Origin of the sequence: Microcystis sp. M049S2, assembly GCF_020245625.1 — a bacterium.
Lineage (GTDB): Bacteria > Cyanobacteriota > Cyanobacteriia > Cyanobacteriales > Microcystaceae > Microcystis > Microcystis ichthyoblabe_A.
Window position 1 is genome coordinate 1 of the sequence record NZ_JADBUN010000064.1, and the last position, 57,671, is coordinate 57,671.

The following is a 57,671-nucleotide window of genomic DNA, read 5'->3' on the forward strand; positions in this document are numbered from 1 at the left end:
ATAATTAAATTAAAAATGGATTTTAGGTTCGATCCCCCCTGCCCCCCTTGATAAGGGGGGTGCCGATCCCCCCTTAGTCCCCCCTTTAATCCCCCCTTAATAAGGGGGGCATCTGACAACTTTTAACGCCTACCTACTTAAATTGCTTGTTGAGATGAGGCACTCTTGCACTCTGGCAACAGTAAAGGGATTGAGGGAGATTCAGCTAATCTAAGAATAAGCGGTTTAAATACGTCTTAGCTGATTGAATTTTGGCAGCATCAAACAGAGGTAACTTAAATGTCCGAAAAACAAAAACGACAGGTTCAGAAAAACGACGGCTATCAAGCTAAAATTGATAAACCCCCCGGTAAACCGCCCCAGGGTGGTTCTAATGTTAAACCGCCACCAAATCAGGACAAGTAGAAAAAATAAAATCTTGGGTGGCTATTCCCCCTTTTACCTGTTCCCTGTTCTAACTGATAACTGATAACTGATAACTGATAACTGAATATGGCTTATTCTCGCATTAAAAAACTAGCAAATTATCTACGCCCCCATTGGCAAATAGTAACTTGGGGGGTAGTTGCTTTGCTTGTTGTTAATCTTTTGGGTGTTTATATACCGCTTTTAATCCGGGATAGCATCGATGATTTAAGTAAATCCTTTGACTTCCAAAAAATCATTTACTATGTGATCATCATTGTCGCTTTAGCCTCGATTATGTGGTTTATCCGCATGATTTCCAGAGTGCTATTATTCGGTATCGGTCGTCAGGTAGAGTTCGATCTTAAACAAAAAATCTTTCAGCATTTATTAACCCTTGAACCCGCCTATTTTTCTCGACAAACTTCAGGAGATTTAATCAACCGTGCCACTAGCGATGTGGATAATATCCGTCGTCTGGTGGGTTTTGCTTTGCTCAGTTTGGCTAATACTTTTTTTGCCTATGGGTTAACTTTACCCGTGATGTTAGCGATTCATATTCCCCTTTCAGTCGCCGCCATTTCTGTCTATCCTTTGATGTTAATTGCTGTGCAGTTATTTAGTGGTCGTCTCCAGCGGCAACAGCAAAAAGTACAAGAAAAACTCTCGCATCTGAGCGATTTAATTCAAGAGGATATGAGTGGTATAACTCTGATTAAAATTTATGCCCAAGAAGGTAACGAGCGCCTAGCATTTAAGCAAAGAAATCGTGAATTACTACAGGCTAATTTAGATTTAGTCCAGACTCGTAATTTTCTTTTTCCCCTGATTGAAGCTTTAGCCTATGTAAGTTTATTGGCCTTGCTTGCCCTGGGTACTAGACAAATTATAGCGGGTAATATCACCATTGGGGACTTTATTGCTCTGTTAATTTTGGCGGAAAGATTAGTTTTTCCTACTGCTTTATTAGGTTTTACTATTACTGCCTACCAACAGGGAGAAGTGAGTATTGATCGCCTAGAAACTATCCTGTTAGCCGAGGCTAAAATTAAAGACAATGCCGATTGTGTTCACTTAAAAAATATTCAAGGAAAAATCACCGCCAAAGCCTTGACTTTTTTCTATCCTGATGCTAAGGAACCCGCCTTAAAATCTCTTTCTTTTACCATTAATCCGGGGGAAACAGTAGCGGTTGTCGGTGCGATCAGGTCGGGAAAATCTACCCTTGCTAACGCTATTCCCCGTCTATTGAATATTGCCGAGGGACAGTTATTTATTGATAATCAAGATGTGACTCAAATTGCTCTTGAAGATCTGCGAAAAGCGATCGCTTATGTTCCCCAAGAAAGTTTTTTATTTAGTACCACCATTGAAGATAATATCCGTTATGGCGATCCGCTGCTGAATTTTTCGGCAGTGAAATCGGCGGCCAAACAAGCGAGAATTGAGGAAGAAATCGAGAATTTTCCGCAAAAATACGGAACTTTAGTGGGAGAACGTGGGATTACTCTTTCCGGGGGTCAACGTCAACGGGCCTCTTTAGCACGTGCTTTAGCCATCCAAGCACCGATTTTAATCCTTGATGATGCCCTATCTAGCGTCGATAATCAAACGGCCACGGCTATTTTGGAAAATCTCGCCCAAGAAAGCCAAAAAACCGTGATTTTTATCTCCCATCAATTATTGGCCGCTGCCACTGCTGATCGCATTTTTGTCATGGATCGCGGAGAAATTGTCCAGATGGGAACCCACGAGGAGTTAATCGCAATCCCCGGAGTCTATCAAAATCTCTGGCAACAGCAGCAGTTAGAGTCTAAGGTTTTAGATTAACCGATAAAATAGGGAATCTGCTAGTTATTACCGGTGAAGTTGTGGACTATCTCAATTATTCCTTAAGACTGTTTAAATGCAGCACAGCAGTTATCTTTTAGCGACAATGAACAAGGATCAACTTTTAACCGAACCTTTTTTACAATTACCCACCGAAACATCAATACAAGTGATTTGGTTTACGGAATTTTTTGGCACTGGTCATCAGGTGCGCTACGGGGAAAAACTAGAGAAAATGGCCCCCGCTCGCACTAGCAAATTAACTAGAGTTAGAGAAGATGCTCAATCGAGAACCGTTGAAGCTTATCAATCTTTAACCGATCGAGAAATCTGGCGACATCAGGCCGAAATTACTGATTTAAATCCAGGGGAAAGGATTCCCTATCAAGTCACCAGTTTTCAGGAAAATACAGCGATTAGAAGTGATATTTATACCCTTACCCCAAGACCCAAAAAAGGAACTAATCTCAAAATTCTGCTCACTTCCGATCATCAATTAATGCCCATGACTGCCGCTAATTTACAAAAAGTTAGCGAAACTATTGGACAGGTAGATGCAGTTTTTTTAGCGGGAGATTTAGTTAATATACCCGATCGAGCTTCCGAATGGTTTGATGATAGTCGCGGTGGGGCATTTTTTCCCTGTTTACAAGGTCGTGCTAATTATACTCTGACCAAGAATGGTATTCAGACTATTTATAAAGGGGGAGAAATTATTCAAAATGCCCCCTTATTTCCTGCGATTGGTAATCATGAAGTTATGGGCAGATTTTCTAATTCCAGAGGTTTAAATGAACAGTTTGAAGATGCTATTCCTGAATTTATTGCTAAAAACCTAGCGGAGGATACAGCAGCAATTAATAAAAAATGGTTAAAAAATCATGCTTTTAACACAGACACCTACGAAGAAATTTTTTCTTTGCCTCAAAATAAATATTATTCTCTGACCTTTGGCGATATTCGTTTAGTGGTTTTATATGTTACTAATATCTGGAGAAATACCAATTTAGAACCCAATGCAAGGGGAAGATATTACGAAAATCAAAGAGACTTAGATAGACCAGATCGCTGGGGTTATGGTCAGCATATTTTTGAGCCAATTGCCCAGGGTAGTCCTCAATATCAATGGTTAGAAAAAGAGTTAAATAGTCGAGAATTTCAAGAGGCTAAATATAAAGTAGTTATGTTTCATCATCCTCCCCATACCCTAGGGGTCAATATCGTTCCACCCTACACCGATCCCGTGCCGACAATTCAACGGGATACCACGGGAACAGTTACATCGGTACGTTATGATTATCCTCAAGAAAATGATTATATTATTCGTGATCTGATTCCTTTATTAGAATCAGCTAAGGTTAATTTGGTTTTTTATGGTCATTCTCATTTATGGAATCGTTTTCTTAGTCCTAAGGGTATGAATTTTCTTGAATCTTCTAACGTTGGTAATAGTTATGGTGCTTATTTAGGTGATAAAAAACGTCCTGTACCTCTCGATAGAAATTATGCAGCTATCGGTAATCCCAATGGATTACCAGCAATTATCCCGAATATTGCTCCTCTAGTGGATTGGGTTAATCAACCTTTATCCTATATTGCTAGTAATGATCTGACGGTTTTTAGCATTTTAGATACAGAAAAAGGAACCGTGAGCAGTTATCGTTTTGATACTCGTTATCCTGACTCCGAGGTAATTAAATTTGATGAATTTGACCTTTTAAGAGAGAAAAAAACGGAATCAAGAGAACCTCCCTGTGCATAGCTTTCGGACTTTGTTGGAAGACCTGGGGACAATTTGCTTGAATACAGTAGAATGTGCGATTAGAGAGAAAAGTTATCGTTTTTCTAAGATAACTCGACCGACTGAACTGCAACAACAGGCGTTAGATTTATTGGGAGTTTCCCTGATTTGTACCCAGTAACGGGCTGGCGTAAATGCTCTTAATCCCTTCTACAGCACAGGTTATGGCCTTTTGTCAACGGGGAAGTCCAGATATAAGACAGTAATTCCTCGTAAACGTCATCGGGCAGTAGGTAAAGAAACTGGTCAAACTAATCCTATTGAAAGATTAAATAATAGCTTTCGACAAAGGATTTCTCGGCTGGTGAGAGAGAGTCTATCTTTCTCTAAAAAAATGGAGAATCATGTTGGGGAACCCTTTGGTATTTTATCCATGACTACAATGCACAGCAAAGCAAAGGATTAAGCCACCATCACTACTACCGAATCACCACCCCTTCTCCAATATCAGGTCAATCAGAACCTAGCCGACGGGGACGATTTCATTAACTATTGTTGTAGTGGCGATCGCATAGTTGAATTTTGAGTTTCTAAAAGAGCGACTAAAGTTTCTAAGGTTTCATCGGGATTTGTTCCCTTGGATAGAGTAATTAAAATACCGTCTCTTTCAGGAGTTCCTTTGACGCACTCCCCGTTGACTTGATCGGTAAAGCAAATAACGGAATTGCCATCAATTTTCCCCGTAGTTAAATAATTGAATTTACTATATTTGCTGTAGGCCGCTAATCGCTTACTTACCAAGTCACAGCGTTTTTGTGGATCATAACCAATCTCTTTAAATTCTTCAGACTGCCAAAGAATGACAGGAAGTTTCTTCTGTTGGTTGAGTTCAATTACTGTTGTGGGTTGATTGTTTTCTTGAATACAGAGAAAGTTAGCTTTCTGCAAATTTTTGGGAAGTTGTTGAGCGCGCGTTGGTTCGGTTATTGGTGTCTTGATCGGGGTTGGTTCTAGGGTAACTACTGGTTTGGGAGTCGGTTCTACTACCCGGGCAGGTGTGGAAGTTGGCCGTCTGGGAATAGTGCTGGAAGTAACGAGGGTAACAATTGGTTTTGACTGGGGTTTGACAACAGTTTTTTGAACGATAGTTGTCGAAACGACGGGTTTAATTCTAGGTTCTTTCACACTAGACCGACCAGTCTCTCTTGCGATTCGTCTAGGACTAGAAGGAGTACCAGTCGTTGTTGTAGTTTTTCTAGTAATAGTTTGTTGAGCATCAGGAGATTTGACGGGTTTTTGACCGCCACCAGCAGACGTGGTATTTTTGGCGATGACCACTCCAGTAGTATCTTCATTATTTTTAGCGATCACAACTCCAGTATCTTCTGATTTATTGCCCTCGATCACGCTCCCACTAGCCTCTGACCGATTTTTCTCGATCACGATTCCATTAAATTCTGATTTATTTCTCTCGATAACATTTTCTGGTTGAGCAAATCCAGTCTGAAAATAGATTAACTCTTGTAATACGGTAAAACCTGCCGCTAATAAAAAACAAGATTTATTCATGATTACTTATTCCTCACTTCAAGTATTTAATTAACATTCGAAAATTTTTATCACTGAATCCGCTATATTTTTCCTACAAGATACACAAACAGTATCAACCTAAGCAAATAAAAACTAGATTTTTTTTGATTTATTTGCTCAAATGCCAAACTCAGGACAGATAAAAGTGGCTAAAGCAGTTTAGATACTCTTGAACCCTTAAAGTTTAGTAATATAGTCTTTCTCATTTTTTAGGCTACTGACTATTGTACTCAGACCCGTCTAGGGACAATTTTGTGCCTCGTAATCAAGAAAATTGCTATATCAAGGTTCTCATCTAGCCTACTGCCCCCTGGCATTCATTCACAAAGCGATGATGAACGTTGCCTTAACCATGATTATATCGCTTGCAACCAGGGGTTGAACGGTTTTACAGTCCACAGATATAAATCATTTGGAATCGATGCTCCCTACCATCTTCCCACTCTAACATCGCGGGTAAATGTCCTCTGGGTGGAGTTGGCGATTTGGTAAAAATTGGTTCTAAGCCAGCAATATATTTAGTTTTACTTTCCAGTTGTTCGTAACGCCATTCCACTTTTACTATATCTTGTCCAGGCAGTCTCCATTGGATTGTTTCATAAAACTTACTGGCATTTTTTCCCACTTCTTCAAAAATGTCTTTCTGAACTTTGAAACCCAGTTGTCCACCACTTTTGCTACTCCATAGAGTATCGATATCGACAACTTTTTTGCAGAAGACATCTTTATCTGAACTGAGTTTTTGTCGCCACTCTTCTAAAACAAAGCGCCCTTGCTGCTTGGATTGTGGTCCGACTATTGCTAATAATAATTGGAAGGTGGCCGCATCAGCCTTTCTCCAATCTTGACGGATCAGAGCATCTTCTAATTCCTTATAAAGTTTCGTTTCTTCAGATGCTGGGGTTCCCACGGAAGGAGTAACAGTCGGTGTAGTCATCCCTGGGGTTGGAGTAATGGTCGGTGTAGTCATCCCTGGGGTTGGAGTAACGGTGGGTGTGGTTGTCGTTCCCGTTGGAGGCGACTCGGCGGCCAACCTTGCTGGAGGTAGAATAATATCTTGAACGAAAAACCCCAAGTTGCTGACCAGTAACCCCATGAGGACAAATTGATAGTTATGTTTCATTATTATGAACTCCTATTTAATCGGCTATTAAGTTCTCTCAGAGAATAAATATTTATTCTCCAAAATTCAAAAATGTTTAGTTGTCTTAACTAACTTAGTATCCCTGATAAGGATTCTAGAATAAATAAAACAAAACTGTCAAGTATTTATGGTTGTTTTTGTGTAAAAAATTATTAACTGATTAGACTAAATTTACTCAGAATCGCAGTTTAGTAATTATCTCCTATAGCTTTAAGCTGTCGGCCGTCAGCATCCCGCACATCAGCCTGTTATTGCTATTCTCGGCTTGTTGCCATTGGCAATATCCTAACCTGAATTGCTAGGGATACAAACAATAGGAAACACAGCCCATAATTCTACATTCCTAAGCAATAGAAACGTTATTTTCTTAATTTTTCTTTTATAATTGTAATTGGGAAAATACGAGAATTTGCTCAAAGTCTCTAGGCTAATACCAAATTTCTAAATCCATGACAGACATCCACGCTCGAATGCTTGCCAAACCTTCATTCGTTGTGACGCGAATAAAGAAAAATGGTATAACTGACAAACAAAGACTATCAAGATTACTCCGAACAGGTAGAGTCTGTCTTTGTTAAATAAATTCATGAATTAAGCTGTACTGAATTTAAACTGCGTATGGGAAACTTTAGTACAAATGCTCAAGCCCAATCTCCCTGCTCCCTGCTCCCTTCTCACAGACAGTCTTAACGAGTAATTTAGATAGTCAACAGCTTACCTTACAGCCATGGTCTTAAGCATCAGCCAAAAACCAGCGAAAACATGGCTAAAGTTGACATCGAGCGCGTACATCAAATCGATGATCCTTGCCGTCGTTCCATTCTAGAATAGCGGGTAAATGGCCTCGAGGCGGATCGGTAAACAGTGGCTCTTTCCCTCGCAGATATGCAACCCTTTTAGTCTGCGGATCGTATTTCCATTCTACTGTAACCTCCCCCTGTGGGTTTCTCCATCGGATAGTCTTATAGAAGAGGTTCACATCTTTTTTGACCCGAGCGAAAAAAATATTATACTGAACCCTGAAGCCGAGGTTGCCGTCACTGGCTCGATGCCAAAGAGCGTCAATTTTTTTAAAATCATCACAGTCAAATTCTTGCCATTCTTCTAGGTTAAATCGTCCTTGCCGCTCCGATTCTGGTCCGGCGATTCTGAGCATGAGTTTATAGGTTAGTTCGTCAGCTTTTTTCCAATCTTTTTGTTCTAGAGATTTTTCCAGTTGCTGATAATAAAATTCTGGCGATTTTGCATAAAGAAACCAACTTCCAGCCATAGCGATCGCTCCTAGGGTCAAGAGTGCTCCCACTCCGATGGTCAGAAACCGCCGGGGGGGACGCGGTATAGGAACTGGGGGTCTTGCTACCTTGTTAGTAGCTCGCTCGGTCGTGGTAGCTGGAGCAGTGGGGACTAATTCATCGAGAGCCTGCATTGCTTCTGTTGCCGTTTTATAGCGATCTTTAAAGTGGTAACGCACCATCTTGGTGAGAATAGCCTCTAACCCCGCACCGATCCTAACCCTTTGTTGCCAGCTAATTTCCCCCGTTTCGGGATCGTCAGGCAAATTTTTGGGATCGATTCCAGTTAAAGCTTGAATTGCGATCGCACCTAACGCGTAAATATCGCTACTCGGGCGGGGTTTGCCGCGAGCTTGTTCTGTTGACATATATCCCGATGTTCCCGGGGAACCGTTGGAATTGAATGACTCAACATTATCCTCGGCAACCCCTGGAAACTTTTTAACCGCACCAAAATCCACTAAAACTAAATGATTGTCCTGCTGTCGCCGAATGAGGTTATCAGGTTTGATATCGAGGTGAATGACTTCTTGACCGTGGATAAATTGCAGGATCGTCAAAACTTCTCGCAATAGAGCGATTACCTCGGTTTCAGTCCAAAAATGATGGGGCGGAAGTTCCTCGGTCAAAGGATGACCAGTTACATATTCTCGAATTAGATAAAAAGCTCCATCTTCCTCAAAATAATCAATAAGTCCGGGTATTTGGTCATGTTCTCCTATTTTTTTGAGCGCATCTGCTTCTTGAGCGAAAAGACGCTGTGCTGTTGGCCCATCGATTGCGCTGTCTGTCGGTTTGATCAAGCGTTTGATCAAATAACGTCCGCCTTCGGGTCGCTCGATATTTTCGGCGATGTAGGTTTGGCGAAAGGGGCTTTCCTTAAGGGTTGTTATCCGTCGATAGGAGCGGTGTATTAAAGGAATGGATGCCTGAACTTCTAAGTTAACTTTCGTTTCCCTTAAACCAGACTGTTCGCTACTAACTCTCGTTTCCCTTAAACCAGACTGTTCGCTACTAACTCTCGTTTCCCTTAAACCAGACTGTTCACTACTAACTCTCGTTTCCCTTAAACCAGACTGTTCACTACTAACTCTCGTTTCCCTTAAACCAGACTGTTCACTACTAACTCTCGTTTCCCTTAAACCAGACTGTTCACTACTAACTCTCGTTTCTCGAATAATCGGAGTCGAAACTGTTGATGGATTCGTTTCTTCAGAAATAGGTGACTGGGAGGGACTGGTCAGCGCTGCGAGTGCCTGGATGATTTCCGTAGCACTTTGATAACGGTCTTTAAAATGATAACTAACCATTTTGTTGAGAATGGCCGCTAATCCGTCACTAACATTAGCGTAATCACGCCATAGCAGTTCTCCAGTTTTGTCGTCATCGAGTACCTGTAATTTTAACGGATCCATCCCAGTAGCGGCTTGGATAGCGATTATACCCAGAGCGTAGATATCGCTGTTGAAACGGGGTTTGCCTCGCACCTGCTCCGTGGGCATATAGCCTTCTGTTCCAATAGAAATTGTCAGGGGAGAGTGGGAGGTTTGCAAAGATGTACCTGGATTGCGAATTTTCTTAACTGCTCCAAAATCGATCAGTACCAAGCGATCATCTCGATCTCGTCGGATCAGGTTGTTGGGTTTGATATCTCGATGGATGACCTTGTAGCTGTGAACAAACTCTAAAATCGGCAACACATCTTGCAGAAAAGCGATAATTTTGCTTTCCGTCCAACGCACACCGGGAGGTAGTTCTTTATCGAGGGTATGACCTTCGATAAACTCTTGCACCAAGTAAAATTCTTGGTTTTCCTCAAAATAAGCTAATAATCTAGGTATTTGATCGTGTTCTCCTAAGACCTCCAAATTTTCCGCTTCTTCCTTAAACAATCGTCGAGCGGTGGGTAAAAAATCCGGATCGTTGCTGGCTGGTTTTAGGTATTTGACAGCACATTGAGGATGACCGGGACGATGCAGGTCTTCTACAATGTAGGTTTTGGCTAATCCCCCTTCTCCTAAAGCACGGAGAACCTTATAGTGTCCAGCCAGGAGTTGATTTAACTCTAACATCGCTCAATTCGTTTAACCCGTTGCTCTAATGATGGCACAGATTCCGGCTCGTAATGTATTTTTGACAACCAGCCTTCAGATAAGAGATCAAGAGATGATCGTTATTGTCCCATTCTGGTTTCTCTGACCGCCGCCTGACTACCAGACTGGTTGAAATAAGTCAAAATTACCCATTCTTGAGGATTTTTACCGATCTTGATCTGATCGCCATCCTTCAAGGGATAGTCATTAAGGGTGCCGACAGGCTCATCTTCAACCCACAGACCATTGCGACTGGGAACGGTCCCATCACCATCGTGAATCCGATAATCATCCCCTTGTTTGCGCAAGATGGCGTGATGTCGGGATATGACTTCCCAACCAGCAGGGACTTTAAAGTCTGACCAGTCCGGATCTCGTCCCAAGCGATGCTCCTCTTTACTGAGGGGAAAACGACGTAGTTGTCCCTGACATTCTAGTTCTATCCAGATCTGGTTTCCCGCTCCATTATCCATAGCTTGGGCTTGCTGGGAGTTCCCACCCATCTCCGGGATCGCTGGGGAACCACTGGGAGTCTTGCGGACTGGGGCTTTGGGGCGAAGCAAAAAGTAGGCGGCAAGTCCGGCGGCACCGGCAATTAAAGCTAGTAATAACTGATAAAATGGGTCGCTCAAAGGCTTCAAATATCGATCGCCCTCGATCTGGGCTATCTCTTTCAGGAGACGATTAACTTCCGAGTGATCATTATAGATTTCTTGGGCTTTTTTAAATTTTTCTCTTGCCCCCTCGATGTTGCCCTTCCAGTAAAGCTCTAGACCATCTAGATACAGTTGATCCGTCGGTCCGGATTCGTTCGTTGTACCAGCTTGTTTGATAGTTTCCTGAATGAGACTAGCGGGTATGGCGAAAACTATATTATTAGAGTTAGACTCGGGATCTTTGGGGGCTAACATCCCGATCACTTCACCTTTGCTATTAATCACCGGGCTGCCGGCAGTTCCTTCTCCCGCTTCAATACCATCCACTTGAAGGACAGGATTACCCTGTTGGCGGAGTTTATAGGGGTTAGAAATGCTGCCCTCATCGGCGGAGGCTTCGTAGAAGGATTCCTCGGTCAGGGCTTGATCAACCTGGAGCTTGAAATCGGCGTCAGTGGGAAATCCAAGGGTTATGACGGAATCTTGGGTTTGAACTTTCTTGGAATCTCCCAGCCGCAGGGTCGGTACATCATTAGCCGGTATCTTGATGAGAGTAACATCGGAGGATTCACTCGACTTTTTAATCGCGAATAAAGGGGGTTCAACCTTGGCATTTGGTAGAATAACTCTTGCTGGTACGTAGTAAATTCTGTCCTCCCATTCAACATTTTTAAGCTCTCGATCGGGTTTGCGAACACCGTTGTGTTCAAGTTTCTTGAGAATATTCCTTTTAATAGCCTCCTTGCAACTCTCTTCACTGCCTATACTGAGTTGAGGGGATGCACTGGTAACAATATAGCCATTAGAATTGATGAAAAAACCCGTTCCTCTAAAACTACTATCAATGGGGAACTTGATTGGTGGATCGTTTTTATTTCCACGGGGATACCACACCGCATCTGACCCACAAATGCCCAGAATCCGAACGACCGCAGGTTTGGTTTTCCAGACTAACTGTTGTTTTTGGTTGGGAGGAGTGACTTGTTGAACCGACGAGCAGGACTGAAATAGAGCTAAAGCGGGCGCAAGAATTAAGGCAGTTATAGTTAAATTACGTTTCATATCCAATCCCTCTTAATAATTTTTAAAGTCAATTGCATCGAAATGTAAAGATTCGCTCCGGGTGGATAAATTCCTGTGGAATAGATCCCCTACACGATAATTATATCAATGGCATCAAAGACGATTCCTGAAGATTTGCTTAATTATACGGATTGACATTTTTACCATTAACGTCTGGTTCTTCGGTTTGTGTTATGCAATGGACAGGGGTTATAAGGAATGGAACCTTTATTTAGAAAGACATTTGGCGATTTTTGTCAATTGCTTTTGATCTAGAGCGAACTAATCAATTAAGTCTCTTGCCAGATAAAGATTTAGTCAATTTATGTCCCCCTATCGAACCATACCAAGTAACGAAGAACCTAACGTTTTAACATCCAGACAAGCCAGAAGATGACACCGCTCATGCCACCGTAAAAAACCAGCAGCGTCTGAGAAAGGACGCTTCTTAACCAAGAATTGATCTGACTGGCTTCGCTGGATATATTCATAGAAAAATCGACTAATTCTGGGGGGGTTTGGCGAACTTCATCGTATTTTTTCCGAAAAAGTCGCTCTAATCTCAAAAAATAAGCATCAAGAAGCCAAAACATCACGATCGGATAGACCAGAACGATATAATATCCATTGTTGGTGGTAGTTAGAGTCAATAAAGCAGTCACAACAGTAATGCACCACCCCTTGAGGGTACTAGAATTACTGGCCATTCGATCGATAACATTTTGAATAAATTCCAAATGCTTCAGTTTAGCTTCCATTCTCACAACTCCTCAAGATTCTTAATTTTCAAAGATAAACAAAGATAAATTTAGATTAGCGCAATCTAGAGAATTTACCCGATATCTAGTTCTTGGCTATACTGGAGGGCATGACTCCCATCCCTTAATCATCACTCGTCTATGTCTAATGGTGCCGCTCAACCGCCAAAGGTTTTTATTAGTTATAGTTGGGACTCGGAAGCCCATCAAAACCGCGTGCTTGACCTAGCGAATCGTCTTCGCCGCGATGGTATTGACTGCAATATTGACCTATACGAGACATCGCCACAGGTGGGATGGCCTCGCTGGATGTCCCACCAAATTAACAAGGCTCAATTTGTTCTGGTTGTCTGTACCGAAACGTACCAGAAACGCTTTACAGGTCAGGAAGAACTGGGCAAAGGCAAGGGGGTTAATTGGGAAGGAACAATTATTAACCAATATCTCTACGATCAAATCGACAACAATAAATTTATTCCCGTTATATTTGCCCCTCAAGATGCTCCCTATATTCCCGTTGAACTTCGTCGGATAACTTTTCATGTTCTAGATGAGCAAGGATATGAAAGACTCTACCGTCAACTCACCGCTCAACCTCTCAATAAAAAACCTGAAATAGGCAGTATACGCCTGCTGCCTCCCCTTGAGGAAAAGCTGGTTCAGACAATTCCCATCGAAGGTCGACATAGGCAAGAAAATGCTGATTTAGCCTCGGATCGGCAGCGTCGGTTGAACGAGCTTTACAATGATGTACGGCGAAAATATTATAAAAGTAGGGATTGGTCGGCAGTTATTAACATCTTTGGGCAAATGCAGCCCGATTTTTTCGATCCCGATGGGTTGTATCGTCAAGCCAGGGAAGAACTCCGTAAGCAACAAAAAGACAAAGAGCAGCTGAGAAAACAACAAGAACAAAAAATCCAAGAAATTAAAAATCTTTATCAAATAGGCAATGATTATTTCCAAAATAACAAATGGTATGAAGCCCAACAGTGTTTCGGGGAGATTTTACACCGAGAACCAAACGGATATCGAGAGACCGTCAGACGGTTAGAACAAATACAACAAAAACAACAGGAGGCCAGATGGATAGCTTTGGCAGCAATAGTCTTCTGTTGGCTGATAACGATCCCCCTAGACAATCTATCGGGAGGGGGAACTCCTCTGACTGGTGCGATTGGCGGTGGTTCAAGCGGCGTCATAATCTGGTGGCTATCACAGCAGCGACAATCTACTGGGGAAAATCGGAGAGTTCAATTCTTGTTATTCTGTTTCGTCGGTCTGATCTTGGGGGGAATTTTAAAAGCCTTGCTACAAGCACTAACTCAAGATATGTCCCTATTCAACGGACTCGATCCGATCTTAACTGCTTGCGCGGGTGCGATGATCGCTATAGGTTTACTGTTCTGGCAATATCCCGTCCCAAAACAACACCTATAGCTTATCTTTCCTGCTAGAACAGGGTTTTTTCTGTTCTGACGCTATCGCCGCACAGTCTAAGCAATTAAGTGTTTCCGAAGTGCTGGGGGACTATATTTAAACCTTAGAAGAGCCGTCCTAAAAGGACGGGGAACCTTAAACCGAAATTTTCGGCAAATCCGATCGTGGCCGCCGAAGGGAATTTCATTATTCTCTGGCCGACTTTTAGCCATCAATACTGTCCACCACGCTCAGAAAATCGTTGTGGATTAGCTCGGCGATAAAATTCTCCGGGTCGGTGATAGGAACAGTAACGCCTTGGCTGGCTACCATCTGTGCAGCCATCCGAGTCATGAAATCCTGTCTTGTTTCCGTCATTCTACCCTGACATTGTTGTAATTTTTCCACCAATTCCAGTGGGGAATCGGCCACCAGTTTATCTCCCTCGCGGGTGACATAAATTGTCATCTTTCCTACCTCCTAAATGATTGGGAACAAGAATTCGACACTACTAAACCACTTCTTTTCTCGCTATCATTATTGCCAGTTAGTTAGCCCCAGTCTCGTCCGTCTTTCCCTGTTTCCATTATTTTTTCTGGCTTGTCGCCTGGTAATTATTATTATCGCCAAAATAAAAGGATAAATTTGTCAATCTTTGTAACGAAAAATCAAGAAAAACCGTTCTCACCGTATCGCCCTGAACCTTTGCGGAGAAATTTGTTACAATAAATACAAGGGGACTCCCTGCGCTGGCTTCCATCCCTAGTAAAAAATTGGCGGGGTGGGGAGCGGGGGTGAATAGTCACGATAGGGGAGGCATTTGTCAGAGTTTCCCGCTTCCTTTAGTTTTAGGGGGAAAAGCCATGAAATCTGGAATATTATTATCGCCCGATCGACCGCTGCCAGAATTTCTCCGGTCAGCTATCCAAGACCGCTTTCCGGGGAAAGTGATCGACGATCTCAGCATCCGCTACTATGAAAGCGTCGAGGATGTGGGGTGGGAGTATTTTAACGAGAGGGTGTTGCCAGCCTGTAGCGATGAGCCTGTTGTCCGCTATCTCGGCCCATTTATATCCTACGTCCGTCTAGGAGAAGCCTTGGTTTTGGATCGGCAAGATGGTCTTGTGGTTTACGACACCGATCGAGATGTTCCCTGCACGGAAACTGGACCCTTCTGGTTGGTGACTCCTAAATCGCGCTGAAAAACCAAACCCAAGTTAAGCAGCTGAATTGGGAAAACTTAATAGTTAGGGTTGGCTGAATAAATCTAAAAACCTTGTTGGGTAAGACTTTTAGACTTTTGGGAAATCGAAAAGTACCAGATATGGGAGTGATCGGGGGGAGAATTCAGGGACTTTTTCCCTGAAAATTGGGTAATTGACCCCCTCAAAATCGGTAAAACCCTACACCCCACACCCCACACCCCACACCCTGCCCCCACGAAAAACTTTTTGCCGCAAACCCTAGGTAAGACTCAACGGGTGGAGTCGGTAAGCGACAAAACCCGTCGCATTTTTATAAGGCTTGCGATCGCAGCCAAGCCACGGGTAAATAGAGCATTTTCTTGGCTAAAGGCACGAAGGCACGACGGGCGAAGACATCGTAATTATTTGCTTCAATTACGTCTAAAATGCCTTGATAAAGCAGTAAAGCCGCCCAAACCGGCCAACGGGAATCGGGATTAAGGGCGCGAATCCCCCTTTCGGCGGAATCGTAGTAATAACGGGCCCGCTCAATTTGGAAGCGCATTAACCCCTTCCAACGGTCATCATTAACCCCTTTGAGTAAATCATCTTCGCTGTAGTTAAAACGATCTAAATCCTCTAAAGGCAGATAAATCCGCCCACGATGGACATCTTCCCCCACATCCCGCAAAATATTGGTTAATTGATTGGCAATACCGAGATCGATCGCTTCTTCTTGGGGAATATAGACGCTTTGATTGCGTCGCCAAGGAGCCGAGCGATCGCCGTCTTCCAATCCTAACACCGCGCTGGACATTAACCCCACCGTTCCCGCCACCCGATAGCAGTACAGTTTTAGTTCATCAAAGGTTTGATAACGACTGCGATAGAGATCCATCTGTTGCCCGGCGATCATGTCCCGAAAGGGTTGGATATCCATGGGGAACTTTTCTAGAGTATCCACGAGAGCGACATCGGCATCCTCAAGGGCAACCCCAGAAAAGACGGTTTCTAGCTGTTTTTCCCATAAATCGAGGGTTTCAGGGGTAGTTAACCGGGCTTGGGGTCCATCGACCAGTTCATCGGTACGACGACACCAGACATAAATTGCCCAGATCGCTTGACGTTTTGCTTTCGGCATCAGGAGAGTACCGAGATAAAACGTTTTGGAATACTTCTCTGTAATCCGGCGACAGAGTTCGTAGGACTCCGCAAGGGAGACGAGGGGTTTGGTGGGGTGGGTCGGTTTTGGCAATTGGAGCATTCTGCTGGGGCGGAATGATTGACTTAGATTAACGGCGAACTGTGGCTAATGATATAGCATTGTCTCACTCAAGGCCATTTTCGTCATTAGTCCCTAGCCAGAGAATTAACGAGCGCTGGACACTGGTGTGGATTGGGTTTTATTCGGGTTTAGGGGTGCTGCGGGGTGATCTTTGCTGATCACTGCCGCCGCTAATTTCCCCGATAAAACCGCTCCTTCCATGCTTCCTAAATATTTTTGCATGGTATAGTCACCAGCGAGATAAAAATTCTCGATCGGAGTTTTCTGAGAAGGTCGATAACCTTGTCGGCCAGGGGTGGCTTTATAAACCGATCGAGGAGTTTTCACCAGATGGTATTTTAACAATTGACTGGGATTATCGCCAGTAAAATGTTGGGGAAAGAGTTTTTCTAGTTCTTTCATCGTGGCGGCGATAATTTCGTCATCGGATTTGCTAATCCAATCCTGAGCAGGAGCGAGAACTAATTCTAACATCGAGCGATCGGGGTTAGCGTATTCTTTACAGGTGTTGCTCATGTCAGCATAAACACTGAGTAAAGGGGAACGGGAGAATAATAAATGATCGATGTCGGTTAGTTTGCGATCAAACCAAAGGTGTAAATTAATGACGGGAACCCCTTCTAATCCTTCTAATTTTTGAAAGAATTTATCTTCTTGCCAAGGTTTAGGCAGTAAAACTTTTAAAGGATCTACAGGCATCGCAGATACATAAAGATCGGCTTCAAAAAGATAATCTTCCCCACCGTCTAAACCACGCATTAAGAAGGCTTTAACTGTGCCATCTCCATTTAACAGAATCTCTTTTAAGGGGGCGTTTAAGCGCACTTCGCCGCCTCTAGCGGTGATGTAATCGACTAAAGGTTGGCAGAGTCTTTCCGGGGGTGAACCGTCGAGAAAAGCCATTTTTGAGCCGTTTTTCTCCTGTAAAAAGCGGTTGAGGGCTGTTAGTAGAATCGTGGCGGAAATCTCGTTAGGATCGATAAAGTTTAGGGCTTTCGACATAGCGATAAACACTTCTTTTTCTATCCTAGGAGGGATGTTTTGTTTCTCTAGCCATTCTGACCAAGAATATTTATCCATCTCCTCGACGTAACTTTGTCCTTTAACAATGGCAGGGAGTAAACCGAGTCCAAATTTAATTTTTTCCTCCCAAGTTAACATATCATTATTGCGAAGAATGGCAACAATACCGTTAATTGGGGCGGGAATATCAGGGAAGTCAAACCGCGAATAAGTCCCCGGTTTTTCCGGCTGATTGAAGATCATCGAGTGTTCTTTCCACTGTAGGCGATCCTCTATGCCTAATTCCTTGAATAATTGCAGCATATTGGGATAAGCGCCAAAGAAGATATGTAAACCGGTTTCGTACCAGTCCCCATCGGCATCTTTCCAAGCGGCAATTTTTCCCCCTAATACATCGCGACGTTCCAGTACGATGGGCGTATGTCCCGCATCGACAAGGTATTTCGCACAAGATAATCCGGCTAGTCCCGCACCAGCGATCGCAACTCGCATCGTTTCCTATCTACTCTCTAATGTCTTGTCTTTATCACATTCGCTATTATACTTCACATTTCGTTACATTTTTTTTCAGATTGTCGAGAAGTCAGGAGACTCCGAGACAGGAGACAGGTGATAGGGTTATGGGGTTATAGGGTTATAGGGTTTTGGGGTGATAGGGTGATGAGATAGCTTCCCCATCTCCCCACTCCCCCCCCCGCAACGCGCACGAAGTGGTCTCCCCATTTCCCTACACCCCACTACCCCACTACCTCACTTCCCCACTTCCCCACTACCCCACTTCCCTCTCCCCAATGCTCCCTGATAACTGATATTGTGATATGTAATTAGCTTAATTCGCTTACCTTTTTAGTTCACGCGTACACCCTCTTCAATCGATCGCTATGACTTTTCCCACTACGTCACCTCAAGTCTCGGAAATAGAGAATAATCGTGCTTGGCATAATTTAACTGGGGAACAAACCCTCGAAATCCTGAGAACCAATGGGGAAACCGGCTTAATTGAGGACGAAATTGTTAAAAGAAAAGATATTTTCGGTTTAAATGAACTAAAAGAAACGGGGGGACGTAGCCCGTTAATGATTCTCTGGGAACAGTTTACTAACATTATGTTAGTGATGCTGATTGCCGTGGCGGTGGTTTCGGCGGTTTTGGATCTGAAAAAAGGGGAATTTCCCAAAGATGCGATCGCTATTTTTACAATTGTTATTTTAAACGGTATTTTAGGATATTTACAGGAAAGTCGGGCAGAAAAGGCTTTAGCCGCCCTTAAGCAGTTATCCTCGCCGAAAGTCCGGGTTATTCGTAATGGTAGCACCTTTGAAGTGGCGGCCAAGGAACTTGTCCCCGGGGATATCATGTTGCTGGAAGCGGGGGTACAAATTGCCGCCGATGGCAGATTATTAGAGGCACAAAACCTGCAAATCCGGGAAGCTGCCTTAACGGGTGAAGCGGAATCGGTGAATAAACAAGCACAGAAGGTTTTACCGGAGGATGCCTCTTTGGGCGATCGCATTAACCTCGTCTATCAGGGTACAGAAGTAGTACAGGGGCGGGGGAAAGTGGCGATTACCAAGACGGGAATGGATACGGAAATCGGTAAAATTGCCGCCATGTTGCAAGGAGTAGAAAGTGAACCAACTCCCCTACAGCAGCGAATGTCGCAGTTAGGTAACGTTTTAGTGAGTAGTTCCCTAGCTTTAGTGGCTCTAGTCGTGCTTGGGGGCGTAATTCGCTTTGGTTGGCAGTTTTTTGAATCATTCCTCGAAACTTCCCTCAGTATGGCTGTGGCCGTTGTTCCCGAAGGTTTACCGGCAGTGGTAACGGTGACATTGGCAATTGGAACCCAAAGAATGGTGAGAAGACAAGCTTTAATCCGTAAATTGCCGGCAGTGGAAACTTTAGGCTCTGTAACGACGATTTGCTCCGATAAAACCGGAACTTTAACTCAAAATAAAATGGTGGTGCAGAAAGTTAATACTTCCGAGCAGACAATTACTGTCACGGGGGAAGGTTACGCGCCTATCGGTGAGTTTAATGGTGTTAGTGAAAGTGATCCCGAACTACAGGCAATTTTAACGGCTTGTGTGCTGTGTAATGATGCACTTTTGCAAAATAAAGCGCAAGAATGGTTAATTTTAGGCGATCCCACCGAAGGAGCTTTACTGACGTTAGCGGGTAAAGGAGGACTATATCGGGAAGCATTAGCACCCACAAGCCCTCGTTTAGGCGAATTTCCCTTTTCTTCCGAAAGAAAGAGAATGTCAGTAATCTGTGAGAATGCCCAGTTAGGTTTGGGGGATTCTGCCTATTTAATGTTTACCAAAGGCTCACCAGAATTAATTCTCGAACGTTGTTCTCTGATCCAAGTTGGGGCGGAAAGTCAACCCTTAACAGCTGAACAAAGAAGCCGTATTTTGGCACAAAATGACGAAATGGCGGGTAATGGCCTACGAGTCTTAGGTTTTTCCTATAAACCGATGACAGAAGTGCCAGAAGCGGAAAGAGAAGATAGTGAGGAACAATCCTTGGTTTGGTTGGGATTGGTGGGAATGCTCGATGCACCCCGCAAAGAAGTTAAAGAAGCGGTTGCTCTCTGTCGTCAAGCGGGAATTCGTCCGATTATGATTACCGGAGATCACCAATTAACGGCCAAGGCGATCGCCAGTGAATTGGGCATTGCCGCCCCCGGAGAGCGAGTGATCACGGGTAAAGAATTAGAAAAAATGTCTCAGAATGACCTAGAGGGAGAGGTAGATGGTGTTAGCGTCTATGCTCGCGTTTCTCCCGAACATAAGCTGAGAATCGTCCAAGCTTTGCAAAAACGGGGCAAATTTGTCGCCATGACGGGGGACGGGGTGAACGATGCTCCGGCACTAAAACAAGCGGATATCGGCATCGCCATGGGCATTACGGGAACCGATGTCAGCAAAGAAGCCAGTGATATGATTTTGCTGGATGATAATTTTGCCACCATCGTCGCTGCCACCGAAGAGGGGCGCGTGGTTTACAGTAACATTCGGCGCTTTATTAAATACATTCTCGGCAGTAATATTGGCGAGGTTTTAACGATTGCGGCGGCTCCTCTGCTCGGTTTAGGCGGTGTACCCCTTTCTCCCTTGCAAATCCTCTGGATGAACCTTGTCACCGACGGTTTACCGGCTCTGGCTCTGGCAATGGAACCCGCTGAACCTAATGTGATGAAACGTCCACCTTTTAGCCCCCGGGAAAGCATTTTCGCCCGCGGTTTGGGTTGGTATATGATTCGCATCGGTGTGGTGTTTGCGATTCTGACCATTATTATGATGGCTTGGGCTTACCAATATACTCAGGCAACCCCCGAAATCGGAGATCCTGGACGCTGGAAAACCATGGTATTTACTACCCTCTGTTTAGCACAAATGGGTCATGCTTTAGCGGTGCGTTCCCATACCCAGTTAGCTGTGCAAATGAATCCCTTCTCTAATCCTTACATTATTGCTGCCGTGGGCTTGACAACGATCCTACAATTGTTGTTAATTTATGCTCCTCCCCTACAAAGCTTCTTCGGCACTCAATGGATTAGTGGCACGGAATTATTAATCTGTTTTGGATTTAGTGCCTTAATGTTTGTTTGGATCGAGTTGGAGAAGTTATTTATTCGCTGGTTCATGACGAAAAAATAAATCAATGCCAACACCAATTATTCTGACTTTAACGGTTTTAGTCGTTGCTTTAGTCGCTTTCGTGGCGGAATGGCTACCGGTAGATTTAACCGCTTTATGTGTGGCGATTGTCCTGATTCTTTTGGGTTTAGTTACTCCTGAAGAAGGTATCGCCGGATTTAGTAATTCTGCCACGGTGACGGTGATGGCGATGTTTGTACTTAGTGCTGGAATTACCCGCACGGGAGTGATTCAAGTAATTCGCGATCGCTTGTTGGTTTGGGGGGGTAAAAATCCCCACCAACAGGTATTTGTACTAGGGGCATTGGTGGGGCCGATTAGTGCTTTTATTAATAACACGGCAGTGGTGGCGATCTTTTTACCCATCGTTGAAGAGTGGTGTAAAAAACAAAAAATTTCCCCTTCTAAGTTATTAATTCCCCTTTCCTACGCCACAGTTTTAGCGGGGATGATTACCGTGGTGGGAACTTCTACAAACATTCTCGCTAGTGGTATTTCTGCCAAGCTGGGTTATGGGGAATTTAGCTTATTTCAATTCACTGCTTTAGGAGTAGTAACTTTTTTAGCAGGTTTGATTTATTTAACAATTTTTGCCCCAAAATTACTACCCGATCGCAAATCTTCCACGGGGGAATTTTTAGACGATGATTATGGTTCTAAAGTATATCTGAGTGAGGTAATTATTAGCCCTCGTTCTAATCTTATCGGTCAAACTTTATCTCAAAGTGGACTACAAAGAAAGTTCGATTTTGATGTGTTGGAATTAATCAGAAATAAGGTACATTTATCCCAACCTTTAGCCGATAAAGTTCTCAATGCTGGCGATATTTTAATCGTTCACAGTAGTCGGGAAGAATTATTAAAGATTAAAGATGAACGGGGTTTAGAAATCTTTGCCGATGTCAAATTTCACCAAGGAGATATTGAATCGGTAATTACTACAGGTGAGGAAAAATTAGCCGAGGTTTTGATTCTCTCTAATTCCCGTTTAATTGGGACAACTTTAAAAGATTTGAAATTTCGTCAGCGTTATAACGCCACGGTTTTGGCGATTCGGCGTGGTTCGGAATTACTGCAAGGAAGATTAGGAAAAATTCCTTTAAAGTTTGGCGATTTGCTCTTAGTTCAGGGACCAAAACAGAGTTTTATTGGGTTACAAACCACGCGAGAATTATTAGTCTTAGAAGAGAAAGACATCGAATCCCTCCGAAAGGATAAGGGAATTATTGCTTTAATGATTACTTTGTTGGTGATTATTATTGCCGCTTTTGATATTCAACCAATTCTCGTCACCAGTTTAGTTGGGGTGGTTTTAATGGTAATTACTGGCTGTCTAAAACCGGGGGAAGTCTATGGTTCCATTCGTTGGGATATTATCTTTTTATTAGCGGGTTTAATTCCCCTGGGTACTGCCATGGATAACTCAGGAACGACTAAATGGTTAGCAGATAATTTAGTGGCTATCGGCGGACATCTTTCGGGGTTTTGGATCTTAGTTTTCTTCTATCTAATTACCTCATTTTTAACTGAAATCCTCTCCAATAATGCTGCCGTGGTGTTAATGATTCCCGTCGCCGTGGAAGTGGCGAAAACTTTGGGTTTAAATCCTTTGGCTTTTATGTATGCTGTCACCTTTGCTGCTTCTAATAGTTATCTAACACCGATTGGCTATCAAACTAATACTATGGTTTATGCCCCCGGGGGCTATAAATTCCTCGATTTTACCCGTTTGGGTGCGCCCCTAAATTTAATTTTGACGATTTTAACCCCTAGTTTAATTGTCTTGTTTTATGGCTTGAAATAAACAAAGAGATCGAAGATTCTTCGATCTCTAAAAAGAATTTGATCAGTAGTCAAAACTATTTCGATTCAGCGAAGCGTTTACGCAGGGATTCGGTGCGCTTTTTCGCCACGGTATTATTAGGATCAAATTTGAGAGTTTCTTCGTAGGTTTCGAGAGCTTTTTTTGCCATTTGTTTCTTTTCGTAAACATTGCCAAGATTATTAAGAGCGATCGAGTATTGAGGATAAAGTTTAATTGCCTCTTTGTAGTTACGAATCGCTAATTCTAATTGTTCTTGGGCAAAATAGGAAAAACCGATCGCATTATAGATTAGGGCTTGATTTTCTGGTTCGATACTTTCTTCCTCAGAGATTTTTAAAGCCTTTTGTAGTAAACTCAAAGCTTGAACATAGAGTTTTTTATCGAGATACAGACTCCCTAATTCATAGTATTCTTTAGCTGTACCTTTTTCTTTTTGCAATTTCTTTTGTAGCTTGTTAAAGGTTCCTTCTACTCGACGGGTTTTAAAGATTTGCACGATGACAAAAATTCCTAAACCAATCACGAAAATTAGCAATCCAGAAACGTAAATAAGCGGCAGGGTATCTTCCATAATTAGCGATCGAGCAATTAATATTTTTATACTTATTCCCTCAGATTATAGCAGGATTTAGTCAGTTATCAGTTATCAGTTATCAGTTATCAGTTATCAGTGATCAGTTATCAGATGTGAGTTTTCCGTTCACTGTTCACTGTTCACAGCAAAAAACTCCCTTCTCCCCCCTCCCCACTTCCCCCTCCCCACACCCCACACCCCACACCCCACACCCCACACCCGACTTCCCTCTCCCCACACCCCACACCCCATCACCCTATCTTCCCATTTCCCGAATTCTCAGGGGTAAACCCCAATAGTTCACCCGTTCTGCTAACCAGCCGGTAGATTCTAGCCGATCGATCGCTTGGTTGACGCGTTCTCGGAGACTTTGGTACTGTAAACCTTTAGGGAGAACGACTCCCAGAGCGATCGCCCCTAACTCGATCGGTAATTGACGATAATTGGGTAATTGCTGCACCCAACCAGTTAAAAGGCTATTATCAGCCGCAAAAGCGTCTATTTCCCCGGTTTCCAGTAAATTTAAAGCTTCTTGATAGGAAGCAACCCCGCGCAGGATAGCGTTAGGCAAATTGGAACGCACAAGGGCGATTGTCGTCGATCCGTTAAGTACAGCGATTCTAGAGTTAGCTAAGTCTTCTAAACGCTGCAATTGTGGGTTTTTCGTCACAAAACCGCTGCTATCGAGGTAATAAAAGGGGCTAAAATCCACTAAGCGCTGACGTGCAGGAGTAATCGCCACACGAGCGATCGCCAAATCCACCCGATCATCAATAACCACCTGTAAACGTTCTTGATTACTAACGGGTTTGAGAATAATAGCACTGTCAGAACCGAGAATTTCTGCCGCTAGACGTTTAGCGATGTCGATTTCCAATCCTTGCAGATTGCCCTGAGAATCAAGGAAAGCGAGGGGAGGGAGATTATTTTTGACAGCGACAATTAATTTTCCCCGGCGTATAATTGTATCGAGATCGGCACTAAAACTTGGGGCTACACCCAAGAGCAAAAAACCAAGAATCAATAACAAATTTTTCATACTGTTTTACCTAAACTAACTCGATTCCTACCTTGATTTTTAGCGGCAAACATGGCATGATTAGCCCGCTCGATCACCGCTTCTAGATTATTATCTTGAGGGCTAAATGTTGCGAAACCGAGATCAAAGCAAAACTACTGCCAAAAAGAAAATCTAGTCTCAAAAATAAATGCAGGTAAAAATAATTGCCCAAATAGCCTAAAATAATTGATATAACCAACAGGGGCAATGATTTGTTACCCAATCTGGGCAGGTGCTTTAATGCCATGGCGAGCTAGTGGTGATAGAAAAAAAGTCATTCATTATAACCATTGTAAAGGTCAATCCGCCTCTAGTTTCTAGAAGTCTGCTTTTTTCGACTAGAATAAAAAAAGCCAGCCAGAATAGCCGCAATTAAAAAAATTTCTCCTCTTAGACTTGACGTGAAAGAGTCCCTCAACCCTACTTCTTTGGATCTGAAAACCATTTTTCCCTTTAAACTCGACGACTTCCAGCAATCGGCGATCGCTGCCCTCGCTGCCGGTAAATCAGTGGTTGTCTGCGCTCCCACCGGTTCCGGCAAAACCTTAATCGGAGAATACGCCATCTATCGCGCCCTCGAAAGGGGCAAACGGGTTTTCTACACCACTCCCCTGAAAGCTCTTTCTAACCAAAAATTCCGGGATTTTCAAGAAAAATTCGGTCGTACCCCCACCGATGGCGATGAGGATTCCCCGCTGCTCTTTGCGGAAGTGGGATTGATTACCGGCGATGTGGTGATTAATCCCTCCGCGTTAATTGTAGTCATGACTACAGAAATTTTTCGCAATATGCTCTACCAAACCCCCATCGGTGAGGTAGGCACTTCCCTAGAAAACGTGGAAACCCTAGTTCTCGATGAATGTCACTATATCAGCGATCGAGGTCGCGGCACCGTTTGGGAAGAATCAATTATCTACTGTCCCCCTAGTATCCAATTAGTCGCCCTCTCCGCCACCATCGGCAACCCGGGGGAACTCACCGACTGGATTAACTGGGTGCGGCAACTGCGCCAACCCAGCGACAATAAACAGACCTCCAGCTGCGAGCTAATTAACTCCGATTTTCGCCCCGTCCCCCTGCGCTTTTATTTCGCCAATAAAGAGGGATTATTCCCGCTGCTCGACCCAAAACAGAGCAAAGTTAACCCGAAACTACACTCAAAAGTCGGCCACGGCAAACCCCGACGCTTAAAACGAGAAGATTGTCCCACCATCGCCTCGATTGTCACCACGCTGCGGGACAAGGATATGCTCCCAGCCATTTACGTCATTTTCAGCCGTAAAGGTTGCGATCAGGCGATTCGAGAGCTAAAAAACCTCAATCTCGTTAATCCAGAAGAAGCTAGAGCCATTTACTACCGTTTACTCATTTTCTTCCTGGAAGATAATCCCAATCTGCAAGAACTCGCCCTTTCCTTCTTTGCCGTCGAAAATCCGCCTCTACACCAGAAATTACTGGCTTTTTTCGCTAATAACCCCCAGTCTAAAGATCAACTCCTCAGCCTCTTAACCGCCGACCCCGAGACGAAAAACCAACTGTTTGAATTCCTGGCTAGTGCTTCCCAATTGGTGCGCGCTGACCAAGTGGAACCCCTCACCCGGGGCTGTGGTGTTCACCATGCCGGGATTTTACCCCTCTGGAAAGAATTAGTCGAACAACTCTTTGAAGCTGGTTTAATTAAGGTGGTTTTTGCCACCGCTACCCTCTCGGCCGGGATTAATATGCCCGCTCGTACCACCGTTATCTCGGCCCTCTCCAAACGCACCGATGATGGCCACAGTATGCTGACTCCCTCAGAATTTGTCCAGATTGCCGGCCGGGCCGGTCGCCGGGGAATGGACGCGGTGGGCCATGTGGTGACAGTACAAACGCCCTTTGAAGGGGCAAAAGAAGCGGCTTTTCTGGCCACCGCTCAACCGGAACCCCTGCAAAGCTGTTTTGCGCCCAGTTACGGCATGGTCTTAAATCTCCTGCAAAAACACAGTCTAGAGGAGACCAAAGACCTCTTAGAGCGCAGTTTCGCCGAATATCTCGCTCGTTTGAAGTTAAGCCCCGAACGACAACAGATTACCGCCTTAACCACCGAATTAGCTAAGTTGGATATGGAATTAGCCGGGATCGAGCGGGAGCAGGTCTTTAGTTACGAAAAGCTACGGGAAAGACTGCGGGAAGAAGAAAGACTGTATAAAATCCTCGCTAGTCAGTCAGAAGCCCAGAAAAGACAGGAAATACATCTAAAATTGCCGAATATTCCCGTCGGAACCATCCTCCATCTCAAGGGCAAACATATTAAGGTTCCCGTCCCCGTCCCCGCTATCTTTGTCAATACCCTGCACGGAGCCGGTCAAGTGCGAACTCTTGTTTGTTTAGGCAGTGATAATCGCTGGTATTTAGCCGCCTATGCCGATATTAGCGAGATTGATCGAGGTTTTATCACTCCTGCGGCATTAGGCGAACTGATACCCCCTTCCCTAGAAGCTGTTTCCCTAGGGGGTTGGCGCAAGGGTGAGGAAAATACTCAGGCGATCGCCGATTTAATCCCCCAACAAGTGCAGGGCATCCCACCAGTGGCGGAACTGGCAACACAATCACAAAAAATTGAAATTGTCAATAGTCAAATTGCCGCTCATCCCCTGCAAAAACGCAAAAATCCGGGGCGATTGATGAAATTATACTACGATCGAGAGATTGCTCGCGATAAGTTACACAAGACCCAGATTAAATACCAAAAACAACAATCGCGTAAATCCTACTACTGGGAAGAATTTCTGAATCTAATCGAGATTTTGCGAGAATTCCAAGCTTTAGAGGGTTATTTGCCCACTCCCCTCGGAGAAGCGGCGGCCACTATTCGCGGGGAAAATGAACTCTGGTTAGGATTAGCGATGATGTCCGGAGATTTGGACAGATTGACGCCTAGCCAACTAGCCGCCGCCATCAGCGCTATGATTACGGAACCCCCTCGCCCCGATACTTGGTGCAATTACCCGCCTGTGCCAGAAGTTATCGATATTTTGCGACAAGGAGAGGGAAATTCCCCCGGTTTGCGAGAAGTTCGCCGTTTACTCTATCAAGCTCAATCTCGCTACGATATCACTATTCCTGTCTGGTTAGAAACCCAACTGATGGGGATTGCCTCCCGTTGGGCCCAGGGGACATCCTGGCCAGAATTGTGCGAAAATACCAGTCTCGATGAGGGAGATCTAGTGCGATTATTACGGCGCACCGTCGATGTTCTCTGGCAAATTCCCCAAATTCCCCGGGTTTCCCAAGTCCTTAAAGATAATGCCCGTCTCGCCGTCACAGCCATGAAGCGTTTTCCTTTGTAATATTGATCGCTATTCTAAACAATGGGAGATGGTAGGGAAAGTAACTGTTGGTGGATCTGCTCGATTAGGGCGAGGATTTGCTGATAATTGTGGTGCAATCCCTGATGATAGAGGTGATTTGCTCCTTGATTTAAATCCGCTAAAGCTGATTGATAATAACCCAATTGATGCCGCAGTAATCCCCTTCTAATATAAGCATCGGCATAAAAAGGATCAATGGCAATCGCTCGATTTAAATCGGCGATCGAGCGTTCGTATTCACCTAATTGGTGAGCGGTACAAGCTAGATTATAGTAGGCTGAGGCGTTGTTTTTATTTAACCGGAGAGCTTGATTAAAATCCGCTTTAGCTGAGGTAAAATTGTGGAGGGCTAAATGAGATAAACCTCGATCATTATAAATAGTGGCTAAAGTGTCGGGTTGCTGGTTAGTAATTTGACGCAAGGATTGATTAAAATCGGCTAGGGCAAGGGGATAATTTTTCCTAGCCGCCTGAACTAAACCTCGATTATAGTAGGCTTGATAATAGGTGGGTTTTAACCGGATAGTCTGGTTATAATCGGTCAGCGCCTGTGAATAATCTCCCAAACGATAAAAAGCTAAACCCCGATGGAAATAGGCTAGATAATTATCGGATTGCTGTTGTAAAGAGCGGGTGCAGTCTTGCCAAGCGTGGAGATAATCCTGTAAATAAATCTCAGTTAAACAGCGATTACTGTAGGCTAGGGCCAAGTTATTTTCCTGTTCGAGGGACTGATTGAAATCCTGCAAAGCTTGCTGATAATTACCCGCCTCTAGTTGTTCAATTCCCGATCGCAACCAGTAGGATAAATGTACTGATTGAGCCGCTTTTCCCAGCCGAGGCCATCCCCCCAGCACAAGCGAGCAGAGCAGTGCAACCATAACCAATCCACCGAGGCGAGGAAGAAAATTTTTCAAAACCGTTGACATAGGAGTATCTTTGTGCATATACTCCCAATTCTGAGGAAACTTTCTCGATCGATCAACAGACAGCCTGTCAAACTAAATCCGTTGAATATAGACTACATATTAGGACAGGCAAAAGGCAAGAGGCAAGAGGCAAGAGGCAAAAGGCAGACTTCGGCGTGAGCTTTTGTCGAACGCTTTGTTCTCCCCACACCCTACACCCCACACCCCACACCCTACACCCCACACCCCACACCCTACACCCAACACCCCACACCCTACACCCCACACCCCACACCCCACACCCCACACCCCACACCCCAAAGTCTAGGACTGGTCTATGTCTCTAGAGGCGAGGGCTGCGATAAGCTAATAAAGGAAAGATTGTCACCGAGCAATTATGGTGGCGTTACTCGCTAACGCAGTTGACACCCGATAAATGATACAGGAGTTATCTATGGAAACTATTTTTATCCCCCACCTCCTCAAATCTCCTGATCGACAAAGAGTGATCATCATCGATAATTTTATCCCCGGTCTAGAAACCTTGACACCGGTGCGGGGAACCTTGCTGGTTAGACATGGGGGGAATTTTTTGGAAGTATCGGTGAAAGCAGAAACCATCGTCACCTTAACCTGCGATCGCTGTTTACAACAATATAATCATCGTCTGCAATTAAACACTTCCGAATTAATCTGGCTAGACAAAAATAAAGACTACGATAGCTCCTATCCTCTAGAGCGAGAAATAGCCTACGAAGACCTCTCGGAAACCCTCGATCCTAACGGGGATTTTGACCCGCAAATGTGGTTATACGAGCAGTTATGTCTAACTTTGCCCCCCCGTCAACTCTGCGGAGCCAATTGTCAACCACCCGATTTTCTGCTTCCAGAAAAGACTGCCATCGATGGTCGTTGGGCCTCCCTAGAATCCTTGAAAAGTCAGTTATCTCAATCGCAAAATTGAGCTTTGATGCTGATTTTTTTTCGGGTTTCGATCCACGAGAAAAGCGATCGAAACCCGATTCTTTACCTGCCCCAAATCTTTTTCAGGACAGTTTCGGGAGTAATATCGGCGACTTTTCCCGTATTGGCTTCAATATATCGATGACGCTCTCCCCCACTCGGTAAAACTCTCTTAGACAACGAAGGAACCAGCAGAGAGAGGGTATAGGTTCCCACGGCCACGGCTAACTGTAAAGGGACACTTTCGGTAGCTAATAATAAATTAGCACCGGCGATCATAGCCGCCATTTTACCGATATCGCCCGTTCTGGACACTTTTAAGTTATTATCCATGGCTTTGAGGGCTAAAACCCAAGCTTCATCTAGTTCTCCCTGGATTGCGACAATTGGCAACTCCGGTTGTTGATGGCGAATGCCTTGGATAATTTCTAGCCAACTCTCTAGGGGATAAAGCGTTTCCAGTCCTTGGCTGATGCTCAGATCGCTACCGCCGGCGTAGAGGAGAATATAGCCGCTATCCTTGATATTGAGGCGTTGCTGCTCCATTTCGGCCCAATCGATATCATCGCGATTCAAGGTTATTTTTAAAGATGGACAGGGTGCGGCAATCTTTAAACCTTTGACCAGTGCGTGATAATTATCCGCTAGATAGCCTTCCGTTGGCTGGGGTACTTGTTGCGATAAGAACCAGCTGCCATTATTTTCATAGCCTATACGGTTGGGAACACCATTTAACCAGAGTAAAAGGTTGATAGCAGAACGATTGGTGAGACTAATGGCGATTTCGTACTCCCGGTCCCGAATTACTCCCAAAATATTTAAATAATCCGCTAATCCGTACTGATCTCGATAGTCAAATAAAAGCACTTCCCTAACCTGGGGACAGAGACGATAGGCAGCCTTTGCTCTAGGTTCGACCAAAACATCGATGCTGCTTTGGGGGTAAGTTTGCTGGAGGGTTTCTAGAGTGGGAAAAAACAGCAGTTGATTGCTAATTCCTCCCGGTACAAGGGTTAATATTCGCATTTTATCTGGATATACCTGAATCGGTCAGCTTAATTTTAGCAGTGTCCCTCGTTATTCACTAAATCTGGGCAGCGATGTTTTTTCTCAGCAGATTATCTTAACTATTACCCGAAGGATTAGATCCGTACATAGCATTTAAAACCAAAGCGGGGTCAACGTATTGATTGCCGTACATCAGTCCCCAGTGCAGGTGTGGTCCGGTGGTGCGTCCGGTCATTCCCACTCTAGCCATACGGGCCCCTGCCGGTATATCCTGACCGAGAGTAAGGACGATTCCTCCTTCCATGTCAATCAAAAAAGTACCGCGGCTATCGGATTGAACCGAACCCATGAGATGACAATAAATATGCGTCCATTGACCCGATTGCATCTTAATCATCGTCCCACAGCCTGTATGATCGGATAATTCGACGATTCTGCCAGTCCACCAATTGCGAATATAACTGCCCAAGGGTGCGGCCAGATCTAACCCGGCATGAAATTGTTGACTACCATCGATGGGAGAGAAACGATAACCGAAACCGGAGGTATAGGTTTGAAAGTTTTCCACGGGAAAGGAGGCCCCGACCCAAGCATTTTGAGCCATGAGGGTGGGATTAGCTTTAACGGGGTGTAAACGGTCAAATCCTAGGGAAATTAACGTGACAAGACAGCTAATCGCTAAAAAACGCAGGAATTTAACAGGCAGATACTTTAGCATGAGACTTACTCCAGACACCACAATTAAATATACCGCTAATTTTACCGGCGGCTTTTAACCGATATTTTAGTTAAGTTTTGAGTTATTATTGACCATTGGTTAGGGGTTGAGAACATTTCCCCTCAGGCTGCCAATTCCCCGACTCTCCCACTTACTTTTTATTTTTTACTGACTCGTACCATGTTAGACCTAAAGCAAATTAGAGAAAATCCAGAGGAAGTACAGAAACGCTTAGATAGTCGGGGAGGGAGTTATGATATTGCCCCTATTCTCCAGTTAAATCAACAACAGAAGGCTTTAGAGTTAGAACGCAGCAGTTTACAGGCCCGGGGGAACGAAATCGGTAAACTGGTGGGACAAAAAGTGAAAAGTGGCAGCGATGTCAACAGTCCCGAAATTTTGGCAATGAAAACAGAAGGAAACGAGATTAAAAGTAAACTAGCTCAATTAGAACCGCAGGAAAAAGAGATTAAAGCGGCCATTGACCAAAAAATCTTAGATTTACCCAATTTACCCAGTGAAACCACTCCCATTGGTAAGGATGAACGGGAAAATGTGGAAGTTAGACGCTGGGGAGAAGAATATAAACCCACCAACCCGAATATTTTGCCTCACTGGGAAATTGGGGAAAAATTGGGCATTTTAGACTTTGAACGGGCAGTAAAGATCGCCCAGAGTCGTTTTGTTAATCTTATCGCCCTCGGGGCAGCCCTAGAAAGAGCTTTAATTAATTTTATGCTCGATCGCCATATTGTCGCCGGTTATACAGAAGTTTTACCGCCAATTCTGATTAATAGTGACTCCCTGCGCGGGACGGGACAACTGCCAAAATTTGCGGAAGAAAGCTTTAAATGTCGAGATGATGAGCTTTGGTTAGCACCAACGGCAGAAGTACCCGTTACTAACCTTTATCGCGATGAAATCCTCTCATCGGAGCAATTACCGATCAAACACTGTGCCTATACCCCTTGTTTTCGTCGGGAAGCGGGCAGCTATGGCAAGGATACGAGGGGCTTGATCCGTTTGCATCAATTTAATAAGGTGGAAATGGTCAAAATCGTCCATCCTGACGCTTCTGCTCAGGAACATGAAAGTTTAGTCGCTAATGCGGAGGCAATCCTGCAAGCTTTACAGTTGCCCTATCGGGTGATTGAATTGTGTAGCGGTGACTTGGGTTTTTCGGCAGCCAAATGTTATGACTTAGAAGTGTGGCTACCTTCGGCTAATACCTATCGGGAAATTTCCAGTTGTTCTAATTTTAGAGACTTCCAAGCACGACGGGCAAATATTCGCTTTAAAGAAAAAGGGCAAAAAGGCACTAATTTTGTCCACACCCTCAACGGATCGGGATTAGCGATCGGTCGTACTATGGCCGCTGTCCTAGAAAATTATCAACAAGCAGACGGGACGGTAAAAGTGCCGGAAGTGCTGCAACCCTATCTAAAACGGGAAGTTATTTGTTAATTTTTGATAAAAATGCTTGACAAAATGTCTTTATAGTGGTTTTGAAAAAGTTGCTCTTAACCCCACTCTAGAATTGCCTGTTTTAAGGCTCCTTCTGGCAAATTGGCCGGATCAAAGGACCCGCCCGCTTCTATTCTCTCTAAAGCTTCAAAAAAAGCCCTCACACCACTGGCTGGTCCCGATGGGTGGTCCATAATTCCGGTTCCCGCATTGAGGATAACATTACGTCCGTAATCCCCAAGTACTTGGGGAACAATACCGGGACGAATACCGGCCGATGGAACTGGAAAAACGTTTCTATCGCGCAAAATATCGCGAATTTTGCCCTCCTCCTGGGGATCGAAGGGTAAACTACCGTAAGCGGCGGGATATAGCACCGCATCGGCTCCTGCGTGGGCCATCATCGTCCCCAAAACCACAGAATAGGCTAATCCCGTATCGCTACCGGCACACATCGCTCCAGCAAAGGCAGGATGGGCGAAAATGGGAACATCGATCGCTGGATCACTGGCTAAAGCTTCTAAAACGGAAAAACCGTAGGTAAGAACGTTTAATAACAGGGCATTGGCTCCATGTTTCACCAATAAACGGGCTTTTCTCTGCAATTCGTCCGCTTTTCCAGTGACATTGACAGCATAGAGAACATTTCTACCGGTTTGCTGCCGCACTTCCTCCAAAACTCGGCGACAACAATCTAGGCGCTCGTGGGTGGGAGCCACGGGAAGATCCGCCATGATTTCATCATCTTTAATCACGTCTAAGCCAGCAAAAGCCACTTCTCGCAGGATATCGGCGTGATCTTGCGCCGATAGTCCTAAAGCGGGTTTAAAAATTGCCATGACTAGAGGTCGATCATAAACCCCCAAACGTTGCCTAATTCCGGTGATTCCCAGCTTGGCTTTTGTGCCGTAGCTTTCGGGTAGGTACACCCCCACCACTTTTCCGGCTCCAGCCATGGAATATTTGCCGAAAATCATGGTTAAAAGACTGGCGATGTCATTTTCAACGTTTATCTGGGGAAAACGCACCCTAGCCACCTTATAACCGTCTGCTTCCTCCCTGATCCCCACCACTTCCCCTAGGTGTTGTTGCAGCTGCTCTTGACGATGACTGTGGCGATCGCTCCAAGTGCCAGCGGTTTGACCGATAGCGATCGTTTTTGCCTGTTTTTCGGCATTAATAGCGGGAGGAAAGCGATAATCGACAATTATAGTCATAAAAGGTAAAAAAAGGGAGTGGGAATTATAAATTATAAATTATGAATTGGGGAAGTGGGGAGGTGGGGAATTGGGGGAGGTGGGGAAGTGGGGAGGTGGGGAAGTGGGGAAGTGGGGAGGTGGGGAGGTGGGGGAGGTGGGGAATTGGGGAGGTGGGGAGGTGGGGAGGTGGGGAATTGGGGAAGTGGGGAGGTGGGGAGCCTTTTTTCAGTAAACAGTAATGGGTGAACTGATAACTGATAACTGATAACTGATAACTGATAATGGCTTCGATCGGTTTTCTCAGCTATTGACAAGGGTTCCCCTAAAAGCCTACAAGTATTTTGGATAGGTATGGCCATTGAGGAACCGACCAAAATATGAAAATAAAGACAAGATTACGGGAATGGGGCAAATTTTTCTTGAAAAGCGGTGCTAGTATTGCCTTGGCACTACTTTTAATCTTAAGTCTGTTCACCGCTAAAGGGACTGCTCCTGCTTTAGCTGTGCTTGCTCAGGGTGACGCGGTAACGGATCCCACTGCTATTTTACGCAATGCCTTACCCATAGATAATAAACCAATTCGTCAAGTGCAACAATCGATCGAAGATATTGCCAAACATCTGCGGGCCAAACGTTGGAGTCCGATTAAAAAAGATGTCAAGGATGCCAATTATGCCCTTTCTACCAAAAGCAAGGCTATCTTAGATAGTGTTCCCGAAGCAAGTAAAAGCCAAGGGGAGGAATTAATCGAAAAATTGAAAACGGGAGTGGCAGCCCTGGATACGGCCGTAGAAGCGAAGGATAAAGAGGCAGTTTGGTCAACCAGACGGGAATTGCTCAATAATATCACCGCTTTAGAAGAATTAATGGTGGTGGGTTTTCCCTTTAATGTTCCCCCGGAATACGCTAACTTGCCGCAATTGCGAGGACGTGCCACCGTAGAGATGCAGACCACCAAAGGAGATTTAACCATCGTTGTGGATGGTTACAGCGCTCCGATTAATGGGGGTAACTTTGTGGATTTAGTCCAACGGGGTTTTTATGACGGTTTACCCTTCATTCGCAGCGAAGATAATTTCGTTGTCCAAACCGGGGATCCCGTCGGTGCAGAAGAGGGATTTATTGACCCGAAAACTAAGCAATATCGCTCTATTCCCTTAGAAATTTTGATTAAAGGCGAAGAAGAGCCAGTTTATGGCAATACTCTCGAAGAATTAGGGATTTACTTACCCAGTCTCGCCTTGCCTTTTAACTCTTTCGGTGCCTTAGCCCTAGCGCGTCCGGATACTAATCCTAACGGAGGTTCCTCGCAATTCTTTTTCTTTAAATTCGATAATGAATTAACTCCTCCGGGGTTTAATCTCATGGATGGTCGTTATTCGGTTTTTGGCTATTTAGTCCAGGGAAAAGAGGTGTTAGAAGAACTTACCGATCAGGATAAGATTATCACTGCTAAAGTGGTTTATGGCTTAAATAATCTCGTCCAACCTAGCTAGGTTGGGGGTTTTTAACTGGGTTTTGTTAAGGCACAGAGATTAGTCAAGCTAGGGGAAGCAGCTCAGATTCTGAGTACTTCCCCCCATACTCCTAGGGTCGTTTCATTCTCTCATCGGAATAAATATCTGAAAATTTGTCAAAACGTCGTGCTTTGTAGATTGATTGATGAATCAACCTACTATGAATCAACCCTTGATAAGGGGGGTGCCTGACAACTTTTAACACCTACCTACTTTAAGATTATTAATTACGCAATCTATCGCCCTGATTATTATTGCTTTGATAGGGGCAAAAGTTATTTAATTAACATCAGTTTTATCTAAGTTCCCCTTTCCCTTAATCCTCATTCATATCCCCAATCAGCAACGCCTAGGGAGAGTTTGCCGATAGCCAAGGGCTAAGAGATGACAGAGTTGGTGATATAGTAACTAAAGATCACATTTAAATCTAACCTTGCCATAGATGCACAAGTCTCGAATCTGGCAAACCCAAAAATCTCCCGTCTCTAACATCAGTTTTAGCGATGAAATGAGGTAAGAATTTTGACCAAAATAATTAGCGATCGCATTGCCGTTTATCTGCTCATCGGTGGACTTCTGTTTAGAACAATCATCGCCCTGGGGCTTTATCCCGGGTACGATGAAGCCTATTATTATGTTTACAGCCATAATCTGGATTGGAGCTATTTCGATCATCCGCCAATAGTAGCGATTTCCACGGGTTTTGGGACTTGGATCACGGGATTAGTCAATCAATTTACCATTCGCTTCGGTACTCTCCTTCTCTATACTGGCAGCCTCTGCTTGCTGTATCTGACAGCTTTAAAATTGTTCAGTCTGCCAGTCGCCAGAATGACTTTAGCGATCGCCACTCTCATCCCCATCTATGGGATCGTCTTCGGGATTCTCTCGCAGCCAGATAGTCCTTTAATCTTTTTTTGGTCATTAACAGTCTATTTAGCTGCCCAAGAATTCTGGCCAATTCGGGGAAAAAACTATCATCCTAGCTATCGTCTCGCTTATATTGGACTTGCCGTAGGATTGGCGGTTTTAAGTAAATATCATGGCTTTATTTTGGGCTTTGGTTTAGTTTTATTTTGTCTGACCACTCCCCGCTATTGGCCTGTATTTAGATCCCCCTGGTTGGGATTAGGATTTATTCTTTTTTTGATAACTTTATTGCCGATTATCTACTGGAATATTAACCATGATTGGATTTCCTTTCGCTTTCATTTAGAAGACCGTTTTTCTGGAGAACCCAAAACCTTTAATATTCTCGGTATTCTCTCGGTTATTGGCATTAGTATCGCCACGATGTTTCCTCCTTTTGGTCTGCCAATGTGGTGGGTGACATTTAAAAGCTTTGCCGAACAAATTCCTAACTTTCTCTCGAAAAAAAGATTTTTTCATCGAGATGAAGAATCCCTCAAAAACTGGTTAATTCTTTCGGTTTCTCTGCCTTTAATCCTGGGAATGCTTTATGTGGGTGCTTCCCATTATCTCGCCCCTAGTTGGATTTTACCCGGGTTCTGGTCCTGCACGATTTTATTAGGAGAAAAGGCAGCTACTTGGCAGCAATCTTCTCGAATCTGGATAAAAAGATGGTTATGGGGATCGGGAATTTTTATCTTTACTGTTTTATCTATAGCAATGCTTCACGTTACTTTTGGCACTTTCCAAAAACCTAGTCAATACGCAATCTTTGGGGGAATTATTGCCCCAGAACAGGACCCTTCTCGGGAAATTGTCGATATCGATCAACTGCGTCAAGGCTTTGCTAATTCGCCCGAATTATTAGCACTCTTAAAAGATTCTAGCTTCGTTTTTACCCATAGTTTTTATGTGACAGCATGGCTAGATATGGCTCTCTATCCCCTAGTTCCTATTCCCGTCACCTGTTTTAACAACGATCAAAGGGGTTATCAAATTTGGGTTAATCCTCAAGAATGGATCGGTAAAAATGGTTTATTAATTACTACAAATAGTTCTCTAGAAAGACCGGAAATAATCGATCGCTACCGTCCCTATTTCCAAGATATAACTAAAGTAGCTGTCATTCCGATCAAGCGCGGTGGTGTCACCATCGAACAATTTCATGTTTACCAAGCTAAAGGACTAATTAAAACTTATCCTTAAAATAGATCAATTAGTTCATCAATACTCCTGATTTCTATCTTCTGAATTGTGTAAACTTTTTAACTTTTTACTTTTTACTTTTTACTTGATAAATATGTCCATTCATCGAGTGCGTATTGCTAGAGATAAAGGGGAATTTGTCCAGTCCTTAGTTAATTTTAATCAGGGAATTGGACCCTTTCAAACCTATGCTGATGTCATCGCTTTTGCGGCGGCTTTAGGGGTAAGATATCAAGAGAGGGTGACGATAGAAAATGTAGCGAAGGAACCCTCACCTATTAACCTGGAAATTTTTATTTCTCGTGGCTACGATACCCTAATCAAATTATTGGCAGTCAATGAATTGCAAGACACGAAAATTCTTTCTCCCCACGGGGTAGATTCGGAAGCTTTGCGAGTGACAATTTTCGAGGAATATGCCAACGCTGGTTTAGCAAGATTAGAACGAGAATTGCGCGGTGCGGTGGATTATACTGAAAGATTATTGTTAATTATCAGTCAAGAACGTTTTCGAGAAATTACTGCCACAACGGAATTCGATTTAGGCAGATTTTTGTAGTAGAAATCTTATCCCTAACTCTCCTGACTCCTAACCCCACCAATAAACTTTTTCAGCAGACTCTACTTAGGGTTTGCTGAATAAATCTAAAAACCTTGTTGGGTAAGACTTTTAGACTTTTTGTCAATCAAAAAGTACCGGGCATGGGAGTGATCAGGGGGAAAATTCCTGGACTTTTTCCCTGAAAATTAGGTAATTGGCCCCCTCAAAACCGGTAAAACCCCACACCCTGCCCCCAGGAAAAACTTTTTCAGCAGACCCTACTTATTACTGTAGTTTGGTATGGGCTTTTTTCTCATAGGTGCGTTCAAATTTTGTGCGGGTATAATTGGCGGCGATCGCTACTGCCAAAGCCAAAATTGCGAAAATAAGGGCAGTAACTTGATAGATAGACTGATTTGGGGATAAAATTGCCAGTAAAACTAATAATATCCCCATTAAAATCGCAATTTGTTTAGTTTTTACCATGTTTTCATGGGCATCGCTACAGGTGCGACAGTGGACAGTGTGACGAGAATAGCGATCAAGGGGTAAAGGATCGGATAAATCGATCGTCGTTGTCCGCTGGCTGGTGTAGCCTTGATAGTAGGGGAAAGAGTCCCCATAGCGATCGAACCATTGACGTAACTCAATCACCAAGGCATCGGAACTTTTTAAGGGTAAGTATAATTTTTGTAAACTATCTCTTGACTTTTCCACCATTTGCTGCTGACTTTGAATTAAAGGTAGATCATCTTCGAGGATGCGACTTTGACGCAGATGTTCCAACCAGCGCCAACGGTATTGACGGGAGTTAACGGCAAAATTTTGGTAACGTCGCATCAGTAAGCGAGAACGACCTTGACCCAGAGAAATCCCGTATAAAGCCAATCCAGCACACCAATCGGGATTAGGCAGAGAAAAACGATAATGAACGAGATTAGGGGCTATAAAATCCAGATATTTCCAGCTTTCTTGCGGATTGCGGCTATTGCGCCACTGACTGCGAATTCCCCGCGCCGAGATTTCGAGGATTTGGAAGGCTAACGGTTGAGCATTTTCCCGTTTTGCCCCGAATTCGCTGCGATCATGGCTAATATTAACATGGGCGGGATCGAGGAGATTTTCGAGTAAATAGCCCTGTTCATAGGGAAAATCGATGACATAATCGGTATGGACACAATTGGGGTCTTCTAGGTCTTTGATGATAGGAATATCGCTTTCTTTCGCTGTTTCCTCTTCTCCTAACCAAACCCAGAGGACTCCCTGACGTTCCATCACCCCATAGGATTTAACCTTGGCATTGCGGGGAATCGGGGTATTAACTGGCAGTTGGGGAATATGGGAACATTTTCCATCCGTCTCGAACTGCCAACCATGGTACAAACATTCTAAACGCCCAGCGATCATCTGTCCTGTGGAGAGTTTAGCCAAGCGATGGGGACAGCGATCAAGCAAACAGCCCCATTTTCCCTGCTGATCGCGAAATATTAGCAATGGTTGCCCATAAAGAGAGAAAGAGTAGGGATTTTTTTGCCAATCCTGCACGAATAACACAGGATACCAACAATTTTGGTAGTGAAAATAGTCATCCCTAGGCAGGGGTTGAGATTGATCGGCGCTTGTCATGGGGGTGAGAGAGAAAAAATATTGATCATGATCATAATATCGGTGCGGCCAATTGATCTCTGTCTTCCTACTATCTTTTAATCAATCCGAAAGGGACGAGCAGAGGGTGGACATTCCCGATAGGCGTTAATTGTAGCCAAAAAATCGATTGTAAAGTCTTTTATTGATTTCGTATAGTAGCCAAATAATTAAAAAACAGACAGAGATGAATAGCAAAGGTTTTTTAGTCAGTAAATTCTGCAAACTCCAGAATAGTTGCTGCGGTTGAGTGACTAGATCCCAACTATTCAGTCGGAGAAACCTTCCTAAATAGATACCGATCGCGCTTAAAAAATGGAGAGTTATTTCTAGGGGTAAAACTGCTGAATTTAGCTGGCTTTGCTGACAATAACTTTTTAAATTAAGTAAGGAGAGAACGTATAGCTGAAAGCCAAGGAAAATAAAGACACTATACTGGGGGATTAAAACTAAAAAAAATAAACTTTTGGCGTAATCCTGCTGAAGATAGGCGATTAAATGAATGCTATCGGTGAGAATATAGGGAGCATTGGGTAAAAAAAGCACAAAAACCAAGAGAATTAACCACCAGAGTAGGGAACGATCGAGGGTGGTACGAAATAGCCAAAAGCTGAGGATAAAGGGGATAAAAGCCAGAAAAGAATTCCAGACAATCCTCGCGGTACTGAGGTTAAATAATTGCCAAGCATTGTGCCACCAATCCCTAGTTAAAATTATCGTTAAATCTGCCCAAATCATCCCTTAAATACCAGTCTCCTCTAAGGTTGATAAATATCCTAACCAATTTTTTAAAGATTCCGGGAAAGGGATTCTTTTTCTAGCGGTGGGATCGATGCACACATGGCGAGTTTTCGCTTTTCCCACCATGATTTCAGTCAAATAAATTTTATACTGCAATTGAAACTCGTTTTCGCTTAGGGATCGGGCAGTGAAATCAATCTGTATGCGATCACCACAAAAAAGAGGCCGAAAAAACTGGATTTCCGCTTGAGTAATCGGTAGGGCAACCGGAGAATCTTTGAAAAAATCCTTGATATTGATGCCAAATTGTGCTAAAGAAAACTCGTAGGCTTCATGACAGATCGAGAGAAGATGAGCAAAGTAAACCACACCGGCCGCATCGGTATCGGCCAGGTAAATTAGGCGCTCGTAGGACATAAAAAGCTTATTGTCTTTCCAGAAAGGTTAAACTATCTTGTAGTTGTCTTAACTCGTCTCGATGGGCTTTGACAGTTAATTCCGTTTGCTGAGATTTGCTTTCTACTTTAAAAGCCACTTCTTCTAAACGGCCGACTTTTTGCCAATAGAAAACACCCGCGAGGGGAGATAAACCCACAAGAGCAAAAATATAGGGATTAGTATCGGGAAATAACACCGATAACACCAGTGAGAAGCAAAATAAACCCAAGGCCGCCAAAATTGTCAAAAATATCGCTAGAAAAGGGCTAGGCGGAACAAAACCCTGTAATCTGACAATATTTTGTTCGGGTTCGATCGCCTTGACTTGATAGGAACGTCGGTCAAAATAATCTCGCAGTTGTTCTAATAGTTGGTCGTCACTGGTACTGGTAAGATAGACACGCTGTTCGATACGCTCTTTGACGGAACCGCGAATAAAAAAGAATAATCCCACCATGAGCAGGAGAGTCAGAAAAAAAGTTGAGGAAAGAACGGGGGTATCCATGGCGGCGGTTGGGAGCGAAAAAACTTACAATTAATCCTAATTATCCTAACCTATCTTCTCCCCCGATTTAGAAGATAGACCCTAGGAGCAAAACCTCGATCGAGAATCAGAAAAATTTAACCCCAAGGCAGATTCATGGGCAACAATCTATTAACAGGATTAATCGAACCCTTACAGTATAGTTTCATGCAGAGATCCCTAATTGAAGCTATCATCGTCGGGATCATTTGTGCGGTGGTGGGAACCTACCTGATGGTACAACGTTTGGCCCTCTTGGGCGATGCCATCAGTCACTCGGTCTTACCCGGATTAGCGATCGCTTTTATTGGTAATTTTAATCTTTTACTGGGTGCTTTACTAGCCTCAATGGTCAGTACCCTACTGATTAACTTAATCCGTAATCGTTCCCCAATCAAAGAAGATGCGGCCATGGGTATTGTTTTCTCGGCTTTTTTTGCCCTTGGCATCACCCTGATCACTCTCATCCAAAAAAACAACAAAATTGACCTTAATCACTTTCTCTTCGGCAATATTCTGGGTGTTACTGCTGCCGACATTCGCGATACCCTAATTATTGCCGTTATCGTTTTGTTAACCGTTTTGCTCCTGTATAAAGAACTATTATTCTACACTTTCGACAAAATCGGGGCGCAAGCGGCGGGTTTACCGGTAAATTTATTAGATTTAGGCTTAATGCTCCTGATCGGTCTGACAATCGTTGCTAGTCTCCAAGCGGTGGGAGTAATCCTCGTTTTGTCCCTTTTGATTACCCCGGCAGCCACTGCTTATCTTTTAGTTACCCGTCTCCATCAAGTCATGGGTTTAGGTGTGGGTGTGGGTATTATTTCTAGTATCAGTGGGATGTATTTAAGTTATTACTGGAATTTACCCTCTGGACCGGCGATCGTGCTTGTCGCTTTTACCCTATTTATGTTGGCCTTTTTATTCAGTCCCCGTCAAGGAATTTTCACTCATCCCTCTAGTCTAGGTGGTCAACTTTCTATCTGGGTAGAGATAAAAAATTTGTTGAGACGGCGTTAGTTTGGGGGATAAGGTGGGAGTGATCAAAAAAAGCCGACGGCCGAGATAACTGCGATAATTTGCTAGATTTTTAGAGGCTCTTAATCTGATATTGTGTTGATTTTATTGAGAATTTATTCATGTAATCCCCCTGATGGAAAGACTGTAGGGAAATTTTCCTTCTCATCCCTCCATTGGGGATATTACAGAGATTAATCTATCGCTTATAATCAATTCATTCTCGCACCTCTAACGGATAGTTTAGCATACGGTCGAGTGCAGTGATGTTTTATGTCTCTTTGTTTGGTGGATAGTGACCAACACTTTTTAGAAACTGCTCAACAGATTGTATTTGTATTGAGCGAAAAGGATTAAGAACCAACAGATCTTTATCTCCACTGATAATCAAATCAGCTTTACCACTAAGCGATAACTCTAAAATCTTGTCATCCTTGGCATCACGGCACTCCTTGACAACATCTACCACCTCAATCAATATTCCCCTATCTATAAAGCTGTCTAAAAATTCTTCCCTTTCTTCATCTGTGATATATTTTCTAAACTTTGCACGACTGAGAACTTCGTCAATTTCTTCTATTAGTTCTAATGAGAACAAAATGTTGCCATTTTGGAGTGCATACCTAATTGCCAAGTCAGGATTACTGCCCTCAAACAGCAAAGAGCTAATGATCACGTTGGTATCAAAAACGTATCTCACTTTACTCACTTAGCAAATTACTCAAAATTTCGGGAGTTAAGCCTCTAGCTTGTGCTTTCCGACTGATATCACTCATAACAGCCTCTAGTGGGCGGCGTTTTCTAGCAAATTCTTTCAACCTCAAACTAAGAAGAGCATCAAGCTTTTGGCGATCAGCAAATATAGCTGATTCATAAATTTCGGCCGATTCCGCGTCAACACGAATTTTAATCTCTCTAACTTCCATAGGTTTTACATACCAAAGAATGTTTCTAAACTATTTAAAACTCTCTCTGACTATATACTAGACGAATTTTTCCAGATAATACCCCCAATTAAGATTTTATTGAGAATTTATTCTCGCACCTCTAGAAGTTTAAACCATGTCACTCGCTGAGTTAATTCCTCTGGTCAACAATCTGAGCCAGTCAGACAAATTATCACTCTTCAAACTCCTGGCCACACAAATCCCAGACGCTGAACTACAATTCATCTTCTCCGCATCAGAGTACCCAATTTGGTCGCCCTACGACGCAACGGCAGCTGCAAACATTCTGATGCAGATGATTCAGGATGACCAAGGGGCATCTGCTCATGCCTAGTACGGTTGAGTTTCCCTTGTCTGAGGATGACGCATTACTGACAATTCCTATTATTCTCAGTATCGTGCTTGTGTTTAGTATTGATGGAGAAAAGTAATGCTAGTTTTTTTGGGAAAATTAGTTAATCGATGGTTATATAGCGTTTCTCGCACCTGTGCGGCACAGTTAAACCTTTGCTGATTAAGCTGTTCAGGCTCGGGAATGTACCTCTTGTGAATCAGAAATGCTATAACATATAATTAATTTGCAAGAGTTATAGTTAACTTGGTTAGGGCTATGGATTTATTAAAAAATCGTTTTGTGCAGTCGTTGGGAGTCGGGGCGTTTTTTTACCTCGTAATGCTTTCCTTAAATTGGGTGGTGTTGTTCACCCTGAGAATTCTTGAATCTTTTTCCAGTTGGTATCGATACCGCGCCGCTCCCTATGCCTTCCAAATCAGTATCGGGGTGACGCTGGCCTATTTGCTAATCACGGCCGCCTTGAGTAGCCGGCGTGATTAGTAGTAAAACGTAGGGTGCGTTAGACGGCAAAAATTGCTGCTGTGACTGGAAGGTGACAATCCGTCGTAACGCACCACCTATCATCAAAACTTACTCATACCGGCGGTTACGTTTGCGGATAATCCAGAGGATAAACCAGATAACGAGGACAAGTAGAGCTATTTTTGAGACGGGAGCCAGATATTCTTCCACAAGGGGGTAATTTTTCCCTAAAAAGTAACCTGCTGCCGTTAAAAAAACGACCCAGAGGGTCGTGCCGATGGTGGAGTAAACTAAAAAGGGAATCATCGCCATGTGATTCATCCCGGCGGGTAGGGAAATCAAAGTTCTTACTCCGGGGACCAAACGACAGAGTAAAACCGCTTTACTACCGTGACGGTTAAACCATTGATTGGCTTTTTGAATATCTTTAGCGGAAACGGTAATCCATTTGCCGTATTTATCGGCTAGTTTTTCGATTTTTTCCTCATCCACAACCCGACCGAGATAATACCAAGGTAGCGCTCCGATGACCGTACCAAAAATCCCCGCTACCACTGCCGGAATAAATTGCATTTGTCCCTCATGGACGGTAAAACCCGCTAGGGGCATAATTAATTCCGAGGGAATGGGAGGAAAAAGATTCTCTAAAAACATTAATAGGGCTATGCCTAAATAGCCCATGGAAGTCATTGTATTTGTAATCCATTCAGTCATATTTTTTTAGGATTTAGAAAACAGTTTTAAAGTAAAGTATTTTCAGTGAAATGATAACTGATAACTGACAACTGATAACTGATAACTGATAACTGATAACTGATAACTGATAACTGATAACTGATAACTGATAACTGATAACTGATAACTGATAACTGATAACTGATAACTGATAACTGATATTAGGTTCCGGAAGTCCAGGAGTTGATATATTCTAATTGGGCTTCGGTGAGGGTATCGATTTCAATCCCCATGGCTTGCAGTTTCAAGCGGGCGATTTCTTGGTCTAATTCGTAGGGAATCGAGTAGATGCCGGGGGCCAATTTACCTTGATTTTTAACCAAGTATTCTACACCGATCGCCTGGTTAGCGAAACTCATATCCATAACGGCGCTAGGATGACCTTCGGCGGCTGCCAGGTTAACTAGGCGACCTTCACCGATAACAACGACGGATTTACCGCTTTTTAGTCTATATTGTTGGGTAAAGTTGCGAACTTCCTTAACATTATCGGCTTTTGCGCCCAAAGCTTGCAGGTCGATTTCAATATCAAAGTGACCGGAGTTGGAAACAATCGCCCCATCTTTCATCAGGTCAAAATGTTCGGCCCGGATAACGTGCTTGTTACCAGTAACGGTGATGAAGATATCGCCTTCTTTAGCGGCTTCATCCATGGGCATAACCCGGAAACCGTCCATCGCTGCTTCAATGGCCCGCACAGCGTTAATTTCGGTGACAATTACATTAGAGCCTAAACCTTTGGCCCGCATAGCCACACCTTTACCACACCAACCATAACCAGCCACAACCACGGTTTTACCGGCAAGGAGGATATTGGTGGCGCGAATGATACCATCAAGGGTAGATTGACCTGTACCGTAGCGATTATCAAAGAAATGCTTGGTTTCTGCGTCGTTAACGTTCATTGCGGGGAAGGATAACACCCCAGCTTTGAGCATGGCTTGCAAACGGACGATACCGGTGGTAGTTTCTTCGGTAGTACCGATAATGTCGGGTAATTGGTGACTTCTTTCTTTAACTAGGGTGGCCACTACATCACAACCATCATCGATGATAATCTGGGGTTTATGATCGAGGGCGATTTGAACGTGACGGTGATAGGTGTCGTTATCTTCCCCTTTGATTGCATAAACGGGGATGCCGTAATCAGCGACTAAACAAGCGGCCACATCATCTTGGGTGGAAAGGGGATTGCTGGCAATTAGTAACGCATCAGCGCCACCAGCTTTTAGTGCGATGGCTAAATTAGCGGTCTCGGTGGTAACGTGACAGCAAGCGACTAAACGCAGTCCGGCAAAGGGTTTTTCGATGGCGTAACGTTCGGCTAATTGACGCAAAACGGGCATTTCCCGACCGGCCCATTCGATGCGCTGTTTGCCGATGGGGGCTAAACTAATATCTTTGATGTCGTATTTCTGTTGAACTGGTGTTGCTACCATAAGGGGTTTTCCTTAAATACAAGCCTAGGCTATTGGTTAATTTAACTTAACATTGTCTGGGGATTTTGGCTAATGTCAAGCTTTCGGCTGGTTTTTTATATAGGAAAAAGTTATCAATCAGATTTACACTGGGTTACGCATTTTTTAATAACCGTGTTCAGCCAGAAATTCTAGGCTAATCTCGGTGGGAGCTTGATAAGAGCGCATTCCTAACAATTTTTCCACATATTTGCCTAAAATATCCCCTTCTAGATTCACCCAATCGCCTAATTTTAAATGGGAAAGATTGGTTTCGGCGTAGGTGTGGGGGATGACAGCCACTTTAAACCAGCTACCGTAGGCATCACAATCGGCCACGGTTAAACTAATGCCATTAACAGCTATACTGCCCTTACCGACGATATAACGAGCTATGTAGTTATTCCACTGCTCTTCTAGGGAACTAGGGGCAGCAAAGGTCATTTCCCACGAATTAGCCACGATTATCGATTCGACTAAACAGCCAATACCGTCCACATGGCCAGTGACAAAATGACCGCCGATTTTACTACCCACCCGCAAAGAGGTTTCTAGGTTAACGTTGGTTTCTGTTTTAATCCTTCGTCCCAAAGTAGTGCGCTGTAGGGTTTCCGGGGAAGCGGTGGCCAGAAAACCCTCTGGGAGAATTTCCTCGACTGTCAAACAAACCCCATCCACAGCCACACTATCACCAATCATTAAATCTCGGATAATTGTATCAGAGGATACAGACAAATATAGTCTATCAGTATCCACGACCCGAATCGTTGCCAAGGCTTGAATTAATCCTGTAAACATCGGCTTTTTTCTCGACTATAAATCCTTATGAGTGAAAGATTGGGCATTTTCCCCGGAATAATCGGCGACAATATGACCATCTCCCACTAATTGGTATTTGTAGGTCACTAATCCCTCTAATCCCACCGGACCGCGGGGGGGCATTTTTTGGGTACTGATACCCACTTCGGCCCCGAAACCGTAACGGAAACCATCGGCAAATCGCGTGGAACAATTATGAAAAACTCCGGCGGCATCGACTCGATCGCTAAAGGTTTTGGCCGTGTTAAAATTTTCGCTGACAATGGCTTCCGTGTGTCGAGAACCGTAATAATTAATATGTTCGATTGCTGATTCTAGACTATCAACAATTTTAATTGACAGGATTAAATCACTATATTCGGTTTGCCAGTCTTCTTCTGTGGCCGATGGTACGTTAATAATCTGACGAGTTGCTTCATCTCCCAATAATTTAACCTTTTTTTCCTCTAATGCCTGGGCCACTGCCGGTAAAAATTGTCTAGCGATGTCTTGATGAACCAATAAAGTTTCAATGGTATTACAAGCGGCAGGATATTGGGTTTTACCATCAACGGTAATTCTAATTGCTTTGCTTAAATCTGCTTCTTTGTCGATGTAGAGATGACAAATACCATCGGCATGGCCGAGGACGGGAATGCGGGTATTATTTTGGATATAACGAACAAATTCGTTAGAACCTCTAGGAATTATTAAATCGATGTATTGATCAAGTTTTAAGAGTTCCTGAATTTCCTCTCGTGTTGTTAATAATCGTACCGCCGCCGGATTAACTTTAGTTTGACTCAATGCCTGATGAATAATTGTTACTAAAGCTTGACAAGAACGGAGTGCCTCTTTCCCCCCTTTTAAAATAACGCCATTGCCGGATTTTATCGCTAAACTGGTAATTTGAATTAAAGCATCGGGACGAGCTTCAAAAATAACCCCTAAAACCCCTAAAGGACAGGTTATTCTCCGAAGAATTAAACCTTGATCTAATTCCCGATTAATTTGTATAGTAGCTAAAGGATCTGCTAATTTAGCCAGATCTCGCACCCCGGCAATAGCGGCTTTTAATTTGCCAGGACTTAACTCTAAACGCGCACATAAAGCTGGAGATAATTCCATCGCCTTGGCTGTTTGAACATCGGCGATATTCGCTTCCAGTATTTTATCAGCATTGACAGTCAAAGCCTCAGCAATAGCCTCTAAAGCTTCATTCCTTTCTTCGTTAGTCAGGATAGCCAGTTGACGACTCGCTTGACGGGTTTCTCGTGCGATTTCGGGGAGGGATAGAGAAGTTGTAACCATAGAAAATTAAAAGTAATAACCGCTATCTTGTTTATTTTATCTTATTTTTGATCAAGTTTCAGGGTCATTAGACCTCTTGTAAAAATCAAAAACTGTTGTTAAGGTTAGGCTTCGGCCGTGAGCTCAGCGTTCGACAAAAGCTCACGCCGAAGTCCGAACGGAGTCAGTAGCTAGGAGAATTAAGAATCAATAATAATCAATTAAATGGTCTATTTACAGATTTTAGGCAATTTAATCCTTATTTTTGCTGGTTTTGAACCCTCAAAAATTAATTAGGCAAGAGGTTTATTGAAGGTTATCAACTCTTGTCATGATCATTATAAATCTAGTTAAATAGAAAAAATAGCCGAAATTAGTGATTTTTATATCCTAGACCTGTAGAGACATTATAGTTAACATCCCTACAGAATCTAGACTATCTAGACCGGATTGGCAATCAGACAATTAGATACTTCTTGACGCGCCCAATCATCGGCGGCTAAAATGTCATCTAGGCTAGGGGTAGAACTGTTATGAATTGTAAAGCGATCACAGACTTTTTCAATCACCCGGGGAATATCTAAGAAACTAATCTTTTCTTCTAAAAATAATGCTACCGCTTGTTCATTGGCCGCGTTTAATACTGCTGGCATTGCCCCACCTGCGCGGCCGGCTGCATAAGCTAATCCCATACAGGGATATTTTTGATGATCGGGTTCTTTGAAAGTTAAACTGCCAGCTTTAACTAAATTTAAAGGTTCCCAATCCGTATAAATTCTTTCGGGCCAAGACAAGGCATATAACAGGGGTAAACGCATATCAGGCCAGCCTAATTGGGCTAAAACCGAGGTATCCTGTAACTCAATTAAAGAGTGAATAATACTTTGGGGATGAATAACAATATCGATCGCATTATAATCGACACCAAATAAATAATGAGCTTCGATAACTTCTAGACCTTTATTCATTAAAGTAGCCGAATCGATGGTGATTTTTCTGCCCATAGACCAGTTAGGATGTTTGAGGGCATCAGCTACGGTTACTTGCGGCAATTTTTCCACGGGTAAATCCCGAAAAGCACCCCCAGAAGCGGTGAGAATAATCTTTTTTAATCCCCCGGCGGGAACTCCCTGTAAACATTGAAAAATAGCTGAATGTTCCGAATCGGCAGGTAATAATTTAACTCGGTGTTTTTCCACTAAAGGCAGCACCACTGGACCGCCAGCAATCAGAGTTTCCTTATTAGCGAGGGCGATATCTTTACCGGCAGTAATAGCGGCAATCGTGGGCAGCAATCCCGCACAACCAACAATTCCCGTGACGACGCTTTCGGAATCGCCATAACGGGCCACTTCGATTACTCCTTCCTTTCCTGCTAGGATAATCGGGGTATAGTCAAGGTCGGAAATTAGGCTTTTCAGGTCTTCTAGTTGACTTTCGTTATTAATCGCCACGATTTGCGGGCGAAATTGCCGAATTTGCTCCGATAGTAGTTGAATATTATTACCCGTGGCTAATCCCACCACTTGAAACTTATCGGGATGATCGGTGACAATATCGAGAGTTTGAGTACCGATCGAGCCAGTAGAGCCTAAAATCGAGATTTTTTTCATTAGAAACTTAATATAATTTGGGGATTAGCTTTTAATATACGTTCTCTGGTGTCCTTCCGGCACATCGGCGTAAATATTAAGTATTTGTTAAAAAAGTTGCTAGTTTGACCTTTTTATGCTATGGCTTAGAAAAAGTTAGCGATAGAGATGGTGACAGGGAAGAAATCGAATAGAAAGGCCAATGGATTAGGCTGTCTAGCGGGGGGTCTGGTTTTTTGCCTCTTATTTCCCCTGTGTTTTTTCTTTTTTGGTTGGTTATCCTTCGCTCTTGGGATGAGTTGTGCTTTCCCCAGTCAATGTTCGACAGAGGAGGAAATAATCAAGTTTATCCTATCAATGATTTCGTTTTTTGGGGGAGGATTCGCATTACCTATATTCCTCAGTTGTGCCGTGGGAAAAGCCGTCAGATTTGGGTTAAGTCGGAGAAAAAATAACCGAACTTAAACATAAGTTCGGCTAGATTTAATTTAACAACTGGATAAAACTAACTTTCTGTCGCCGTTGCTGTGGTGGGAGGCAACTTAATATTAGTAGCTAATCCCAGAATTTGCAGCAGACGAATGGTCATCCAAGTCAGGTCAACTTCCCACCATTGTAGGCCATGACGGGCAGAATACTGATAGGCATGGTGATTATTGTGCCAACCTTCACCGAAAGTTAAGAGGGCAACCCACCAACAATTTTTAGAATTATCGTGGGATTCATGGCTAACATAACCAAATTTGTGGGTGGCGCTGTTGACAAACCAAGTGGAGTGGAAAACTAAGACCAAGCGAACAAAAATTCCCCAAATTACAAATGGCCAACCACCCATAGCATAGAGAATTAAGCCTAAAACAATTTGGATAGGAACAAAATAATTTTGACAGAATTTATAGAAAGGATCGTCGGCGATATCTTGAGTAAAACGGGCAATTTCTTCGTCGGCAGGAATTTCGTGCAGCATCCAACCCATGTGACTCCACCAGAAACCTTTATTAGAATCGTGGGGATCGGGAGCAGTATCAGAATATTTATGATGAATACGATGTAAACCTATCCATGCGATCGCACCCCCCTGACAAGCGAGGGTTCCGCACAAAACCAGAAAGTATTCTAACCATTTGGGAGTCTTAAAACTCCGATGGGAAACCAAACGATGGAAACCGAGGGTAATTCCTAAACCCCCGGTAATCCAATAAAGAATCAATGTCACTCCCACAGCGCCCCAGCTAAAATTGCCAGGCAAGAAGGCTAAAAGAGCCACTAAGTGGATAAAAGCCATGTAGATGAGAGTCACCCAGTCAATGGGAAGTTTTTCGGAAGTCGCAACAGTCATTGAATAACCCAAAGGGAAACAACAGGAGACAGAGCATCATTGTCTTATCTGTCTCGATTTGACACAGGGGGAACTTTGACGCTTAATAAATAGTAACAAATATCACTGTCTATTGTTTGATGGATATCCTCCCTCTACTCGACGGGGCAGCAAAGGCCTTACTCCCCATCTTTTCGGAAATTGACGCACAGGTCAAGGAAAATCTCGCTAAAATCCTATTGGGAAAGTATGGCGAAGCGATTGATTTCCCTAAGTAAGGGTTTTTATCGGCAATGCTATCGGACGGGAAAGCCGCAGTCAATACAGCCTAATCTCTTCTAGAAACAGTAAATAAAGTAATTTATAGATAAAAAAAGACAAATAAGTCGAAAATATCTGTTTTATCCGATCAGAACTCTATATTTAGCCAGATTACATCGAACTCAATGACTCTTAACTTACCTAAACAAATAGTTCAGACTAATCATCCTCATCCCGTGGCGATCGGCGAAATTGTCTCGATAGCGATCGAAGCTCTCTGGAGTAATAAACTGCGGACTTTGTTAACCATGTTAGGGGTGATTATTGGCATTGCCTCGGTGATTGCCCTCACCTCCGTGGGCCAAGGAGTACAAAAAGCCACCGAACAAAAAATTCAATCTCTAGGTACTAATGTTTTACAAATTTTACCAGGAGAAGCCAGAACCGGGGGGATTAGTCTCGGCCGCGGTTCCAGTAGCACCTTAATCTGGGAAGATGCCAAAGTTATTCAAAATCAAGTTCCTGGTGTACAGGTGGTCTCCGCCTATCTGCAGCGTCCAGCACCGGTGGTGGCGGGCCAGGTCAATCATGCCACTAATGTGGTGGGCATCGATCTTAACTACATGAAAGCGAGAAATACAGAACTCAGCCAAGGTCGATTTTTTACCGAGGAAGAAATGGCACAGGCGACACCAGTGGCGATTTTAGGCTCGACTCTGTTAACAGAACTCTTTGGCGATGATACCAATGCGATCGGTAAAAAGCTTTGGATTGAAAGAAAAAATAGTTACGAAATTATTGGGGTATTTGAGCCAAAAGGTGCCGAAGGTTCGATCGATCGCGACGATCAGGTCTTTATTCCTCTGAGCAATATGTCTTCTCGTCTGGTGGGCAATAATTCTTTAAGTGGTAAGGCCGTTAACGGCATTTATGTCAAAGTTGACCAGCAAGATCAGATGAAAAATGCCGAGTATCAAATTACTAATCTTTTGCGTCAGCGTCACAATCTCGCCGCTTCTCAAACCGATGATTTTAGCATTAGAAACCAAACAGATGTGGTCAAAACCTTGACCACGGTAGTGGGTTTGTTTACAGTGATGCTAGTGGCGATCGCTGGCATTTCCTTAGTAGTCGGCGGTATTGGCATCGCTAATATCATGTTAGTTTCCGTGGTGGAACGCACCAGGGAAATCGGGATTCGCAAAGCTGTGGGGGCTACCCGTTCGGCAATCCTCCAGCAGTTTTTAGCGGAATCGGTGATGATTTCCCTGACTGGCGGCGGCATCGGTGTATTATCGGGAATTTTAGTGGCCCTCTGTAGCGCCCAGATTTTCCGATTTCCCTTTGTCTTATCAGGTTGGTCGATAGTCAGTGGATTTGGCTTATCTTTTATCGTTGGTTTGTTAGCAGGAGTAATTCCCGCCCGTTCTGCCGCTCATTTAGACCCGATTACCGCTTTACGAAGGGATTGAGGCTAGTACATCCTAAAAAACGATTAAGCCATCTTGAAGACGGATCACCCGGCGAGTTTGGGCAGCTACATCCGGATCGTGGGTGACAATCACAATCGTGATCCCCTGTTGATTGAGTTCGGTTAGTAAATCCATCAGTTCTTGGGAAGTTTGTGTATCTAAGGCCCCTGTCGGCTCATCGGCCAACACCAGAGCCGGTTGATTAACTAGGGCCCGGGCGATGGCGACTCGCTGTTGTTGTCCCCCAGAAAGTTGGCTAGGCCGATTGTGGAGATAATTAGCCAATCCAACTCTAGCTAAAGCTTGCATTGCTCTTTGACGGCGCCTTGGCTTGGGAACATTGGCATAGACCATCGGCAACATGACATTTTCTAGGGCAGTGGAGCGGGACAATAAATTAAATTGTTGGAAGACAAAGCCAATCCTCTGATTGCGAATATAAGCCAGTTGGTTATCGTCCAAGTTCTTTAAGTTTCTGCCTTCTAAAATATATTGTCCCCCCGTCGGGCGATCGAGGCAGCCGATAATATTCATCAGGGTTGATTTCCCGGAACCCGAAGTTCCCATAATGGACACGTATTCCCCTGACCGAATTTCCAGATCTATGCCCCGAAGAACAGGAATTTTCACTTCCCCTAGAGAGTAAATTTTTGTAATCGTCTGCAAGAAAATCATCGTTTTTACCACGGGTGTTTTGGGATAATTTTGCCCTAAAAATTAGGTTAAGCAGTGGAATGTCAAAAATGGCACTATGTTAACAAATATGAAGTAATTTTTTCAGTGCTGGTTGACTATCAACTGCTATTTTTATCGGTAAGTTCCAACTATGTCCACATTTAAAGATGAATGTATCCAATTTTGCCCACTTTCTGAGAGTTATCTCAACTAGGTACTTGATTAAAACTCTTTTTTTGCTCAAGAGAGGCAATTATTAAGAAATAAACAAGATCTGGAATCACTTTAAAATAGTGAGAGTAGGATAGAAAAACTAAATAGTAAGTATAGGGAGAAATTAATCAATGTTAACACCAAGACATCCTCACCCCCCCGCTGCCCCGCAAAGCCCTCCTCCTGGTGTACCTCAAGGTCATCCTCACCCAGCGCATCAAGGGTTTCCACCAGGTGGACCCCAGAATAATCCTCCGGGGACACCGCAGCCCTTTGCACCGGCTGGGGCTGCCCCAGCCAATCTACCGCGTCTAACAGAACAAGATCAAGAACTCTTAAAACAATTACTCGGTAATGATGAACAGGCCCAAGCTTTGGGGGGAATGTTACAAAACTCACCGCCAGAAATTGCCGCTTTGGGTTATTTAATCTTACGAGTATTTGAACGGAGTCAGTCCTAGTTGGTCTGGTTCTTCGGTTGCTTGTCTGCTTACCAAAGAGCATAAATGTCATAGTTGCCGAAGAACTTTTATACCGTTTTTTTGAGATACAACAATTTCGGCAATTCCTAATTTTTCCCTGATAACATAGCTATTTCCCTCTATAAGCAATGGGAATTTACCTTTAGCACTTCTCAAAAAAACATTTTTAGATTCCATCCTACTCGGTCAATCCCTATCTACACAACCCCAGAGATTTAAGAGAGCGTTATCTTGATGTTCCCCGCCAGCTTAGGTCAGGTTTCTGCCAGAGAAAATATAGTCAAACGAGGATAAAAATTTACTATGAACTCAGAACAAGAAATCAATACTCCCCAAAACGTTCCGGCACCAACACCATTTCCTAATCAGTCAGGAGTGATGCCCTCATTGCCGCCCACAGATGCCGGCCGGGGAGCGCCCCATAATCAAGGTGGAGTCAGTCCCTTCATGCCACCCCCCTTACAGGGAGATAACGAACCACCGCCCCATCCCCCCGACGGTACACCCTTGCCAAATGTCTGGATTTATGAAGGAGAAGCCTATGATCTCACGGAATTTATTGCCAAGCATCCGGGGGGACAATTTTTTATTGGACGTACCAAGAACAGAGATATAACCACAATTGTCAATATCTTTCATCCCAATCCTGAAAGAGTCAAAAAAGTCCTGCAAAAATATTCCCTTGGACAACAGGGAAGACCAGAGCATATTCATCCTAAATACAACGCTCCTGCCTTCTTATTTAAAGAGCATTTTAATGGTTGGCGGGATACTCCTCGCTATGATTTCCGCAACCCAGAACAATTGCTTAATAAGATTAAAGCCAGAGTTTACTCTCCAGAATTTAAACAGAAAGTGGCCCGCATGGATTTTCTTTTTAATGTTATCAGTATCTGTCTTTTTCTTATCTATTTTGTAGTGCAAGGGCTGTACTTAGAGGCCAGACAGTATATGCCGATTTACCTATTTGTGCCTCTCATCGCTATGCTAAGAATTGCCCTAGCAGGGGTAGGTCACTACCTAATTCATCGGCCACAAGTGGGATTAAACAAGGTATTTGCCAATATTTTTGATATTAACTACGTTCCCCTCGCTTTAGTAGTAACAGACGGTCATACTTTACTGCATCATCCCTTTACTCAGACCGATGTTGATATCAAAAAGAATGTTTTCACCTTCATGTTAGAATTGCCTCGTTTTTATCGAGTGCCAGTACATACATTCCATAAAATAGGCCATGTGGTTACGGGAATGTTTGTTCGCATTATGGAATTATGTATCCTCGCTTTTAAAGCAGGTGTTAAGGATATGTATGGCAGTTGGCAGATGGGATTACCCCATTTTTTGGGTAGTTTTGGTATTCACTTATTACTATTAATCGAACTGGTTATCTTTTGTCTGTACGGTCAGTTTTGGGCTTGGTTAGCGCAGTTTTTCCTTACCCTCTGGATTAGCACTTTTATGATTGTGGCTAGTCATGATTTTGAAGCCGAAGAACCGCCAATAGATCCTATGGCACCACCTCAATGGGAAACCCAAGATTGGGCGGTTATGCAGATTAAAAATTCCTACGATTTGACTATGGTAGGTAATAAGTATATTGACTGTTTTCTCTCGGCGGGCCTGGCTCCCCACCGGGTGCATCACGTTCTTCCCCAACAAAAAAGTGGTTTTGCCAATATCATCAGTGAAGATATTGTCCGGGAAGAATCGGAAAAATTCGGAGTTGAATGGGTGGCACCTCAAAACTTCTTTTTTGATCGCCTACCAGTGCTAATTAAACACTATCTAGCCGTGCCATCGCGATTAGCCAAAGAGAAAGAGTTGGGCTTATTGAAAGAACATTTTCACCCGCAAGCATTAAGAACAACCCTAGACTACATTGTCAAAGGTTGGGCTGGTATTGGTTCAATTTGAGCCGACAAAAACCAGAAATTCTGTCGGAAAGTTTCGGGAGAATTATTCGGCATCTTGCAGATATAATCAAGACCTAGACTTTTACCTAGCTTTCCAGGCAATTAGTTGATAGAAACCCTACCTATAATACCCAAACTGGTTCTGATATTTGCCATGCAATCTTCTCAGTTTTTACCTGTCATTGAAAGTCTCGCCACTGGCACTCCGGGCAATCTTGTCCGACAAACGGATGCCGCTAAATTTTTAGCTAATCTCAAAGGTCTAGAGAAGAATCAACACCGTATCGAAAAAATCTACGAACATACCCGGATTGACACTAGGCATCTAGCGATTAATTTATTAACCGAAGAAACTGTTAACTTTAGTCGAGAAAAGGGAACTATTGAACAACGAATGCAAATGTACGAAAAATATGGGCTTCCCCTAGCAGAAGATGTGACGAGAAGAGTTCTTTTAGCCGCATCGGAGCAACAGAAAAAGCATAATCCTTTGAGTACAGAAAAGATCGAAGATTCTATTGGTCTAATCGTATTCGTCACCAGTACAGGTTTTGTGGCTCCGGGTATAGATGCTCAATTAATTAAAAGTTTAGGACTTCGACGCAACATTGCTAGAGTGCCAGTTAATTTTATGGGTTGTGCAGCCGCAATGAATGGTTTACGAGTAGCCTGTGATCATGTAAGAGCTAACCCCGAACACAAAGCTTTAGTAATTTGTTTAGAATTAAGTTCTATTAATGCCGTTTTTCAAGATGATTTAAATGACATTATCATTCATAGTATTTTTGGTGATGGTTGTGCGGCAGTAGTAATCGGGGCTTACGAACCAGAACAAATACAAGTCCGAGGAAAATTTATCATTCGGGATAATTTTAGTTATCTGGCTGAAAATACCGAAGACGGCATTACCTTAGGCATTAGAGACAATGGTATTACCTGTCTGCTG

The 57,671-nt window shown here is 43.5% G+C and carries 47 protein-coding genes and 3 pseudogenes (1 of these 50 running past the window's edge); 23 read left to right on the plus strand and 27 right to left on the minus strand.

The window, feature by feature from the left end; all coding sequences use genetic code 11:
- Window positions 1–279: 279 nt before the first annotated feature.
- The 5 genes and pseudogenes from IM496_RS05300 to IM496_RS05320 form a co-directional block, all read left to right on the plus strand.
- Window positions 280–405, plus strand: coding sequence for a hypothetical protein (locus tag IM496_RS05300; protein ID WP_265578337.1), 126 nt, complete (start codon window positions 280–282; stop codon window positions 403–405).
- Between the two features lie 87 nt (window positions 406–492).
- Window positions 493–2,235, plus strand: a complete 1,743-nt coding sequence (locus IM496_RS05305) for an ABC transporter ATP-binding protein (RefSeq protein ID WP_194015694.1) — start codon at window positions 493–495, stop codon at window positions 2,233–2,235.
- Between the two features lie 76 nt (window positions 2,236–2,311).
- On the plus strand, window positions 2,312–3,997 hold the full coding sequence (locus tag IM496_RS05310; RefSeq protein WP_287661473.1) for a purple acid phosphatase family protein: 1,686 nt from the start codon (window positions 2,312–2,314) through the stop codon (window positions 3,995–3,997).
- Window positions 3,957–4,157, plus strand: a pseudogene (locus IM496_RS22300) (IS1634 family transposase); the annotation flags it as partial. The gene IM496_RS05310 and the pseudogene IM496_RS22300, both read left to right, overlap by 41 nt.
- Before the next feature lie 87 nt (window positions 4,158–4,244).
- Window positions 4,245–4,423: pseudogene (locus tag IM496_RS05320) on the plus strand (IS1 family transposase); the annotation flags it as partial.
- Window positions 4,424–4,525: 102 nt separating this feature from the next.
- Here IM496_RS05320 and IM496_RS05325 read toward each other — a convergent pair.
- The 5 genes from IM496_RS05325 to IM496_RS05345 all read right to left on the minus strand — a co-directional run bounded on the left by IM496_RS05325 (window position 4,526) and on the right by IM496_RS05345 (window position 12,571).
- Entirely contained in the window at window positions 4,526–5,545 is a 1,020-nt protein-coding gene (locus IM496_RS05325) for a COP23 domain-containing protein (protein WP_194015690.1), read from the minus strand.
- 409 nt (window positions 5,546–5,954) lie between these two features.
- Complete coding sequence (locus IM496_RS05330; protein WP_194015688.1) at window positions 5,955–6,689, minus strand: GUN4 domain-containing protein; 735 nt, start codon at window positions 6,687–6,689, stop codon at window positions 5,955–5,957.
- A 787-nt stretch (window positions 6,690–7,476) separates the two neighbouring features.
- A complete protein-coding gene (locus IM496_RS05335; RefSeq protein ID WP_287661476.1) occupies window positions 7,477–10,074 on the minus strand; it encodes a protein kinase domain-containing protein in 2,598 nt (865 codons plus the stop codon).
- Between the two features lie 101 nt (window positions 10,075–10,175).
- Window positions 10,176–11,813, minus strand: coding sequence for a trypsin-like peptidase domain-containing protein (locus IM496_RS05340; RefSeq protein ID WP_287661477.1), 1,638 nt, complete (start codon window positions 11,811–11,813; stop codon window positions 10,176–10,178).
- A 362-nt stretch (window positions 11,814–12,175) separates the two neighbouring features.
- Window positions 12,176–12,571: a hypothetical protein gene (locus IM496_RS05345; protein WP_125732035.1), complete on the minus strand. Its 396-nt coding sequence runs from the start codon at window positions 12,569–12,571 to the stop codon at window positions 12,176–12,178.
- Between the two features lie 141 nt (window positions 12,572–12,712).
- On the opposite strand from IM496_RS05345, the gene IM496_RS05350 reads away from it, so the two are divergent.
- On the plus strand, window positions 12,713–14,011 hold the full coding sequence (locus tag IM496_RS05350) for an SEFIR domain-containing protein (protein ID WP_194015681.1): 1,299 nt from the start codon (window positions 12,713–12,715) through the stop codon (window positions 14,009–14,011).
- Between the two features lie 204 nt (window positions 14,012–14,215).
- On the opposite strand, the gene IM496_RS05355 is transcribed toward IM496_RS05350, so the two are convergent.
- Window positions 14,216–14,458, minus strand: a complete 243-nt coding sequence (locus IM496_RS05355) for a hypothetical protein (protein WP_002740673.1) — start codon at window positions 14,456–14,458, stop codon at window positions 14,216–14,218.
- 257 nt (window positions 14,459–14,715) lie between these two features.
- On the opposite strand from IM496_RS05355, the gene IM496_RS05360 reads away from it, so the two are divergent.
- The gene (locus IM496_RS05360; protein ID WP_194015696.1) at window positions 14,716–15,192 is read left to right on the plus strand and encodes a hypothetical protein; all 477 of its coding nucleotides are present in this window, start codon (window positions 14,716–14,718) and stop codon (window positions 15,190–15,192) included.
- Between the two features lie 313 nt (window positions 15,193–15,505).
- Here IM496_RS05360 and crtB read toward each other — a convergent pair whose 3' ends face one another.
- Both crtB and pds read right to left on the minus strand, forming a co-directional pair.
- On the minus strand, window positions 15,506–16,438 hold the full coding sequence (gene crtB / locus IM496_RS05365; RefSeq protein WP_194018374.1) for a 15-cis-phytoene synthase CrtB: 933 nt from the start codon (window positions 16,436–16,438) through the stop codon (window positions 15,506–15,508).
- A gap of 105 nt (window positions 16,439–16,543) precedes the next feature.
- Window positions 16,544–17,974 carry a 15-cis-phytoene desaturase gene (gene pds, locus IM496_RS05370; protein ID WP_287661478.1) on the minus strand — a complete coding sequence of 477 codons (1,431 nt, stop codon included), beginning with the start codon at window positions 17,972–17,974 and terminating at the stop codon, window positions 16,544–16,546.
- 389 nt (window positions 17,975–18,363) lie between these two features.
- Here pds and IM496_RS05375 point away from each other — a divergent pair, with 389 nt between their 5' ends.
- On the plus strand, window positions 18,364–21,144 hold the full coding sequence (locus tag IM496_RS05375; protein ID WP_287661480.1) for a cation-translocating P-type ATPase: 2,781 nt from the start codon (window positions 18,364–18,366) through the stop codon (window positions 21,142–21,144).
- 4 nt (window positions 21,145–21,148) lie between these two features.
- Complete coding sequence (locus IM496_RS05380; protein WP_287661482.1) at window positions 21,149–22,948, plus strand: SLC13 family permease; 1,800 nt, start codon at window positions 21,149–21,151, stop codon at window positions 22,946–22,948.
- Between the two features lie 55 nt (window positions 22,949–23,003).
- Here the strand turns inward: IM496_RS05380 and IM496_RS05385 are convergent, their stop codons facing one another.
- Together IM496_RS05385 and IM496_RS05390 are read right to left on the minus strand one after the other, a co-directional pair.
- Window positions 23,004–23,540 (minus strand): tetratricopeptide repeat protein, encoded by a 537-nt coding sequence (locus tag IM496_RS05385; protein WP_002735092.1) that lies wholly within the window; start codon window positions 23,538–23,540, stop codon window positions 23,004–23,006.
- A gap of 259 nt (window positions 23,541–23,799) precedes the next feature.
- Window positions 23,800–24,582 carry a transporter substrate-binding domain-containing protein gene (locus IM496_RS05390; RefSeq protein WP_287661484.1) on the minus strand — a complete coding sequence of 261 codons (783 nt, stop codon included), beginning with the start codon at window positions 24,580–24,582 and terminating at the stop codon, window positions 23,800–23,802.
- Between the two features lie 422 nt (window positions 24,583–25,004).
- Between IM496_RS05390 and IM496_RS05395 the strand changes: the two genes are divergently transcribed.
- Window positions 25,005–27,932 carry a DEAD/DEAH box helicase gene (locus IM496_RS05395; protein ID WP_194017892.1) on the plus strand — a complete coding sequence of 976 codons (2,928 nt, stop codon included), beginning with the start codon at window positions 25,005–25,007 and terminating at the stop codon, window positions 27,930–27,932.
- Between the two features lie 14 nt (window positions 27,933–27,946).
- Here the strand turns inward: IM496_RS05395 and IM496_RS05400 are convergent, their stop codons facing one another.
- The gene (locus tag IM496_RS05400) at window positions 27,947–28,900 is read right to left on the minus strand and encodes a tetratricopeptide repeat protein (RefSeq protein WP_287661486.1); all 954 of its coding nucleotides are present in this window, start codon (window positions 28,898–28,900) and stop codon (window positions 27,947–27,949) included.
- A 415-nt stretch (window positions 28,901–29,315) separates the two neighbouring features.
- Between IM496_RS05400 and IM496_RS05405 the strand changes: the two genes are divergently transcribed.
- Complete coding sequence (locus IM496_RS05405; RefSeq protein WP_002737400.1) at window positions 29,316–29,825, plus strand: YceD family protein; 510 nt, start codon at window positions 29,316–29,318, stop codon at window positions 29,823–29,825.
- Between the two features lie 62 nt (window positions 29,826–29,887).
- Here IM496_RS05405 and IM496_RS05410 read toward each other — a convergent pair whose 3' ends face one another.
- Window positions 29,888–30,850: a glycosyltransferase family 9 protein gene (locus IM496_RS05410; RefSeq protein ID WP_194013651.1), complete on the minus strand. Its 963-nt coding sequence runs from the start codon at window positions 30,848–30,850 to the stop codon at window positions 29,888–29,890.
- A gap of 97 nt (window positions 30,851–30,947) precedes the next feature.
- Complete coding sequence (locus tag IM496_RS05415) at window positions 30,948–31,550, minus strand: M23 family metallopeptidase (RefSeq protein ID WP_287661488.1); 603 nt, start codon at window positions 31,548–31,550, stop codon at window positions 30,948–30,950.
- A gap of 180 nt (window positions 31,551–31,730) precedes the next feature.
- Here IM496_RS05415 and serS point away from each other — a divergent pair, with 180 nt between their 5' ends.
- The gene (gene serS / locus IM496_RS05420; RefSeq protein ID WP_194013655.1) at window positions 31,731–33,014 is read left to right on the plus strand and encodes a serine--tRNA ligase; all 1,284 of its coding nucleotides are present in this window, start codon (window positions 31,731–31,733) and stop codon (window positions 33,012–33,014) included.
- Between the two features lie 56 nt (window positions 33,015–33,070).
- Here serS and IM496_RS05425 read toward each other — a convergent pair whose 3' ends face one another.
- A complete protein-coding gene (locus IM496_RS05425) occupies window positions 33,071–34,231 on the minus strand; it encodes a 2,3-diketo-5-methylthiopentyl-1-phosphate enolase (protein WP_194013657.1) in 1,161 nt (386 codons plus the stop codon).
- A 359-nt stretch (window positions 34,232–34,590) separates the two neighbouring features.
- On the opposite strand from IM496_RS05425, the gene IM496_RS05430 reads away from it, so the two are divergent.
- From IM496_RS05430 to IM496_RS05440, 3 genes are all read left to right on the plus strand, one after another.
- Window positions 34,591–35,709, plus strand: coding sequence for a peptidylprolyl isomerase (locus IM496_RS05430; RefSeq protein ID WP_194013659.1), 1,119 nt, complete (start codon window positions 34,591–34,593; stop codon window positions 35,707–35,709).
- A gap of 543 nt (window positions 35,710–36,252) precedes the next feature.
- Window positions 36,253–37,845 carry an ArnT family glycosyltransferase gene (locus IM496_RS05435; RefSeq protein ID WP_287661490.1) on the plus strand — a complete coding sequence of 531 codons (1,593 nt, stop codon included), beginning with the start codon at window positions 36,253–36,255 and terminating at the stop codon, window positions 37,843–37,845.
- Window positions 37,846–37,939: 94 nt separating this feature from the next.
- Entirely contained in the window at window positions 37,940–38,404 is a 465-nt protein-coding gene (locus IM496_RS05440) for a DNA phosphorothioation-associated protein 4 (protein ID WP_066029456.1), read from the plus strand.
- A gap of 267 nt (window positions 38,405–38,671) precedes the next feature.
- On the opposite strand, the gene IM496_RS05445 is transcribed toward IM496_RS05440, so the two are convergent.
- The 4 genes from IM496_RS05445 to IM496_RS05460 all read right to left on the minus strand — a co-directional run bounded on the left by IM496_RS05445 (window position 38,672) and on the right by IM496_RS05460 (window position 41,714).
- Entirely contained in the window at window positions 38,672–40,012 is a 1,341-nt protein-coding gene (locus IM496_RS05445) for an aromatic ring-hydroxylating dioxygenase subunit alpha (RefSeq protein ID WP_287661491.1), read from the minus strand.
- Between the two features lie 126 nt (window positions 40,013–40,138).
- Window positions 40,139–40,768 (minus strand): DUF1361 domain-containing protein, encoded by a 630-nt coding sequence (locus tag IM496_RS05450; protein ID WP_194013665.1) that lies wholly within the window; start codon window positions 40,766–40,768, stop codon window positions 40,139–40,141.
- A 3-nt stretch (window positions 40,769–40,771) separates the two neighbouring features.
- Window positions 40,772–41,188, minus strand: a complete 417-nt coding sequence (locus IM496_RS05455) for an acyl-CoA thioesterase (protein ID WP_194013667.1) — start codon at window positions 41,186–41,188, stop codon at window positions 40,772–40,774.
- Window positions 41,189–41,195: 7 nt separating this feature from the next.
- Window positions 41,196–41,714: a cofactor assembly of complex C subunit B gene (locus tag IM496_RS05460; RefSeq protein ID WP_002734244.1), complete on the minus strand. Its 519-nt coding sequence runs from the start codon at window positions 41,712–41,714 to the stop codon at window positions 41,196–41,198.
- Between the two features lie 135 nt (window positions 41,715–41,849).
- Here IM496_RS05460 and IM496_RS05465 point away from each other — a divergent pair, with 135 nt between their 5' ends.
- Window positions 41,850–42,755 (plus strand): metal ABC transporter permease, encoded by a 906-nt coding sequence (locus IM496_RS05465; protein WP_287661492.1) that lies wholly within the window; start codon window positions 41,850–41,852, stop codon window positions 42,753–42,755.
- 268 nt (window positions 42,756–43,023) lie between these two features.
- On the opposite strand, the gene IM496_RS05470 is transcribed toward IM496_RS05465, so the two are convergent.
- Both IM496_RS05470 and IM496_RS05475 read right to left on the minus strand, forming a co-directional pair.
- The gene (locus tag IM496_RS05470) at window positions 43,024–43,461 is read right to left on the minus strand and encodes a putative toxin-antitoxin system toxin component, PIN family (RefSeq protein ID WP_194013669.1); all 438 of its coding nucleotides are present in this window, start codon (window positions 43,459–43,461) and stop codon (window positions 43,024–43,026) included.
- On the minus strand, window positions 43,454–43,678 hold the full coding sequence (locus IM496_RS05475) for a hypothetical protein (protein WP_045360691.1): 225 nt from the start codon (window positions 43,676–43,678) through the stop codon (window positions 43,454–43,456). The genes IM496_RS05470 and IM496_RS05475 overlap by 8 nt, the downstream gene beginning before the upstream one ends.
- A gap of 136 nt (window positions 43,679–43,814) precedes the next feature.
- Between IM496_RS05475 and IM496_RS05480 the strand changes: the two genes are divergently transcribed.
- On the plus strand, window positions 43,815–44,033 hold the full coding sequence (locus IM496_RS05480) for a hypothetical protein (RefSeq protein ID WP_194013671.1): 219 nt from the start codon (window positions 43,815–43,817) through the stop codon (window positions 44,031–44,033).
- A 276-nt stretch (window positions 44,034–44,309) separates the two neighbouring features.
- A complete protein-coding gene (locus tag IM496_RS05485) occupies window positions 44,310–44,534 on the plus strand; it encodes a hypothetical protein (RefSeq protein WP_194013673.1) in 225 nt (74 codons plus the stop codon).
- A 90-nt stretch (window positions 44,535–44,624) separates the two neighbouring features.
- Here IM496_RS05485 and IM496_RS05490 read toward each other — a convergent pair whose 3' ends face one another.
- From IM496_RS05490 to IM496_RS05515, 6 genes are all read right to left on the minus strand, one after another.
- A complete protein-coding gene (locus IM496_RS05490; protein WP_190722729.1) occupies window positions 44,625–45,230 on the minus strand; it encodes a DedA family protein in 606 nt (201 codons plus the stop codon).
- 182 nt (window positions 45,231–45,412) lie between these two features.
- On the minus strand, window positions 45,413–46,690 hold the full coding sequence (gene ahcY, locus IM496_RS05495; protein WP_002732258.1) for an adenosylhomocysteinase: 1,278 nt from the start codon (window positions 46,688–46,690) through the stop codon (window positions 45,413–45,415).
- A 144-nt stretch (window positions 46,691–46,834) separates the two neighbouring features.
- A complete protein-coding gene (locus tag IM496_RS05500; RefSeq protein WP_194013675.1) occupies window positions 46,835–47,506 on the minus strand; it encodes a riboflavin synthase in 672 nt (223 codons plus the stop codon).
- Window positions 47,507–47,521: 15 nt separating this feature from the next.
- Window positions 47,522–48,817, minus strand: a complete 1,296-nt coding sequence (gene proA, locus IM496_RS05505; RefSeq protein ID WP_287661493.1) for a glutamate-5-semialdehyde dehydrogenase — start codon at window positions 48,815–48,817, stop codon at window positions 47,522–47,524.
- Between the two features lie 419 nt (window positions 48,818–49,236).
- Window positions 49,237–50,409, minus strand: coding sequence for a 1-deoxy-D-xylulose-5-phosphate reductoisomerase (gene dxr, locus IM496_RS05510; RefSeq protein ID WP_287661494.1), 1,173 nt, complete (start codon window positions 50,407–50,409; stop codon window positions 49,237–49,239).
- 484 nt (window positions 50,410–50,893) lie between these two features.
- Window positions 50,894–51,727 carry an acyl-CoA desaturase gene (locus tag IM496_RS05515; protein ID WP_002748596.1) on the minus strand — a complete coding sequence of 278 codons (834 nt, stop codon included), beginning with the start codon at window positions 51,725–51,727 and terminating at the stop codon, window positions 50,894–50,896.
- A gap of 119 nt (window positions 51,728–51,846) precedes the next feature.
- Here IM496_RS05515 and IM496_RS05520 point away from each other — a divergent pair.
- Together IM496_RS05520 and IM496_RS05525 are read left to right on the plus strand one after the other, a co-directional pair.
- A pseudogene (locus IM496_RS05520) lies at window positions 51,847–51,945 on the plus strand (aluminum resistance protein); the annotation flags it as partial.
- Window positions 51,946–52,152: 207 nt separating this feature from the next.
- Complete coding sequence (locus tag IM496_RS05525) at window positions 52,153–53,439, plus strand: ABC transporter permease (RefSeq protein WP_194013683.1); 1,287 nt, start codon at window positions 52,153–52,155, stop codon at window positions 53,437–53,439.
- Between the two features lie 12 nt (window positions 53,440–53,451).
- Here IM496_RS05525 and IM496_RS05530 read toward each other — a convergent pair whose 3' ends face one another.
- Window positions 53,452–54,114 carry an ABC transporter ATP-binding protein gene (locus IM496_RS05530; protein WP_194013685.1) on the minus strand — a complete coding sequence of 221 codons (663 nt, stop codon included), beginning with the start codon at window positions 54,112–54,114 and terminating at the stop codon, window positions 53,452–53,454.
- Between the two features lie 344 nt (window positions 54,115–54,458).
- Here IM496_RS05530 and IM496_RS05535 point away from each other — a divergent pair, with 344 nt between their 5' ends.
- From IM496_RS05535 to IM496_RS05545, 3 genes are all read left to right on the plus strand, one after another.
- Window positions 54,459–54,788, plus strand: coding sequence for a hypothetical protein (locus IM496_RS05535; RefSeq protein ID WP_194013687.1), 330 nt, complete (start codon window positions 54,459–54,461; stop codon window positions 54,786–54,788).
- 324 nt (window positions 54,789–55,112) lie between these two features.
- Complete coding sequence (locus IM496_RS05540; protein ID WP_287661495.1) at window positions 55,113–56,726, plus strand: cytochrome b5-like heme/steroid binding domain-containing protein; 1,614 nt, start codon at window positions 55,113–55,115, stop codon at window positions 56,724–56,726.
- Between the two features lie 153 nt (window positions 56,727–56,879).
- Window positions 56,880–57,671, plus strand: partial view of a type III polyketide synthase gene (locus IM496_RS05545; protein ID WP_287661496.1) — the 5' portion only. 396 nt of this gene lie beyond the right edge of the window; the window shows 792 of its 1,188 coding nt (coding positions 1–792); the start codon lies at window positions 56,880–56,882; the stop codon falls past the right edge of the window.

Coding starts and splice junctions, on each gene's coding strand:
- IM496_RS05350 (WP_194015681.1), top strand. CDS start 12,713: ATGTCTAATGGTGCCGCTCAACCGCCAAAGGTTTTTATTAGTTATAGT.
- IM496_RS05305 (WP_194015694.1), top strand. CDS start 493: ATGGCTTATTCTCGCATTAAAAAACTAGCAAATTATCTACGCCCCCAT.
- IM496_RS05490 (WP_190722729.1), bottom strand. CDS start 45,230: ATGACTGAATGGATTACAAATACAATGACTTCCATGGGCTATTTAGGC.
- IM496_RS05525 (WP_194013683.1), top strand. CDS start 52,153: ATGACTCTTAACTTACCTAAACAAATAGTTCAGACTAATCATCCTCAT.
- IM496_RS05440 (WP_066029456.1), top strand. CDS start 37,940: ATGTCCATTCATCGAGTGCGTATTGCTAGAGATAAAGGGGAATTTGTC.
- IM496_RS05330 (WP_194015688.1), bottom strand. CDS start 6,689: ATGAAACATAACTATCAATTTGTCCTCATGGGGTTACTGGTCAGCAAC.
- IM496_RS05385 (WP_002735092.1), bottom strand. CDS start 23,540: ATGGAAGATACCCTGCCGCTTATTTACGTTTCTGGATTGCTAATTTTC.
- IM496_RS05540 (WP_287661495.1), top strand. CDS start 55,113: ATGAACTCAGAACAAGAAATCAATACTCCCCAAAACGTTCCGGCACCA.
- IM496_RS05425 (WP_194013657.1), bottom strand. CDS start 34,231: ATGACTATAATTGTCGATTATCGCTTTCCTCCCGCTATTAATGCCGAA.
- IM496_RS05380 (WP_287661482.1), top strand. CDS start 21,149: ATGCCAACACCAATTATTCTGACTTTAACGGTTTTAGTCGTTGCTTTA.
- IM496_RS05445 (WP_287661491.1), bottom strand. CDS start 40,012: ATGACAAGCGCCGATCAATCTCAACCCCTGCCTAGGGATGACTATTTT.
- IM496_RS05340 (WP_287661477.1), bottom strand. CDS start 11,813: ATGAAACGTAATTTAACTATAACTGCCTTAATTCTTGCGCCCGCTTTA.
- IM496_RS05515 (WP_002748596.1), bottom strand. CDS start 51,727: ATGACTGTTGCGACTTCCGAAAAACTTCCCATTGACTGGGTGACTCTC.
- IM496_RS05530 (WP_194013685.1), bottom strand. CDS start 54,114: ATGATTTTCTTGCAGACGATTACAAAAATTTACTCTCTAGGGGAAGTG.
- IM496_RS05335 (WP_287661476.1), bottom strand. CDS start 10,074: ATGTTAGAGTTAAATCAACTCCTGGCTGGACACTATAAGGTTCTCCGT.
- crtB (WP_194018374.1), bottom strand. CDS start 16,438: ATGCTCCAATTGCCAAAACCGACCCACCCCACCAAACCCCTCGTCTCC.
- IM496_RS05480 (WP_194013671.1), top strand. CDS start 43,815: ATGTCACTCGCTGAGTTAATTCCTCTGGTCAACAATCTGAGCCAGTCA.
- dxr (WP_287661494.1), bottom strand. CDS start 50,409: ATGAAAAAAATCTCGATTTTAGGCTCTACTGGCTCGATCGGTACTCAA.
- IM496_RS05455 (WP_194013667.1), bottom strand. CDS start 41,188: ATGTCCTACGAGCGCCTAATTTACCTGGCCGATACCGATGCGGCCGGT.
- IM496_RS05325 (WP_194015690.1), bottom strand. CDS start 5,545: ATGAATAAATCTTGTTTTTTATTAGCGGCAGGTTTTACCGTATTACAA.
- IM496_RS05460 (WP_002734244.1), bottom strand. CDS start 41,714: ATGGATACCCCCGTTCTTTCCTCAACTTTTTTTCTGACTCTCCTGCTC.
- IM496_RS05400 (WP_287661486.1), bottom strand. CDS start 28,900: ATGCACAAAGATACTCCTATGTCAACGGTTTTGAAAAATTTTCTTCCT.
- IM496_RS05410 (WP_194013651.1), bottom strand. CDS start 30,850: ATGCGAATATTAACCCTTGTACCGGGAGGAATTAGCAATCAACTGCTG.
- IM496_RS05310 (WP_287661473.1), top strand. CDS start 2,312: ATGCAGCACAGCAGTTATCTTTTAGCGACAATGAACAAGGATCAACTT.
- IM496_RS05415 (WP_287661488.1), bottom strand. CDS start 31,550: ATGCTAAAGTATCTGCCTGTTAAATTCCTGCGTTTTTTAGCGATTAGC.
- pds (WP_287661478.1), bottom strand. CDS start 17,974: ATGCGAGTTGCGATCGCTGGTGCGGGACTAGCCGGATTATCTTGTGCG.
- IM496_RS05485 (WP_194013673.1), top strand. CDS start 44,310: ATGGATTTATTAAAAAATCGTTTTGTGCAGTCGTTGGGAGTCGGGGCG.
- serS (WP_194013655.1), top strand. CDS start 31,731: ATGTTAGACCTAAAGCAAATTAGAGAAAATCCAGAGGAAGTACAGAAA.
- IM496_RS05450 (WP_194013665.1), bottom strand. CDS start 40,768: ATGATTTGGGCAGATTTAACGATAATTTTAACTAGGGATTGGTGGCAC.
- IM496_RS05535 (WP_194013687.1), top strand. CDS start 54,459: ATGTTAACACCAAGACATCCTCACCCCCCCGCTGCCCCGCAAAGCCCT.
- IM496_RS05300 (WP_265578337.1), top strand. CDS start 280: ATGTCCGAAAAACAAAAACGACAGGTTCAGAAAAACGACGGCTATCAA.
- IM496_RS05405 (WP_002737400.1), top strand. CDS start 29,316: ATGGAAACTATTTTTATCCCCCACCTCCTCAAATCTCCTGATCGACAA.
- IM496_RS05390 (WP_287661484.1), bottom strand. CDS start 24,582: ATGAAAAATTTGTTATTGATTCTTGGTTTTTTGCTCTTGGGTGTAGCC.
- ahcY (WP_002732258.1), bottom strand. CDS start 46,690: ATGGTAGCAACACCAGTTCAACAGAAATACGACATCAAAGATATTAGT.
- IM496_RS05375 (WP_287661480.1), top strand. CDS start 18,364: ATGACTTTTCCCACTACGTCACCTCAAGTCTCGGAAATAGAGAATAAT.
- proA (WP_287661493.1), bottom strand. CDS start 48,817: ATGGTTACAACTTCTCTATCCCTCCCCGAAATCGCACGAGAAACCCGT.
- IM496_RS05345 (WP_125732035.1), bottom strand. CDS start 12,571: ATGGAAGCTAAACTGAAGCATTTGGAATTTATTCAAAATGTTATCGAT.
- IM496_RS05430 (WP_194013659.1), top strand. CDS start 34,591: ATGAAAATAAAGACAAGATTACGGGAATGGGGCAAATTTTTCTTGAAA.
- IM496_RS05500 (WP_194013675.1), bottom strand. CDS start 47,506: ATGTTTACAGGATTAATTCAAGCCTTGGCAACGATTCGGGTCGTGGAT.
- IM496_RS05475 (WP_045360691.1), bottom strand. CDS start 43,678: ATGGAAGTTAGAGAGATTAAAATTCGTGTTGACGCGGAATCGGCCGAA.
- IM496_RS05355 (WP_002740673.1), bottom strand. CDS start 14,458: ATGACAATTTATGTCACCCGCGAGGGAGATAAACTGGTGGCCGATTCC.
- IM496_RS05465 (WP_287661492.1), top strand. CDS start 41,850: ATGGGCAACAATCTATTAACAGGATTAATCGAACCCTTACAGTATAGT.